Annotated in this window: 52 protein-coding genes and 3 pseudogenes (1 of these 55 only partly in view); 15 read left to right on the plus strand and 40 right to left on the minus strand. The window is 74.0% G+C overall.

Features of this window, described 5'->3' with window-relative positions; genetic code table 11:
• Positions 1-190: 190 nt before the first annotated feature.
• The 3 genes from menE (at position 191) to AB0B41_RS17350 (ending at position 4,218) form a co-directional block, all read left to right on the plus strand.
• Positions 191-1,342, plus strand: coding sequence for an o-succinylbenzoate--CoA ligase (gene menE / locus AB0B41_RS17340; RefSeq protein WP_358204132.1), 1,152 nt, complete (start codon positions 191-193; stop codon positions 1,340-1,342).
• Between the two features lie 132 nt (positions 1,343-1,474).
• The gene (locus tag AB0B41_RS17345; protein ID WP_358204134.1) at positions 1,475-3,163 is read left to right on the plus strand and encodes a hypothetical protein; all 1,689 of its coding nucleotides are present in this window, start codon (positions 1,475-1,477) and stop codon (positions 3,161-3,163) included.
• Between the two features lie 173 nt (positions 3,164-3,336).
• Positions 3,337-4,218 (plus strand): 1,4-dihydroxy-2-naphthoate polyprenyltransferase, encoded by an 882-nt coding sequence (locus AB0B41_RS17350; protein ID WP_358204136.1) that lies wholly within the window; start codon positions 3,337-3,339, stop codon positions 4,216-4,218.
• On the opposite strand, the gene AB0B41_RS17355 is transcribed toward AB0B41_RS17350, so the two are convergent.
• Positions 4,174-4,596, minus strand: coding sequence for a DUF4229 domain-containing protein (locus AB0B41_RS17355; protein ID WP_358204139.1), 423 nt, complete (start codon positions 4,594-4,596; stop codon positions 4,174-4,176). The genes AB0B41_RS17350 and AB0B41_RS17355 overlap by 45 nt on opposite strands.
• Before the next feature lie 329 nt (positions 4,597-4,925).
• On the opposite strand from AB0B41_RS17355, the gene AB0B41_RS17360 reads away from it, so the two are divergent.
• Entirely contained in the window at positions 4,926-5,147 is a 222-nt protein-coding gene (locus tag AB0B41_RS17360) for a BldC family transcriptional regulator (RefSeq protein ID WP_037053018.1), read from the plus strand.
• A 171-nt stretch (positions 5,148-5,318) separates the two neighbouring features.
• A complete protein-coding gene (locus AB0B41_RS17365; RefSeq protein ID WP_358204142.1) occupies positions 5,319-5,546 on the plus strand; it encodes a hypothetical protein in 228 nt (75 codons plus the stop codon).
• Positions 5,547-5,564: 18 nt separating this feature from the next.
• Here the strand turns inward: AB0B41_RS17365 and AB0B41_RS17370 are convergent, their stop codons facing one another.
• From AB0B41_RS17370 to hemB, 10 genes are all read right to left on the minus strand, one after another.
• Entirely contained in the window at positions 5,565-6,878 is a 1,314-nt protein-coding gene (locus AB0B41_RS17370) for an AAA family ATPase (protein WP_358204234.1), read from the minus strand.
• Positions 6,879-7,550: 672 nt separating this feature from the next.
• Complete coding sequence (gene ccsB, locus AB0B41_RS17375; protein ID WP_358204144.1) at positions 7,551-8,570, minus strand: c-type cytochrome biogenesis protein CcsB; 1,020 nt, start codon at positions 8,568-8,570, stop codon at positions 7,551-7,553.
• Positions 8,570-10,240 carry a cytochrome c biogenesis protein ResB gene (locus tag AB0B41_RS17380; protein WP_358204146.1) on the minus strand — a complete coding sequence of 557 codons (1,671 nt, stop codon included), beginning with the start codon at positions 10,238-10,240 and terminating at the stop codon, positions 8,570-8,572. Before AB0B41_RS17380 ends, ccsB begins: the two co-directional genes overlap by 1 nt.
• 40 nt (positions 10,241-10,280) lie before the next feature.
• Positions 10,281-11,057: a cytochrome c biogenesis CcdA family protein gene (locus AB0B41_RS17385; protein WP_358204148.1), complete on the minus strand. Its 777-nt coding sequence runs from the start codon at positions 11,055-11,057 to the stop codon at positions 10,281-10,283.
• Between the two features lie 70 nt (positions 11,058-11,127).
• Positions 11,128-11,730 carry a TlpA disulfide reductase family protein gene (locus tag AB0B41_RS17390; RefSeq protein WP_358204150.1) on the minus strand — a complete coding sequence of 201 codons (603 nt, stop codon included), beginning with the start codon at positions 11,728-11,730 and terminating at the stop codon, positions 11,128-11,130.
• Positions 11,727-12,407 carry a histidine phosphatase family protein gene (locus tag AB0B41_RS17395; protein WP_358204152.1) on the minus strand — a complete coding sequence of 227 codons (681 nt, stop codon included), beginning with the start codon at positions 12,405-12,407 and terminating at the stop codon, positions 11,727-11,729. The genes AB0B41_RS17390 and AB0B41_RS17395 overlap by 4 nt, the downstream gene beginning before the upstream one ends.
• Positions 12,404-13,705 (minus strand): glutamate-1-semialdehyde 2,1-aminomutase, encoded by a 1,302-nt coding sequence (gene hemL, locus AB0B41_RS17400; RefSeq protein ID WP_358204237.1) that lies wholly within the window; start codon positions 13,703-13,705, stop codon positions 12,404-12,406. Before hemL ends, AB0B41_RS17395 begins: the two co-directional genes overlap by 4 nt.
• 101 nt (positions 13,706-13,806) lie before the next feature.
• Positions 13,807-14,448: a hypothetical protein gene (locus tag AB0B41_RS17405; protein ID WP_358204155.1), complete on the minus strand. Its 642-nt coding sequence runs from the start codon at positions 14,446-14,448 to the stop codon at positions 13,807-13,809.
• A 17-nt stretch (positions 14,449-14,465) separates the two neighbouring features.
• On the minus strand, positions 14,466-14,756 hold the full coding sequence (locus AB0B41_RS17410; protein ID WP_037053007.1) for a DUF4282 domain-containing protein: 291 nt from the start codon (positions 14,754-14,756) through the stop codon (positions 14,466-14,468).
• Between the two features lie 4 nt (positions 14,757-14,760).
• A complete protein-coding gene (gene hemB, locus AB0B41_RS17415) occupies positions 14,761-15,735 on the minus strand; it encodes a porphobilinogen synthase (protein WP_358204158.1) in 975 nt (324 codons plus the stop codon).
• Between the two features lie 174 nt (positions 15,736-15,909).
• On the opposite strand from hemB, the gene AB0B41_RS17420 reads away from it, so the two are divergent.
• A complete protein-coding gene (locus AB0B41_RS17420) occupies positions 15,910-16,791 on the plus strand; it encodes a hypothetical protein (RefSeq protein WP_358204160.1) in 882 nt (293 codons plus the stop codon).
• 461 nt (positions 16,792-17,252) lie between these two features.
• Here the strand turns inward: AB0B41_RS17420 and AB0B41_RS17425 are convergent, their stop codons facing one another.
• The 8 genes from AB0B41_RS17425 to AB0B41_RS17460 form a co-directional block, all read right to left on the minus strand.
• The gene (locus AB0B41_RS17425; protein WP_358204162.1) at positions 17,253-18,794 is read right to left on the minus strand and encodes a uroporphyrinogen-III synthase; all 1,542 of its coding nucleotides are present in this window, start codon (positions 18,792-18,794) and stop codon (positions 17,253-17,255) included.
• A complete protein-coding gene (hemC, locus tag AB0B41_RS17430; RefSeq protein WP_358204165.1) occupies positions 18,791-19,786 on the minus strand; it encodes a hydroxymethylbilane synthase in 996 nt (331 codons plus the stop codon). The genes AB0B41_RS17425 and hemC overlap by 4 nt, the downstream gene beginning before the upstream one ends.
• On the minus strand, positions 19,783-21,201 hold the full coding sequence (locus AB0B41_RS17435) for a glutamyl-tRNA reductase (protein WP_358204167.1): 1,419 nt from the start codon (positions 21,199-21,201) through the stop codon (positions 19,783-19,785). Before AB0B41_RS17435 ends, hemC begins: the two co-directional genes overlap by 4 nt.
• On the minus strand, positions 21,198-21,974 hold the full coding sequence (locus AB0B41_RS17440; RefSeq protein WP_358204239.1) for a redox-sensing transcriptional repressor Rex: 777 nt from the start codon (positions 21,972-21,974) through the stop codon (positions 21,198-21,200). The genes AB0B41_RS17435 and AB0B41_RS17440 overlap by 4 nt, the downstream gene beginning before the upstream one ends.
• A 316-nt stretch (positions 21,975-22,290) precedes the next feature.
• Positions 22,291-22,962, minus strand: a complete 672-nt coding sequence (locus tag AB0B41_RS17445) for a fasciclin domain-containing protein (RefSeq protein ID WP_358204170.1) — start codon at positions 22,960-22,962, stop codon at positions 22,291-22,293.
• Between the two features lie 93 nt (positions 22,963-23,055).
• Entirely contained in the window at positions 23,056-24,633 is a 1,578-nt protein-coding gene (locus AB0B41_RS17450; protein ID WP_358204172.1) for a molybdopterin-dependent oxidoreductase, read from the minus strand.
• A 106-nt stretch (positions 24,634-24,739) separates the two neighbouring features.
• Entirely contained in the window at positions 24,740-24,979 is a 240-nt protein-coding gene (locus AB0B41_RS17455; RefSeq protein WP_358204174.1) for a glutaredoxin family protein, read from the minus strand.
• Entirely contained in the window at positions 24,976-26,550 is a 1,575-nt protein-coding gene (locus tag AB0B41_RS17460; RefSeq protein ID WP_358204176.1) for an AMP-binding protein, read from the minus strand. The genes AB0B41_RS17455 and AB0B41_RS17460 overlap by 4 nt, the downstream gene beginning before the upstream one ends.
• A gap of 594 nt (positions 26,551-27,144) precedes the next feature.
• Between AB0B41_RS17460 and AB0B41_RS17465 the strand changes: the two genes are divergently transcribed.
• The 3 genes from AB0B41_RS17465 to AB0B41_RS17475 all read left to right on the plus strand — a co-directional run bounded on the left by AB0B41_RS17465 (position 27,145) and on the right by AB0B41_RS17475 (position 30,623).
• Positions 27,145-27,822, plus strand: a complete 678-nt coding sequence (locus AB0B41_RS17465) for a sigma-70 family RNA polymerase sigma factor (protein WP_358204179.1) — start codon at positions 27,145-27,147, stop codon at positions 27,820-27,822.
• 193 nt (positions 27,823-28,015) lie between these two features.
• Positions 28,016-29,404 (plus strand): DUF5667 domain-containing protein, encoded by a 1,389-nt coding sequence (locus AB0B41_RS17470; RefSeq protein WP_358204181.1) that lies wholly within the window; start codon positions 28,016-28,018, stop codon positions 29,402-29,404.
• A 319-nt stretch (positions 29,405-29,723) separates the two neighbouring features.
• Positions 29,724-30,623, plus strand: a complete 900-nt coding sequence (locus AB0B41_RS17475) for an HAD-IB family hydrolase (RefSeq protein ID WP_358204242.1) — start codon at positions 29,724-29,726, stop codon at positions 30,621-30,623.
• A 9-nt stretch (positions 30,624-30,632) separates the two neighbouring features.
• Here AB0B41_RS17475 and AB0B41_RS17480 read toward each other — a convergent pair whose 3' ends face one another.
• From AB0B41_RS17480 to AB0B41_RS17550, 15 genes and pseudogenes are all read right to left on the minus strand, one after another.
• Entirely contained in the window at positions 30,633-31,502 is an 870-nt protein-coding gene (locus tag AB0B41_RS17480; RefSeq protein ID WP_358204244.1) for a lysophospholipid acyltransferase family protein, read from the minus strand.
• 327 nt (positions 31,503-31,829) lie between these two features.
• Positions 31,830-32,915: an NAD-dependent epimerase/dehydratase family protein gene (locus AB0B41_RS17485; RefSeq protein ID WP_358204183.1), complete on the minus strand. Its 1,086-nt coding sequence runs from the start codon at positions 32,913-32,915 to the stop codon at positions 31,830-31,832.
• A 97-nt stretch (positions 32,916-33,012) separates the two neighbouring features.
• Positions 33,013-33,114 (minus strand): AURKAIP1/COX24 domain-containing protein, encoded by a 102-nt coding sequence (locus AB0B41_RS17490; protein WP_010241351.1) that lies wholly within the window; start codon positions 33,112-33,114, stop codon positions 33,013-33,015.
• A gap of 202 nt (positions 33,115-33,316) precedes the next feature.
• Positions 33,317-33,550, minus strand: coding sequence for a helix-turn-helix domain-containing protein (locus AB0B41_RS17495; protein ID WP_037052988.1), 234 nt, complete (start codon positions 33,548-33,550; stop codon positions 33,317-33,319).
• Positions 33,551-33,722: 172 nt separating this feature from the next.
• On the minus strand, positions 33,723-34,535 hold the full coding sequence (gene proC / locus AB0B41_RS17500) for a pyrroline-5-carboxylate reductase (protein ID WP_358204187.1): 813 nt from the start codon (positions 34,533-34,535) through the stop codon (positions 33,723-33,725).
• A gap of 50 nt (positions 34,536-34,585) precedes the next feature.
• Complete coding sequence (locus tag AB0B41_RS17505) at positions 34,586-35,425, minus strand: thioesterase family protein (RefSeq protein ID WP_358204190.1); 840 nt, start codon at positions 35,423-35,425, stop codon at positions 34,586-34,588.
• A gap of 50 nt (positions 35,426-35,475) precedes the next feature.
• On the minus strand, positions 35,476-36,327 hold the full coding sequence (locus AB0B41_RS17510) for a sugar phosphate isomerase/epimerase (RefSeq protein WP_358204192.1): 852 nt from the start codon (positions 36,325-36,327) through the stop codon (positions 35,476-35,478).
• Positions 36,324-37,880: a hypothetical protein gene (locus AB0B41_RS17515; RefSeq protein ID WP_358204194.1), complete on the minus strand. Its 1,557-nt coding sequence runs from the start codon at positions 37,878-37,880 to the stop codon at positions 36,324-36,326. Before AB0B41_RS17515 ends, AB0B41_RS17510 begins: the two co-directional genes overlap by 4 nt.
• Positions 37,877-38,887, minus strand: a complete 1,011-nt coding sequence (locus tag AB0B41_RS17520) for a Ppx/GppA phosphatase family protein (protein ID WP_358204196.1) — start codon at positions 38,885-38,887, stop codon at positions 37,877-37,879. Before AB0B41_RS17520 ends, AB0B41_RS17515 begins: the two co-directional genes overlap by 4 nt.
• 105 nt (positions 38,888-38,992) lie before the next feature.
• On the minus strand, positions 38,993-40,600 hold the full coding sequence (locus tag AB0B41_RS17525) for a hypothetical protein (protein WP_358204197.1): 1,608 nt from the start codon (positions 40,598-40,600) through the stop codon (positions 38,993-38,995).
• Positions 40,601-40,786: 186 nt separating this feature from the next.
• The gene (gene gvpO, locus AB0B41_RS17530; RefSeq protein WP_358204199.1) at positions 40,787-41,374 is read right to left on the minus strand and encodes a gas vesicle protein GvpO; all 588 of its coding nucleotides are present in this window, start codon (positions 41,372-41,374) and stop codon (positions 40,787-40,789) included.
• An 89-nt stretch (positions 41,375-41,463) separates the two neighbouring features.
• Positions 41,464-41,679 (minus strand): annotated as a pseudogene (gene gvpJ, locus AB0B41_RS17535) (gas vesicle protein GvpJ); the annotation flags it as partial.
• A gap of 328 nt (positions 41,680-42,007) precedes the next feature.
• On the minus strand, positions 42,008-42,208 hold the full coding sequence (locus AB0B41_RS17540; RefSeq protein ID WP_358204201.1) for a hypothetical protein: 201 nt from the start codon (positions 42,206-42,208) through the stop codon (positions 42,008-42,010).
• Between the two features lie 115 nt (positions 42,209-42,323).
• Positions 42,324-43,295: pseudogene (locus AB0B41_RS17545) on the minus strand (DUF222 domain-containing protein); the annotation flags it as partial.
• Positions 43,296-43,512: 217 nt separating this feature from the next.
• Positions 43,513-45,051: an FMN-binding glutamate synthase family protein gene (locus AB0B41_RS17550; RefSeq protein ID WP_358204204.1), complete on the minus strand. Its 1,539-nt coding sequence runs from the start codon at positions 45,049-45,051 to the stop codon at positions 43,513-43,515.
• A 1,035-nt stretch (positions 45,052-46,086) separates the two neighbouring features.
• Between AB0B41_RS17550 and AB0B41_RS17555 the strand changes: the two genes are divergently transcribed.
• Both AB0B41_RS17555 and AB0B41_RS17560 read left to right on the plus strand, forming a co-directional pair.
• On the plus strand, positions 46,087-46,320 hold the full coding sequence (locus tag AB0B41_RS17555) for a hypothetical protein (RefSeq protein ID WP_358204206.1): 234 nt from the start codon (positions 46,087-46,089) through the stop codon (positions 46,318-46,320).
• A 136-nt stretch (positions 46,321-46,456) separates the two neighbouring features.
• Complete coding sequence (locus AB0B41_RS17560) at positions 46,457-46,939, plus strand: ATP-binding protein (RefSeq protein WP_358204208.1); 483 nt, start codon at positions 46,457-46,459, stop codon at positions 46,937-46,939.
• Between the two features lie 344 nt (positions 46,940-47,283).
• Here AB0B41_RS17560 and AB0B41_RS17565 read toward each other — a convergent pair whose 3' ends face one another.
• From AB0B41_RS17565 to AB0B41_RS17575, 3 genes are all read right to left on the minus strand, one after another.
• Positions 47,284-47,463 carry a hypothetical protein gene (locus tag AB0B41_RS17565; RefSeq protein WP_358204210.1) on the minus strand — a complete coding sequence of 60 codons (180 nt, stop codon included), beginning with the start codon at positions 47,461-47,463 and terminating at the stop codon, positions 47,284-47,286.
• 942 nt (positions 47,464-48,405) lie between these two features.
• The gene (locus AB0B41_RS17570; protein ID WP_358204213.1) at positions 48,406-48,600 is read right to left on the minus strand and encodes a hypothetical protein; all 195 of its coding nucleotides are present in this window, start codon (positions 48,598-48,600) and stop codon (positions 48,406-48,408) included.
• Positions 48,601-48,753: 153 nt separating this feature from the next.
• Positions 48,754-48,903 (minus strand): hypothetical protein, encoded by a 150-nt coding sequence (locus tag AB0B41_RS17575; RefSeq protein ID WP_358204214.1) that lies wholly within the window; start codon positions 48,901-48,903, stop codon positions 48,754-48,756.
• A 733-nt stretch (positions 48,904-49,636) separates the two neighbouring features.
• Here AB0B41_RS17575 and AB0B41_RS17580 point away from each other — a divergent pair.
• Positions 49,637-49,803: pseudogene (locus tag AB0B41_RS17580) on the plus strand (deaminase); the annotation flags it as partial.
• Between the two features lie 235 nt (positions 49,804-50,038).
• A complete protein-coding gene (locus AB0B41_RS17585; RefSeq protein WP_358204217.1) occupies positions 50,039-50,323 on the plus strand; it encodes a hypothetical protein in 285 nt (94 codons plus the stop codon).
• Between the two features lie 102 nt (positions 50,324-50,425).
• On the opposite strand, the gene AB0B41_RS17590 is transcribed toward AB0B41_RS17585, so the two are convergent.
• Positions 50,426-51,619 (minus strand): AI-2E family transporter, encoded by a 1,194-nt coding sequence (locus AB0B41_RS17590; protein ID WP_358204219.1) that lies wholly within the window; start codon positions 51,617-51,619, stop codon positions 50,426-50,428.
• A gap of 448 nt (positions 51,620-52,067) precedes the next feature.
• On the opposite strand from AB0B41_RS17590, the gene AB0B41_RS17595 reads away from it, so the two are divergent.
• Together AB0B41_RS17595 and AB0B41_RS17600 are read left to right on the plus strand one after the other, a co-directional pair.
• The gene (locus AB0B41_RS17595; protein WP_358204246.1) at positions 52,068-52,973 is read left to right on the plus strand and encodes a formylglycine-generating enzyme family protein; all 906 of its coding nucleotides are present in this window, start codon (positions 52,068-52,070) and stop codon (positions 52,971-52,973) included.
• Positions 52,974-53,217: 244 nt separating this feature from the next.
• Positions 53,218-53,760: a hypothetical protein gene (locus AB0B41_RS17600; RefSeq protein ID WP_358204221.1), complete on the plus strand. Its 543-nt coding sequence runs from the start codon at positions 53,218-53,220 to the stop codon at positions 53,758-53,760.
• 421 nt (positions 53,761-54,181) lie between these two features.
• Here AB0B41_RS17600 and AB0B41_RS17605 read toward each other — a convergent pair whose 3' ends face one another.
• Entirely contained in the window at positions 54,182-54,679 is a 498-nt protein-coding gene (locus AB0B41_RS17605; protein WP_358204223.1) for a DUF6325 family protein, read from the minus strand.
• 154 nt (positions 54,680-54,833) lie between these two features.
• Positions 54,834-56,931 carry the 3' portion of a LuxR C-terminal-related transcriptional regulator gene (locus tag AB0B41_RS17610; protein ID WP_358204225.1) on the minus strand. The gene runs 152 nt beyond the window's last position, so only the last 2,098 of its 2,250 coding nucleotides appear in the window; the start codon falls outside the window, past its right edge — the gene reads right to left on this strand; it ends in the stop codon at positions 54,834-54,836.

Raw genomic sequence — 56,931 nt, forward strand, 5'->3', positions numbered from 1 at the left:
GATCAAACGCTGCCTCAAGCGCTACATCACCAGACAGCTCTACCGACAGCTCGAAAACCCGCCGCTCACGGCTTGACGCTCCATAGGAGCGTCCCGTGAGTGGCGATAGTCGCCATAGCGACTATCGCCACTCACGAGGGTCGGGGGCCCAGGTACCCCCCGGGGGTGTGTCGGTGGGATCCTGGGGATCATGCGGCCCCTGCACGCACTCCCGCTCGACGGCTCCCCGGAGTCGCTCGACGCCCTCGTCCGCGCCCTGGACGCCGCGCTCGACGGCACCGGCCCGGCCGTGGTGCCAGGCGCGGCCACCGCGCCGGCGCCCGAGGTGCCCGAGGAGGTCGCGGTCGTCATCTCCACCTCGGGGTCCACGGGCGCGCCCAAGCACGTGATGCTCAGCTCGGCGGCGCTGACGGCGTCGGCCCGGGCCACCGAGGCCCGGCTCGGCGGCCCCGCCCGCTGGGTCCTGGCGCTGCCCGCCGAGCACGTCGCCGGGGTGCAGGTGGTGCTGCGTGCCCTGCTCGCCGGCGCCCCGCCCGTGGTCCAGGACCTGCGCGAGGGCTTCCGGCCCGCCGGGTTCGCCCGCGCCACCGGCCGACTGCCGCACGGCACCCGCCGCTACACCAGCCTCGTGCCCACCCAGCTCGGCCGGGTCCTCGACGAGGGCGGCGCCGGGATGTACGCCCTCGCGGGCTACGACGCCGTCCTCATCGGCGGGGCCGCGCTCGCCCCGGCCCTGCGCGCGCGGGCCGAGGAGATCGGCATCCGGGTCGTCACCACCTACGGGATGAGCGAGATGTGCGGCGGCTGCATCTACGACGGCGTGCCGCTCGACGGCGTGCGGGTCGGGCTCGCCGACGACGGCCGGCTCTCGCTCGGCGGGCCGATGATCGCCGAGGGGTACCTCGGCAACCCGGGGCTCACCGCGGCGTCCTTCGTCGACGGCATGTTCGTGACCGGCGACCTCGGCACGTGGGTCGGCGACCGGCTCACCGTCCTCGGCCGCGCCGACGACGTCATCGTGACCGGCGGGGAGAAGATCGCACCCGCCGCGGTGGAGCGGGTGCTCGCGGCCCAGCCCGGCGTCGGCGCGGTGTGCGTGGTGGGCGTGCCGGACCCCGAATGGGGGCAAGCGGTAGCGGCCGCGGTCGTCCCGACAGGGGCCGGACCGGACGTCGAGGCGCTGCGCGCGGCCGTCAGGGAGGCGGAGGGGCGGGCCGCCGTCCCCCGTCGGGTGCGGCTGCTGCCCGAGCTCCCGCTTCGGGGCGTGGGCAAACCCGACCGGGCCGCGATCACCGCCCTGCTCTCGTCACCCGAAGCGGTGGGAGACCGCCCGAAGTGGTGACGGATGGTGACACCGATGGTGGCGCTCACTCTCCGTTGATTGACGACTACGCATTCATCCGATTGCCTGCCTTCCCATGCGGCACATCTTCACCTGCCGTCACAAGCACCACACGGGGGACGGGGAGCACGGATGCGAATGAGGTGGCGCGCGGGCCTGGTGGTGGCCGCGGCGACGGCACTCGCCGCCGGCGGGGTCGCACCGGCGGGCGCGAGCGGGGGCGGCTCGTCCACGACCTGGTCGGCGGACCTGGCGTCCGGCGAGGCCGCGGGGGTCACCGACGGCGGCGACGGCGTGCGGCTCGACCCGGCGACGGCCTTCTCCGCCCCCGTCGAGCAGGGCGGGATGGCCGAGGACGCCGCTCCGGCCGGCGCGGTCCCGACCGGGCTGCTCACGCTCGGCCCGCAGGAGCTCGACCGGCCGACCTCGCGGGTCGACTCGGTCGTCGACGGCGACCTGCCGCCCGGCACCACGGCGTCGGTCGACGTCCGTGGGCGTACCCCGTCGGGCGGCTGGACCGAGTGGATCCCGGCGACGGCCTCGGGCGCGGACTCCGGGAGCGTCACGCTCCCGGGCTCGACGTCGGAGGTGCAGGGCCGGCTCGTGCTCACCGGCACTCCGGAGGGCGCCGCGCCCACCGTGCGCGGGGTGACGCTGACGGCGGCCCCCGCCCCGGCGACCGAGGGCGGGCAGGACCTGACGGAGGGCGCCCCGTTCAGCGCCAACGTCTTCGCCACCCGTGAGGGGCTCGTCGGCGGGACCACCTCGAACGGCCACGTGATCACCGAGCGGGACCACTTCGTCGCGCTGCCCTCGCGGCGCGCCCTCTCGCCGCGGGACACCAGCGACTACTCGGTCCGGGTGTGCGCGCCCAACGGGCGGTGCGCGTTCGCGCCGGTGTGGGACGTCGGGCCGTGGAACACGCGGGACGACTACTGGAACCCCTCCGGCGAGCGCCAGGAGTGGAAGGACCTGCCCCGGGGCGTGCCGCAGGCGCAGGCGGCCTTCCGCGACGGCTACAACGGCGGCAACGACCAGTTCGGCCGCAAGCTCGTGAACCCGGCCGGCATCGACCTCGCCGACGGGGTCTTCTGGGACGCCCTCGGGCTCAGGGACAACTCGCAGGTCCAGGTCGACTACCTGTGGACGGGGTCGGTGCGGCTGTCGAAGGTCGAGTCGGCCTCCGAGGACGGGACCGCGCAGGTCCGGTCCGCGCCCTCGGACGACGCGGAGGTGGTCGGCGTGGCCGCGGACACCGCCGACGTGCCGGTGCAGTGCGCCACGGGCACCGGGTCGGACGCCTGGCTGCGGATCGGCGACGGGCAGTTCCTCAGCGCCTCCGTGCTGCCGGGGGTGAGGGACGTGCCGGTGTGCGAGGACGCGGACCCGGCGGACGCCGGGGATCCCGCCCCTGCCGCCGGTGCTGCCGGCGCGGGATCGGGTGCCGCAACCGCAGGTGCCGGCGCCGCGAACGCAGGCGCAGGTGCCGTCGGTGCAGGCGCGGGTGCGGCCGACGCAGGGGCGGGCGCCGCCGATGCGGGGGCGGGCGCCGCGGGCGCAGGCGCAGGCGCAGGCGACAGTGCCGCGGGTGCGGCGGGTGCGGCGAGCACGGGCCGGACGCCGGCTCCGGCGGCGCAGGACGCGGCGAGCGCCGAGGTAGGTGGGTCCGCGGCGGTGCGGGCCGGCGCTTCGACCGTCGACGGGGACCCCCGCGCCGTCCCCACCGGCCCCTCCACCGCCACCACAGCGCCGCCCGTGCCCACCACCGGCTCGGCCACGGCCGCCGAGGCGCCCCGCCCGGCCTCGACCCCCGGCGGCTAGGCCGTGTCTCCCAACCCGCCACCACCGCTCCCGGCGCCCACGCCGTCCCCGCCGGCGTTGCCGGGCCACCCGAATACGCCCGGTATGAGGGCGGCCCGGCTGCCTTGCCGGGAACAACGTGGATCACCGGGCCCGGCGGCGCCAGGTTGAGAGACACGGCCTAAATTCGTCGCGTGGCCACGCTGGCGCAGTGGGTCGAGGGTGCTCGGCCGCGGACCCTCCCGACCGCCGTCTCCCCCGTCCTGGTGGGCACCGGGGCCGCCATCGGCTCCGGCACCGTCGAGATCGGCCGCGCGGTCCTCGCGCTGGTCGTCTCGGTCGCCCTGGTGATCGGGGTGAACTTCGCCAACGACTACTCGGACGGCATCCGCGGCACGGACGACGAGCGCGTCGGGCCGCTGCGGCTCGTCGGCTCGAAGCTGGCCAGCCCGGTCGCGGTGCGCAACGCCGCGCTCGTGTGCTTCTCGATCGCCGCCCTGGCCGGGCTGACGCTGGTCTCGCTGAGCCGCACCTGGTGGATGATCGCCGTCGGGGCGGTGTGCATCGCCGGCGCCTGGTTCTACACCGGCGGCCGGAAGCCCTACGGCTACGCGGGCCTGGGCGAGGTCGCCGTCTTCGTCTTCTTCGGGCTCGTGGGCGTGCTCGGCACGGTCGTCACGCAGAGCGGGACGCCCGGAGCCCTCGCGATCGTGGGGGCCGTCGGCGTCGGGCTGCTGACCTGCGCCGTGCTCGTCGCGAACAACCTGCGGGACATCGCGGGCGACGAGGTGGTGGGCAAGCGCACCCTGGCCGTGGTCCTCGGCGACCGCGAGACCCGCCGGTTCTACGCGGCGCTCGTGCTGCTGCCGTTCCTGCTCACGCTCGGCATGGCGGTCCGCAGCTGGCCGGTGCTGCTCGCCCTGCTCGCGCTGCCGCTCGCGATCGGCCCGGTCCGCCGCGTCATGGCCGGCGCCGAGGGCCGCAAGCTCATCCGCGTGCTGCGCGACACCGGCCTGCTGCTGCTGGCCTGGTCAGCGGGGACCGGGATCGGTTTCGCCCTCGGCCTGCTGGTCTGACGGCTTCTCGTCCGCGTCGGCGCGCGCCGCGGGAGTGTCCGGGCCGTCGCCCCCCTCGGGCGTGGACTCGTCGCCCCGCAGGCGCGCCCGCAGTGCGTCCCGCTGGGCACCGCGCCGCCGCCCGGACTCGGCCAGCGCGAGGTCCAGCCGGGCCCGCAGCCCGCGGAACACGACCAGCGACAGCGGCAGGGCCACCACGAGCGCCAGCAGGATGGCCAGCAGCAGCGGCACGCCCGCGAGCGAGAGCAGGGCCGCGATGACCGCGACCAGCCCGAGTCGCGCGACCGTGTAGAGGGCGACCGTGGCCGCCAGGCCGGGAGCCTTGCGGGAGCCCGGCCCGGCCGGGAACTGCGTGTCGGTGTCGGGGCCTGTCGCCATGACGTCGAGGGTACGACCGTGCCCGGCTTGACCGTTCGCCGCTCCGGCCCGACCGACGGGCCGCAGCGGAGGCCTCTCCACACGCTCGCGTCACGTCCCCGGTGGCACGGTGGGAGGCGGCGCAGGGATCCCGCCGGGCGCGGAACCGCAGCTCAGGCCCTCCACACCCGGCGCTCAGGCCCTTCTCAGGTGGCCTCCGCGAAGCTGACCGGGTTGGACCCCTCTGCCCGTTTTGCCCTTTAAGAGCCCTTTACCTCCGCCCAACCGTTCGAGTACCCGGGGTCCCCGGTGTCACGATGGCCCGGTAATCGACGATGCGGAGGCTTCGGATGTCTGCTCCGACCCAGAACTCGAACGAGCGACTCCTCACCCCGGGTGAGGTGGCCGCCCTGTTCCGTGTCGATCCCAAGACCGTGACCCGTTGGGCCTCGGCCGGCCGGATCGGCTCGATCCGGACCCCTGGTGGCCACCGCCGCTTCCGGGAGTCCGAGGTGCGCGGCATGCTCGCGGACCTCACCAGCGAGGCCACGATCGGCGCCCAGCGCCACTGAGGTCCCCCGCCGCCGGCGTCCGCCGGTGGCCCCGGTCCGCGGATCCGGGCCGGCCTCCCGCCCACCCGGATCCGCGCCCTCCGGGCGCACGACCGATCGCTCCCCCGAGGAGCGCCTTCACCCCGGTATCGCCCCTCGCGCCGGTACGCTCGGTACCGGAGGTGGTTGGTGATGCTGTACCTCATCGCGTTCGCCGTGGCGGCCGTCATCGCGCTGCTGCTGTGGCGGGCGATGAGCGCCGACCGGGCGGACGTCCCGCGCGGGACCGGCACGACGCAACCGGTGGCGCCGCCGCGCCGGACCCGGCCGACCGGGCCGGACGACGACCCCGACTTCCTGCGCAGCCTCGACGAGTCGATGCGCCGCGACGACGACCCGCCGCCGCCCGCGAAGGACTGAGGTCCCGGCTTCCCGGGCTCAGCTCGGGAAGCCGTCGGCCACCGAGGCCGCGAGCTCCAGCAGCGCCAGCCGCGTCGGCTGCGACAGGCGCTCCAGGTCGACCTCCGCGCCCTCCTCGAGGTGCGGGTCGAACGGGATCTGCACCACGGCGCGGCAGCGGCCGGCGAAGTGCTGCGCCACCCGCTCCAGGTCCACCGCACCCGCCTGCCGGTGCACGTTGTTGATCACGGCGACGGCGTTGCGCACCAGGTCCCCGTGGTCGTGCGCCTCGAGCCAGTCCATGGTCGCCGAGGCGCTGCGGGCGCCGTCGATCGACCCCGACGACACGATGATCAGCTGGTCGGCCACGCCCAGCACGCCGTACATCGCCGAGTGCATCAGGCCGGTGCCGCAGTCGGTGAGCACGATGTTGTAGAAGTGCTCGAGCAGCGTGACCGTGCGGCGGTAGTCGTCCTCGCTGTACGCCTCCGACACCGCCGGGTCCTGCTCGCTCGCCAGCACCTCCAGCCGCGACGGCCCCTGGGACGTGTAGGCCCGGACGTCGGTGTACCGGCGGATCCGCTGGGCGTCCCGCAGCAGGTGCCGCACGGTCGCACTGGTCTCCAGCGGGATCTTCTGGCTGAGCGTGCCGCGGTCCGGGTTGGCGTCGACCGCCACGACCCGGTCGCCCCGCAGCGAGGCGAACGTCGCGCCGAGGGTGGCGGTGATCGTCGTCTTGCCGACGCCGCCCTTGAGGCTCAGCGTCGCTATCTTGTGGCAGCCGAGCAGGGGCTGGTTGATCCGCGCGGTGAGCTCGCGCTCGCGGATGTCCTGCGGGCTCTCGCCCGGGTTGATGAGCCGCCCGGTGAGCAGGTAGAGGAAGCGTCGCCAGCCGGTGCGCGGCGGCCGCCGCCTGCTGGGCTTGAGCAGCCGGGCGGTGGACAGGTCGGCGAGGTCGGCGTCGGAGTCCGCCCGGGCCTGCTGGGCCTCCTGGGCGGCGACGGCGCCGGGGTCGGTCCAGCGCCCGACGTCCCGGATCGGCCGGTTCGGGCCGGTGGGCGGGCCGAGCGGCACGCCCCGCGGGGGTGTGGGGCCCTCCTGGGGCACGACCCGGCGCTCACGTGCCGGCCGCGGCTCGGAGGTGCGCCACTGCGGCGGGCCGGGCGGAGGGCCCGCCTCCTCGGCCTCCCGGGGCTCGGCGGGCGGGGTGGCGTGCGGCGCCGCGCTCCGCGGGCCGCCGTTCGGGACCGGGCCGTGCGCGGCGCCGTTCGGAGCCGCGCCATGGGGAGCGGCGCCGTGGGGAGCCGCGCCGTTCGGAGCTGTGTCATCTGGAGCCGTGCCGTTGGGCGCCATGCCGTTGGGAGGGGCGCCGTTCGGAGCCGTGCCGTTCGGAGCCGTGCCGTTCGGAGCCGTGCCGTTCGGAGCCGTGCCGTTCGGAGCCGTGCCGTTCGGAGCCGTGCCGTTCGGGACGGGTCCGTTCGGTGTGACCCCGTTCGGCGGAGCCTCGTTCGGCGTGCGCGGGGCGGGCGGCTCGGCGTGCCGGGGTTCGGGACTTTGCTCGGGGCCGTGTCCGAGCTGTTCGGGACGCTGCTCCGGCCGCTGTTCCCGACGCTGCTCCGACTCGGCGTGCCGGCCCTCCTGCCCGCCCGGCGCGGGGTAGGGCTCGGCGTCGTCGAGCTCGCTCTCGAGCTCGAGCAGGTCGGAGCCCCAGCCGGCGTCGTCGGGCACCACGCCCCACGTCTCGTCCCGCCGGGCGCCCAGCCCGGGGTGCTGCGCGTGCGCCCCGCCCTGCTGCTCCTCGCGACGCTCGTCCCGCCGCTCCTCGGGGGCCTGCCGCTGGGAGCGCTGGGCGTTCTGCGCCCACCGCTCCCGGACGTAGCGGCCCACGGAACCGTCGGGGTACTCGTCGGGCCCGGTCTGACTCACGGTTGCCGACGGTAGTCGCGCGAACCGCGTCGGTCGAGGTGATGAGGTGCGGCTCGCCCGGTAGGGCGGGCGAAGCCCCGGTTCAGCCCAACTCCCGGCTCACCCGAGACCCGCGTACGAGTGCAGCCCCGCCACCACCATGTTGATGAAGAACAGGTTGAAGATGATCGCGGCCAGGCCGAGGATGTTGATCCACGCCGCGCCGACGTGCCGCCAGCCGGCGGTGGCCCGGGCGTGCAGGTAGGCCGCGTAGATCACCCAGGCCACGAACGCGACCGTCTCCTTGGGGTCCCAGCCCCAGAACCGGCCCCAGGCCGCCTCGGCCCAGATCGCGCCGGCGATCACCGCGAAGGTGTACATCGGGAACGCGACGACGGTCACCCGGTACGCGAGCCGGTCCAGGACGTCGGCCTCGGGCAGCTTCGCCGTGAAACCGGCCGGCTTCCCGGCCCGCTTCATCAGGTACAGGATGCTCGCCACGCCCGGCACGAAGAACAGCCCGGAGGCCAGCGTGACCGTGGTGACGTGCACCGCCAGCCAGTACGACCGCAGCGCCGGGACGACGGGCGCGGCCTGCGCGTAGAGCACCGTGCCGGCCAGGAACATCAGGATCAGCACCGGGGCCAGCAGGAACACCCCGAGCTTGCGCAGCCCGCGGGTGCGCTTCGAGGTCCGCTGCAGCACGACCAGCCACGCCACCATCGCCGCGAGGCAGACCGCGGAGGTGAACTCGTACATGTTGCCGAGCGGCCAGCGCGTGGTCGCGAGCCCGCGCAGCACGATCGACCCGAAGTGCAGCAGGACGGCGAGGATCGTGAGCGAGACGGCCATCCGGCCGAAGCGGTCCGCACGGGACCGGGAGGGCTTCGGCGCCTTCACCGGGGGCGGCGGGACGTCCGCGTTCTCGTCGCTGACCACCCCGAGGTCGGCGCTGCCCGCGCCGCGGGCGCCCACGGCGGCGGGCTCGGGCGCCGCCTCGGTCTCGGCGACCGCCGTACGCACCCGCGCCCGGCTCGAGACGTACTCGACGGCGTAGAACACCATCGCGAGCACGTAGACCGTGAGCGCTCCCTTGAACAGCAGGTCGCTGTACTCGGAGAGCATCGGATCGACCGGCATCAGTCTCCACCGTTCCTCGTCGTCGCCGGCGCCGCCGCGTCCGCAGCCGTCGGCTCCAGCAGGTCCGCCCGCAGGCGGTCGAACTCCTCGCCGTACCCCGCCCGGTCGGTCCGGGCCAGCCCGCCCAGCTCGACCCGGCTGCGCGCCCGGCCGTCGGGGCCGTCGTCGGCCGGCACCACGCGCACCCAGAACCGCCGCCGCTTGATCGACAGCGACAGGCCCAGCCCGAGCAGGACCAGGATCGCGAACACCAGCACCGTGACCTGGCCCGGGTCGTGGCTGACCTGCAGCGCCACCCACTGGGTGACGTCGTCGAACCGGATCCGGGTGCCGTCGTCGAGCGTGATCTCCTGGCCCGGGACCATGTTCTCCCGCGCGACCCGGACCAGCTCGCCGGAGTCGACCTTCGACTGGTCGATCGAGAAGATCGACTGGCCACGACCGTCGTCCAGACCGAGGTCGCCGCGCATGACGTCGATCGCCGCCTCGGGCGCGAGCAGGTCGGGGTAGGTCGAGGTGACGACCTGGCCGCCCGAGCTCGTGGGCGCGAACAGGCCGGTGACCGCGATCGAGCTCTTCTGCCGGGTGGCGTCGTCGGCGATGCCGGGCCGCTCGAACTTGGTCGCGCCCTGGGACAGGTAGGTCGTGGTGTCCACCGGCTGCCACTGGATCTCGCCGGTGCGCTGCTGCCCGTCCGGCCAGGTCACCGTGAAGCGCGGGGCGTAGCCGTGGTTGAGCAGGTAGACGCGTTCGCCGTCGAGGCGCAGCGGGTGGTTCACGGCCAGCGTGTCCGGGCGCCAGGTGGCGGTGTCGCCGGACCGGACGTCGTCGGCGGTCTGGTAGCCGAGCTCGGCGGTGTACTGCTCGGGCTGGCCGTTGGGCAGGTACTCCGCGGTGAACGAGTCGACCTTGATGCAGAACGGCGCGAGGTCGGTGCCGTCGACCCGCAGGCCCGGATTGAACGAGTCGTAGCCCAGGATCGAGGTGTTGCAGAACTGGCCGCCGTTCGCCAGCACGATGACCTGGCCCTCGTAGCCGAACAGCTTGCCGACGGCGATCCCGACGAGCAGCCCGACCAGGCTCATGTGGAAGACGAGGTTGCCGGTCTCGCGCAGGAAGCCGCGCTCCGCCGAGATGCTCCGGGCGCCGCTCTCGTCCCGCTCGGCCCGCCGCCAGCCCTTCAGCACGGTCCGGGCCCGCCCGAGGAGCTCGTCGGGCGTGCCGTCGACGACGCCCTCGGCGTGGTGCGGCATGCGGGCGAGGTTCCGCGGGGTGGCGACGGGCTTCTGCCGCATCGCGCGCAGGTACTCCAGCGACCGGGGGGTGAGGCAGCCGACCAGCGAGATCATCAGCAGCAGGTAGATCGCGGCGAACCAAGGCGTCGCGAAGATCTCGAAGGCGCCGACCTCGTCCAGCAGCGGGGCGAGCCGCGGGTGGTCGGCGAAGTACTGGTCGACGAGCTGCTGGTTGAGCGACCGCTGGGGCAGCAGCGCGCCCGGCAGCGAGGCCAGGGCCAGCAGGAACAGCAGCACCAGGGCGGTGCGCATGCTGGTGAGGCCGCGCCAGGCGTTGCGCAGCAGGGCGAGGACGGCGCGCCCACCGCCGGGTCGGCGGGGCGGCTGCGGCGGGGCCTCGGGCGGGGCGGGGGGCGCGGTGGGCGGGCTGCTCATCGGCGGTCACCCGATTCGGGGGCGGTCATGGCTGCGCGGCTCACAGGGCGGGGGTGAATCCGGCGACGGCGACCTGGAGCTGCGCGAGCAGGCTTCCCCACAGCCCGCTGACCAGCAACGCACCCACGGCGACCATGAGCACCCCACCGGCGATCTGGATCGTGCGGGTGTGCCGGCGCAGCCAGCCCAGCGCGGAGACCGCGCGGGAGGCGCCGAGCGCGATCACGACGAACGGCAGGCCGAGTCCGGCGCAGTAGGCCAGGGTGAGCACGACCCCGCGCAGCGAACCGCCGCCGGTGCCCGCGGCGACCGCGACCACGCCGGCCAGCGTGGGGCCGATGCAGGGCACCCAGCCGAGACCGAACACCGCGCCCAGCAGCGGCGCGCCCCAGAGACCGAGCTTCGGGACCCAGTGCACGCGGCGCTCGTTCTGCAGCACGGGGATGAGGCCGACGAACGTCAGCCCCATCACGATCATGACGATCCCGCCGACCCGCTGGAGGACGGCCTCGTTGCGCACCAGGACGTCGGCCAGCCAGACGACGCCGACCAGGATCGCCCCGAACACCACGGTGAACCCGGCGACGAAGAGGGCGGCGGCCCCGGCGACCCGGAACCGGCCGCGGCGGTGCTCCCGGGCCTCCTCGCGCGAGACGGGCGGGGCGTCGGCACCGACGAGCCCGGCCAGGTAGGCGAGGTAGCCGGGGACCAGCGGGACCACGCAGGGAGACGCGAAGCTGACGGCCCCCGCGAGAACGGCGACCACCGCTGCGACGAGCAGCGGGCCGCTGACCGCGAGGGTGGTCGACGCATCCATCACCGGACAGGGTATGTGCTGGACCCACGCACGGGCGCGCCGGGTTCTACAAGTCGTAGTGGAACCCGGGTCAGGAGCCGGGCGTCGAGGGGGCGGGTTCCTCGGCGGCGATCCGCTGCACCGTGCCCAGCAGGTCCGACGGGCGGATCTGGGTGAGGTAGACCGCGGCCACCCGGTGCTGCCGGTCCAGCACGATCGTCGACGGCACCACGTTGCGCGGGTAGCCCGACAGCGCAGCGAGCACGCGGCCGGGCTGGTCGAAGATCGAGTCGTAGGTCAGGTTCCGGTCGCGGACGAAGTCGCGGGCCGCGTCGCGGTCGTCGCGCACGTCGATGCCGAGCATCGCGACCCCGGCCGCCTTCGTCTGCTGGGCCACGAACTCCAGGTCGGGCGCCTCGGCCCGGCACGGCCCGCACCACGAGCCCCAGATGTTCAGCACCACGACCTGGCCCGCGTGGTCCTGCAGCCCGACGGTCCGCCCGTCGTGGAGCAGCGACTCCCCCGACAGCTCCGGGACGACCCCCCGCGACGCCGGCGGGTCGTACATGATCGTCGTCTGCCCGTTCGGCGCGACGAACGTGAACTCCTGCTGGCCGCTCGACACGGCGTCCTTGCTGGTGGAGCAGCCCGCCAGCACGAGCAGCCCCAGCAGCAGCGGCAGGATCCGTCTCATGCGCCCGTCGCCGTCGGGTCGCTCGACCCGGCCGGCTCGCAGTAGCGCAGCCCGGTCACGGTGGTGCCGGTGAACTCGACGCTGGTCAGCGAGGCCAGCGCGCACTGGCGCGAGCGCGGGTCGTGCCAGAGCCGCTGGCCCAGCAGGTAGCGGCGCAGCGTCCAGATCGGCAGCTGGTGGGACACGCACACGGCCTCGTGCCCCTCCGCCAGCGCGCGGGCGCGGTGCACGGCGCCGAACATGCGGTGCGCGATCTTGATGTACGGCTCTCCCCAGGACGGGGTGAACGGGTCCCGCATCAGCCGCCAGTTCGCCGGCCGGCGGAGCGCACCGTCGCCGACGCCGAACCGCTCCCCCTCGAACAGGTTCCCGGACTCGATCAGCCCGTCCTCGGTCACGATGTCCAGGCCGTGCGACTTCGCGATCGGCGTGGCCGTCTCCTGCGCCCGCTGCAGAGGCGACGCGACGACGGCCGCGATGTCGTCGTCCGCCAGGGCGTCGGCCACCAGCTCGGCCTGCGCGCGGCCGTCGTCGGACAGCCGGAAGCCGGGGATGCGCCCGTAGAGGATGCCCTCGGGGTTGTGCACCTTCCCGTGCCGCAGCAGGTGGACGACGGTGCGGGGCCCACCGGGCTCGGGCGAGGTGCGGTCCCCGCCGGGGAAGGGCCGGGTGCTCACGTCGGCTGCACCGCGGCGGCCGCCGCCCGCGCCGCGTCGGGCAGCGCCCTCTCGATCACGGCGAAGGTGTCGTCGTCGAGCGCGGCCGACACGAACCAGGCCTCGAAGTTGCTGGGCGGCGCGTAGACGCCGCGCTCCAGCAGGGCGTGGAAGAAGGGCGGGAAGCGCCAGGTCTGCGCGGCCTTCGCGGTGTCGTAGTCCACGACCTCCTCCTCGGTGAAGAAGATCGAGAACATGTTCCCGGCCGTCTGGACCCGGTGCGGCACACCGGCCTCGCGGAGCGCCCCGCCGATCATGCCGACCAGGCGCTCGGCGTTGGCGTCGAGCGCGTCGTAGACGGCCTTGTCGGCCTGGCGCAGGGTGGCGAGCCCGGCGGCGACGGCGACGGGGTTCCCCGACAGCGTGCCCGCCTGGTAGACCGGCCCGGCCGGGGCGAGGTAGGCCATGTGCGCGGCCGGCCCGCCGAACGCCGCGGCCGGCAGCCCGCCGGACATGACCTTGCCGAAGGTGTAGAGGTCGCCGGCCACGCCCTCCAGCCCGAACCACCCGGCGGGCGAGACGCGGAACCCGGTCATCACCTCGTCGATCACCAGCAGGGCGCCGTGCTCGCGGGTGATGTCGCGCAGCCCCTGGTTGAAGCCCGGGCGCGGCGCGACGGCGCCCATGTTCCCCGCCGCGGCCTCGGTGATCACGCAGGCGATCTCGCTGCCCCGCTCGGCGAAGACCTGCCGGACCGCCTCCAGGTCGTTGTACGGCAGGACGACGGTGTCGCCGGCCTGCGCCCCGGTGACCCCCGGGCTGGTGGGCAGGCCCAGGGTCGCGACGCCCGAGCCGGCCTGGGCGAGCAGGGCGTCGACGTGGCCGTGGTAGCAACCCGCGAACTTCACGACGACCGTGCGCCCGGTGATACCGCGGGCCAGCCGGATCGCGCTCATCACGGCCTCGGTGCCCGAGTTCACCAGCCGCACCTGCTCGACCGGCGCGACCCGGTCGATGATCGCCTCGGCCAGCTCGATCTCGGCCGGCGTCGGCGCCCCGAACGAGAGGCCGGACCCGGCGGCCGACCGCACGGCGTCGACGACGGCGGGGTGCGCGTGCCCGAGGATCATCGGGCCCCACGAGGCGACCAGGTCGACGTAGCGGAGGCCGTCCGCGTCCGTCAGCCAGGGTCCCTGGGCCGAGACCATGAAGCGCGGCGTGCCGCCGACCGAGGTGAACGCGCGGACCGGCGAGTTGACGCCGCCCGGGATCACCTCGGCGGCGCGGGCGAACAGGCCCGCGGAGACCTCGGGCGTCATCGGGGTGAAGGGGGCACTCACGACCCCCAGTCTCACATCCGCGCCGCGCACCGGCCCGCGGGGTCGGCTGCTCGGTCGGCGCCGCCGTTCGGTTCCGCCGTTCAGCGGCGGGCGGCGAACCACTCCGCGGACGGGCGCAGGAACATCAGCACCACGCCGGCCACGGCGAGCACCACCGGCCCCAGCACGACCAGCGACGACGCGCCGCCACCGAGGTTGAGCAGCAGGAACCCGCAGAACAGGACGGTGAGCGCGGTGGTGGCGATGCGCCCCCAGGACCTGCCGGCGAAGGCGGCGACCGCCAGGCCGATGTAGACGAGGGCGAGCACCGCGACCAGCGCGAGCAGCAGCCGGACCGCCTGCAGGAACTGGTCGAAGGACACGTTGTACTGGGTGAGCATGGCGTCGAGCCCCAGCTCCGGCGGGAACATGTCCTGGCTGATCGGCACGAACAGCCCGAGCACGCCGAACACCAGGAACGGCACCGCGCTCAGCACCAGCAGGACCAGCGCGCCGATCATCGTGGCCGGCCGCCGGACCGCGCGCGGCTCGTCGGGCGTCGGAGCGGGGTCCTGCGAGTACGGGCTGTACGCGTACTGACCGGACTGGGAGGCGCCGCCGTAGGGCTCGCCGGCGGGTGACGCCCCCTGCGGGTACGGGTTCTGCGGGTACTGCGGGTACTGACCCGTCGAGGGTCCGCTCGGGTAGTAGCGGGGTCCCTCACCCTGGCTGCCGGTGCTCACGGTGACCACGGTACCGGTCAGCCCCGGCGGTGGACGTCCTCCGACAGACGGACCACCGCCGCGACGAACTCCAGCGTCACCCGCAGCAGGAGCAGCGCGAACACCGCGACCACGCCGCCGGCGACGAGCGCCGCGACGCCCAGCCCGAAGCCCCGCACGAAGAACCCGATGACGCCCGCGACGTAGCACAGCGCGGTCAGCACGATGCCCACGACGTAGACGAACTTGACGACCGACGGCGTCGCGAACCGCTCGAAGTTCAGGTCGGTGAGGGCGCCGAGGACGCCGGGCTCCTGGTGGGTCCGCATGGGGTCAGTCCAGCAGACCCGCGACCTCCGTCGCCCAGTAGGTCAGCACCACGTCCGCGCCGGCGCGGCGCAGCGAGGTCAGCGTCTCGACGATCGTCCGCTCCCGCTCCAGCCAGCCCTGCGCGGCGGCGGCCTCGATCATCGCGTACTCGCCGGAGACCTGGTACGCGGCGACCGGGACGTCGGCGCTGTCGGCCACGGTCCGCAGCACGTCGAGGTACGGCAGGGCCGGCTTGACCATCACCATGTCCGCGCCCTCCTCGAGGTCGAGCGCGAGCTCGCGCAGCGCCTCGCGGAGGTTGGCGCCGTCCTGCTGGTAGGTCTTGCGGTCGCCCTTCAGCTGGCTCTCGACGGCCTCGCGGAACGGCCCGTAGAACGCGCTGGCGTACTTCGCGGTGTAGGCGAGGATGCCGGTGTCGGCGAAGCCGGCCTCGTCGAGCGCCTCGCGGATCACGCCGACCTGGCCGTCCATCATCCCGCTGGGCCCCACGACGTGGGCCCCGGACTCGGCCTGCACCACGCCCATCCGCGCGTAGACCTCGAGGGTGGCGTCGTTGTCCACGCAGCCGCGCTCGTCGACGACGCCGCAGTGGCCGTGGTCGGTGAACTCGTCCAGGCAGAGGTCGGACATGATCACCGTGGAGTCGCCCAGCTCGGCCCGCAGGTCCCGCAGCGCGACGTTCAGGATCCCCTCCGGGTCGGTCGCCCCGGACCCGACGGCGTCGTGGTGCGTGGGGACGCCGAACAGCATGATCCCGCCGACGCCCGCCTGCACGGCCTCGGTGGCCGCCTTGCGCAGGGTGTCACGGCTGTGCTGGACGACCCCCGGCATCGACGAGATCGGCACCGGCTCCGCGGCGCCCTCCTTGACGAACATCGGCAGGACCAGGTGCCGGGGCCGCAGCTCGGTCTCGGCCACCAGCCTGCGCAGCGCCGGGGTCGAACGCAGCCGGCGGGGACGCTGGGCGGGATAGGCCATGGGGCCAGCGTACGACCGGGAGGGTGCGAGCCGTCGCGCGGTCTCGCGGTGAAAGATCGACTGTTGCCGCAGGTCCAGCCACCGTGACGCCGGGCGGAGCAGTGCGCCGGCCGGGGTCCCCGCGAGGGTGGGGCCGGTGACGGAGAGTGTCACCCGATGCGGCATCCTGCGCGCGTGACCAAACCGGGACGCAGCGTCATCGCCCTCCTTCTCGATCGATCCAGCTCGCTCGGCCCGCTCCGCGACGAGGTGCGCGCCGCGACCGCCGACCTCCTCGCGCACCAGGCCGGGCTGCCCGGTGAGGTCGAGGTCTACCTGACCACCACCGGCCGTCGCGCCGGCAAGCTCCGCGGGGGCATCCCGGCCACCGACGCGGCCGTGCCGAAGCTCCGCGGCCGCGGCACCGAGGCGGTCCGCGACTCGCTCGGCGCCCTGGTCAGCGGCCTCGGCCGGTCCCTGGCTGGCATGCCGGAGCAGGAGCGCCCCACCCGGGTGTTCGTCCTGCTCGTCACCGGCGGCACCGACGCGGGCAGCGCCACCTGGGGTCCCGACGAGCTGCGCGACCTCATCGCCGCGCAGGAGCGGGACTACGCCTGGGAGGTCGTCACGGTCACCGTCGCCGAGCACGCCGGGCTCGCGCCGTGGGGCGCCGGGCACCGGTCGCTGGGCGTGGCCCCGCGGGGCGACTGCGTCCGCGCCGCGATCGCCGCCGCGTCGGAGTACATCGGCCGCGCCCGGGCCGCCGGCCCGTGGGAGCCCGTTGCCGGGATCTCGCAGGAGGAGCGGTGGGCGGCCTACCCGCCGGACTTCCACGCGGCCCCCGAGGCGCCGGCTGCGGTCGCCACCGAGGCCGTCGCGGAAGCACCCGCCGAGGCCACTCGCGCTCCCATCGAGACGACGGTCGGCGCCACCCCCGCCGCGCCGGTCGACGACGCCCCCACCGAGGCCATCCCGGTCCTCACCGCGCAGCGCCTGGCCGAGGCCGACCGCGCCGCCGCCGCGGAGCGTCGCCGCTGGTGGGACCGCTTCCGCAAGCCCGCGACCGTCGGCTCCTGACGCCCGGCTCGCGGGTGGTCCCCGCCGCCCGCGAGCAGCGTCCTGCGCCACGGGCCGTCACATGATCCTTCCGCGGGGCACGGGAGCGCTGTCGGAACCACGCTCCCGTACGCCTCGTCCGCGGTGATCGAACCGAGCGTCACGCGGGCGTCCCCGCCGGAGCGCTCGGGTCCCGCTCGGAACGATCATCGGGCGGACGGGCCGTCGCACGCCGCCCACACCAGCGGGAATCAGCCGGCCGGCCCGCGCGATCCCCTCGGCACGCACCGAACCACCGGCGCCGTCGTTGACCCCGACAACCGTCCGGCCGCGGTCCCTGCGCCCCCGCACACACCGTCGGCCCCTCGCACCCATCGCGGAACGTGTGTGCGAGGGGCCGACCCTGTGTGCGAGCGGCGCGAGAACGCCGAGAGGGCCGCACCCGACCCGGGTGCGGCCCTCCTGACGTGGATCTGCGTGGATCAGCGGCGGCGCGCCTTCACCTTCTTCGGCGGCGGCAGCGCGCCCTCGGCGCGGAGCTTGGCGGCGTGCGCGGCGAGGGCGTCGACCAGGGTCGGCACCCGCGACTCCTCCGGCTGGACGTCGACGCGCAGGCCGAACTCCCGGGCCGTCTCGGCGGTGGCCGGCCCGATGCAGGCGACCAGCGTGCGCGCGTGCGGCTTGCCCGCGATGCCCACCAGATTCCGGACGGTCGACGACGAGGTGAAGCACACCGCGTCGAACCCGCCGGTCTTGATGGCCTCGCGGATCGGCGCGGGCGGCGGGGCGGCGCGCACGGTCCGGTAGGCGGTGACGTCGTCGATCTCCCAGCCGCGCTCGGTCAGGCCGGCGGCGAGGGTCTCGGTGGCGATGTCGGCCCGCGGCAGCAGGACGCGGTCGACCGGGTCGAGGATGTCGTCGTGCGGCGGGAACAGCTCGAGCAGGCCCTCGGAGGTGGAGCTCTGCGCCTCGTTCACGTCCGGCACCAGCTCGGGCACGATGCCGAACTCGCGCACCTTCTCGGCGGTCGCGGTGCCGACGCAGGCGATCTTCACGCCGGAGAAGGCGCGGGCGTCGAGGCCGAACTCGGCGAACTTCTCCCAGATCGCGCGCACCGCGTTGGTCGAGGTGAACACGACCCAGGCGTAGCGGCCGTCGACCAGGCCCTTGACCGCGCGCTCCATCTGCGTGGGCGAGCGCGGCGGCTCGACGGCGATGGTCGGGACCTCCTCGGGGATGGCCCCGTGCATCCGCAGGCGATCGCTCATCACGCCCGCCTGGTCCTTGGTGCGCGGCACCAGGACCCGCCAGCCGTACAGCGCGCGGGACTCCCACCAGGACAGGTCCGCCCGCGAGGCCACCTCGGCGCCGATGGTGAGGACCAGCGAGCCCTCGAGCTCGGCGGCGTCGGAGGCCATCGACCCGATCGTCGTGGTGACCGTCTTCTGCGTGGACTCCGTGCCGTGCGCGGTGACCGCGACGGGGGTGTCCGACGCCCGGCCCTGCGCGGTGAGCGCGGACGCGACCTCGGCGAGGTGCGCGGCGGCGGCCTGCAGCACGAGCGTGCCGGGCGCGCCGGCCAGGGCAGCCCAGTCGACGCCGGCCCGGACGTCGGCCTCGACGTGCGCGGACCCGAGCGGGACGCCCGCGTAGGCGGGGACGGCGGTGCCGGCCGCGACGCCGGGCACGACGTCGAACGCCACGCCCTCCGCCGCCACGGCGCGCGCCTCGGCCACCACGGCGTCGAGGGTCAGCGGGTCGCCGGCGACGAGGCGCACGACCGGGCGCCCGGCGCGGGCCTCGGCGAGGAGGTCGCCCGCCACGTCGGCGGGCTGCCCGACGGCCGGCCGGACCTCGGCGCCCTCGGCGACCAGCGCGAGGACGGCCTCGGGCACGTCCGGGTCGTTGACGACCAGCGGCGCAGAGGCGAGCACCTCCTTCGCGCGCACGGTCAGCAGGCCGGGATCACCCGGGCCGCTGCCCACGAAGGCGATCCGACCGGCGGTCGGCGGTGTGCGAGTCATTCTCCAGCTCCCGATCCAGCGTTTCCCGAGGCACCGTGCGCTGCCGGCCGCGGCAGGTCGTCGGCGCCCATGTCGAGCAGCTCGTGCGCGAGGGAGGCCCCGAGCTTCTCGGCGTTGTCCATGTCCCCGGTGGCGGACGCACGCAGCAGTGCGCCGTCGCCCACCTCTCCGATCCCCACGACCGCGCGCAGCGACAGCCGCATCACCACGCGACCGGCGTCGTCGAGGTCCTCGACGACGTCCGCGTGCGCGGCCACCGGTGCACTGCAGCCGGCCTCGAGGGTGGCGAGCACCGCACGCTCGGCGGTGACCGCCGCGCGGACGCCCGCGTCGTCGAGCGTCCCGGCGAGGAAGCGGGCCAGCTCCTCGTCCTCCGCCCGGCACTCGATCGCCAGCGCACCCTGCGCTGGGGCAGGCAGCATCTGCAGGGGGTCGAGCAGCTCGCTCGCCTCCTCCACCCGACCGAGCCTGCGCAACCCCGCGGCCGCGACGACGACGCCGTCGAGCTCGCCCGAGGTCACCTTGCCGATCCTGGTGTCCACGTTGCCCCGGATCGGGACGACCTCCAGCCCCAGCCCGAGCGCGTGCAGCTGCACGGCCCGCCGCGGCGAGCCGGTGCCGATCCGCGACCCGGCGGACAGCTCGCCGAGCACCCGGCCCTGCCGGGCCACCAGCGCGTCGCGCGGGTCCTCGCGCGCCGGCACCGCGGCCAGGGTCAGCCGCGGGTCCGGAGCGGTCGGCAGGTCCTTGTAGGAGTGCACCGCGACGTCGACCTCGCCGGCCACGAGCGCCTCCCGCAGCTGCGACACGAACACCCCGACGCCGAGCTGCGCGATCGGCGCCGACGAGCGGTCGCCCGTGGTGTGCACGTCGACGAGCTCGGCCGGGCGCCCGGCGGCGCGGATCAGGTCCGCGACCGTGCCGGACTGGGCGACGGCGAGCCGGCTCGGCCGGGTGCCGACGCGAAGGGTGTGCCCCGACACGGCCGTCACCGCTCGCCCTCGGCGGCGACGGAGCCCTCCGGCCCGACGCGGCGCAGCGGCGCCTCGAGGGCGGCCGCGACGTCGTGCCCACTGATCGGCTGGTCGACCGTGCCCGCGACGGCGGCGGGCTTCTGCGGGTCGAGCTCGAACAGCGTGCGCAGCGCGGCGGCGTAGCTGTCCCCGTCCGGGCCCTCGGCCAGCTTCTTGACCTGCACGGTCGGCGTGTGCAGCAGCTTGTCGACGACGCGCCGGACGGTCCGGGTGAACTCGTCGCGGACCTCGTCGGACAGCTCGGGCAGCCGCGACGACAGCCGCAGCAGCTCGGCGTCGACCACCTCGGAGGCGCGGCGGCGCAGCGCGGTGACGGTCGGCGTGACCTCCGCGGACCGCTGCGCGGCCAGGTAGTTCTGGGCCTCCTCGGCCACCAGGTCGCGGGCCGCGGCCACGGCGTCGGCGGCCCCGCCCGGGTCCTCGCGGACGAGCCGGCGCTGCAGCGCGATGAGGTCGACGACGGTCACGCCCTCGATCTCGGCGACGGCCGGGTCGACGTCCCGGGGCAGGCCGAGGTCGCACACCACGAGCGGGCGGGTGCGGCCGGCCGTGCCCGCCTCGACCGCGGCGCGCTCCACGACGGTGCCGATCGCGCCGGTGCAGGCGATCATCAGGTCGGCGTCGGCGACGGCGGCGGGCAGCTCGTCGAGCAGCCCGGCGCGGGCCGGGACGCCCTGCTCGGCGCTCTTCTGCGCGAGCCGCTCGGCCCGCTCGGCGGAGCGGTTGAGCACGGTGATCCCGGTGGCGCCGGCGCGGCGGAGGTGGGCTGCGGCCAGCGCGCCCATCGCCCCGGCCCCGACGATCACGGCGCGGGCGCCGGTCAGCTCCCCGTCGGCGTACCCGAGGACGGTCGACGCGTCCCGCAGTGCCTCGGACACCACGGAGGCGCCGGCGGCGTCGATGCCCGTGCTGGCGTGCACCCGCTTGCCGACGCGCAGCGCCTGCTGGGCGAGCTCGTGCAGGACGCGGCCGACGGTGCCGGCCTCGTCCGCCGTCGCGTACGCCTGGCGCAGCTGGCCGAGGATCTGCGACTCGCCGACGACCATCGAGTCCAGCCCGGCGGCGACCGAGAACAGGTGCTGCACGGCCGAGCCGGCGTAGTGCACGAAGAAGTGCTCGGTGAGGTCCTGCAGCGGCAGCCCGGAGTGCCGGCCGAGCACCTCGGAGACGTCCGCGAGCCCGCCGTGGAAGGCGTCGACCACCGCGTAGACCTCGACCCGGTTGCAGGTCGAGAGCAGGGTCACCTCGCTCACGTGCGGGCACCGCACCATCTCGTCGAGGAGCTTGGGCACGTCGTCCGCGGACACCGCGACCTTCTCCAGGACGTCGACGGGCGCACTCCGGTGCGAGAGGCCCACGACGAGAACACTCATGAGAGCGGCACCGCCGATCCGTTGCGACCGTTCACGACCCGGGCGACGGCCGGGACGTCTGGGCTGATGCCCCCGGCGGCGTTCCCACGTCCCGCGACGTGGAAGGCCAGCACCTGCAGCTCGACGGCGAGGTCCACCTTGCGGACCTCGACCTCCTCGGGGACCTGCAGGACGGTGGGGGCGAAGTTCAGGATGGAGCGCACACCCGCGCCGACCAGCTGGTCGCACACGCCCTGCGCGGCCTGGGCCGGGGTCGCGATCATGCCGATCGTGACGCCCGCGGCGGGGCACTCCGTGGGGATGTCGCGCACGTGCCTCACGACGATCCCGTTGATCTTGATCCCGACGAGGTCGGGGTCGACGTCGAACAGCGCGGTCACGGGGAAGCCGCGGCCGCCGAAGCCGCCGTAGCCCGCCAGCGCGTGACCGAGGTTGCCGACGCCGACCAGCGCCACGGCCTGCGGGTGGTCGAGCCCGAGCACCCGCTCGAGCTCGTGCTGCAGCGAGGCCACGTCGTACCCCACGCCGCGGATGCCGTAGCTGCCGATGTGGCTGAGGTCCTTGCGGAGCTTCGCCGAGTTGACGCCGGCGACGGACGCGAGCTCCTCGCTGGAGACGGTCTCGGCGCCGCCCTCGGCGAGCTGGCCGAGCACCCTCAGGTACACCGCGAGCCGGGTGACCGTCGCCTCCGGGATGGCCTTGAGCGCGCGGCCGGAGGAGTTCTCGGGGGTGTCGGGGGTCTCGGCGGTCGAGGAGTCGGCCTGCGGCGGCAACGTCACGCGGCGACTCCTCGGGCGTCGTACTCGTCCTGATGGGGCCGCGGCCGGGACGGCGGCGGCCTGCGCGACCGGCGCTGCCCGCCCGGACTGGAGCCGGTCGGGTCGTTCGGTGGCGACGCCCATCCACGGTAGTCGCTCGTGAAGGCGTGCACAAAGTTGCGATCTTGGTCCCGGACGTGCTCCGGGCGCGCCCGTCGCGCGCGGACCGGTGGTCGTCCGGGACCGGCCGCTCACCGCGCCGGACCGCCCCGCACGTGTCGTACGACACGCCCGGGGCGGTGACGCTCCGGGGTGCGCCCCGGGTGCCGGGTCAGGCCTGGGGCAGGAGCACCGAGTCGATCATGAAGACCGTCCCGTTGCCGGTCGGGATGTTCCCGCAGAGGACGGTGGCGGGGGCGCCGGAGGCGCCGGCGACGGTCATCTCCTCGCCCGTGCCGCCGATGCGCACCGTGCCGCCGGCGAGCTCGGTCGAGGTGCCGGCGGCCCTCAGCTCCTCGGCGCTCTGCCGCGTCCCGGAGACGTGGTACTGCAGCAGGGGGGCGAGCCGGGCCGGGTCGGCCTCGAGGGCGGCGAGCCGCTCCGGCGGGAGTGCGGTGAAGGCCTCGTTCGTCGGTGCGAACAGCGTGACGCCGGGCGCGGCGTTGAGGGCCTCGGTGAGGTTCGCCCGGCCGATCAGCGCGGTCAGCGTGGTGAGCTGGGGATTCGTCTCGATGGCGGCCGCGACCGGCGCCAGCGACATGCTGGACAGGGAGCCCGGGTCGTCTCCGGTGGGCAGCGAGGCGCAGCCCGGGCCGAAGACCTCCGCGGCGTTCGTGCTGCCCGGACCCGGCGTCGGGGTCAGCGGACCGGCGGCGGCGACGGTGGGCACCGGCGGCACGTCCGTCGCCGTGGACGGTTCCTGGCTGGCGGCGGTGCACGCCCCCAGCACGACGACGGCGGCCGCGGCCGCTCCGAGGGTGACCAGACGCTGGATGCTGCGCACGACATCTCTCCTTCCCGGGGCCTGCCCATGCCTAACGTGTCCGCCGCCGGCACGCCCGTCCGGCGGGATCACGATCAGGTCTCGGCTGCCCGGTCAGGCCGCGGAGAAGATCATCGCGGGCCAGCCCGTCGCGCCGTCGGGCAGCACGTCGGCGCGCTGTTCGGTCTGCAGGTTCCCCAGGCCGTCCGTGGCCCGGGCGCGGACGGTGTGGCTGCCCGGACCCACCTCGACCGTGCCGCGCCACATCCGCCAGGTGTTCCCGCCGACCTCCGCGGCGAGCTGCGCCTCGGCCCACGGGCCGCCGTCGACGCTGATCTCCACCCGGGAGATGCCCCGCGGCTGCGACCACGCGATACCGGCGACGGTCACCCGCCCGGCCGGCACCTGCGAGAAGCCGCGGGGCAGGTCGATGCGGCACTCCGTCTTGATCGGCCCGCGCTCGCCCCAGCCGCGCTGCACCCAGTAGGAGTCGCGGTCGGCGAAGGAGGTCAGCTCGAGGTCGGTGACCCATTTGGTGGCCGAGACGTAGCCGTACAGCCCGGGCACGACCATCCGCACCGGGAAGCCGTGCTCGGCGGGCAGCGCCTCATCGTCCATCCCCAGCGCCAGCAGCGCCCCGCGCCCCGGCTCGAGGACCACGGCGGTCGGGGTGCCGGCCGTCCAGCCGTCCGTGCTGGTGGAGAGGATCTGGTCGGCGCCGGGCAGCGGGCCCGCGTCACGGAGCACGTCCGCCAGCTCGACGCCGACGAACCGGGCGGTCGAGATGAGGTCGCCGCCGACCTCGTTGGACACGCAGGTCATCGTGATCGTCCGCTCGACGAGCGGGCGGGCGAACAGGTCGTCGACCGTCAGCGTGAGCTCCCGCGCCACCCGGCCGTGCACGCGGAGGCTCCAGTCCTCGGCGCGCAGCTGCGGCACCCGCAGGGCCGTGTCGATCCGGTAGAACTCCGGGTTCGGCGTGACGAACCGCGTGGTGCCCAGCTCGGCGGCGAAGTCCGTCCCGGGCGGCAGCGGGGCCTCGCGGACGACGGTCGCGGCGGCGAGCCGCTGGGTGAGGCGGGTGCGCGAGTCGACGGTCCCGCGCCCGACGGCCACGCCGACCCCGCCGGCCGCCAGCGCGCCGACCCCGACCGCGGCCGAGGCCCCGATCAGCACCGTCCGCCGCGGGAGGCCGCGCACGCCCGGCGCCTCGGGGGCCGCCGCCGCGGCGAGGGCGAGCCGGTGCAGCGTGCGGACCACCCACAGGCCCGCCGCAGCCGCGGCGAGCGGCGCGACCAGGTCCGCCGGCGCGAACGCCGGGCCGAGGACCACCGCGGCGGTCCCCGCCAGGCCCAGCGCCCCGATCACGACCTGCGCCGGTACCGACGAGCGGCGCGACGCGAGCCCGGCGGCCACCGTGACCAGCAGCAGCACCACGGCCATTCCGGCGAGGAGCACCGGTTTGTCGGCGGTGCCGAAGGCCGACTTCGCGAACTCGACGACCGGCGGCGGCGCCAGGCGGACCGCCGCGTCGCCGACCGCCAGGTAGGGCGACGACGTGGGCGACAGCAGCCCGGCGACGAGCTGGCCCACCCCGAGCGCCGCGCCGACGGCGAGCACCGCGACCGCGGCGGCGACGGGACGCGACAGGACCGGGGCGGCGGGACGGGCGAGGGTGTGGCTCACGTCCATGGTTCGCTCCCGGAGCCCCGGAGGTTCACCCGCGTCATGGATCCATGGTGCGCGTGCGACCGGCTCATGGACGCGTCATGGATCCATACTGCGGACGGGGTCGGGCTCACGCGGTGAGGGCCCGGCGGAACCGCTCCTCCTCCACCCGGTAGTAGCCGTGCTGCTTCCCGTCGATCAGGATCACCGGGACCATGTCGCCGTACTCGGCGCGCAGCTCCGGGTCGGCGTCGACGTCCTCGGTGCGCCAGTCCACGCCCAGCTCGCCGCAGATCCGCGCGACGTCCGCCTCGGCGACCTCGCACAGGTGGCAGTTCGCCCTGCTCAGCACCGTGACCGTCCGGCTCATGCGGTCTCCGTCCCCGCCAGCACCCGCCGGGCGATCTTCCCGGTCGGCGTGCGCGGCAGCTCGTCGACGAACGCGATCACGGTGGGCCGCTTGAAGCGGGCCAGCCGGGTCGCGCAGTACTCCCGGACCGCGTCGGCGTCCGGGCTCGTGCCCGGCGCGGGCACGATCACGGCCTTGACGGCGGCGCCCGTCCGGTCGTCCGGCACCCCGACGACGGCGACCTCGGCCACCTCGTCCATCCCGGCGAGGACCTCCTCGACCTCGCGGGGGTAGACGTTGAACCCGTTGACGATGACGAGGTCCGTCGACCGGTCCACGAGGTGCAGGTCCCCGTCCGCGTCGAGGTAGCCGACGTCCGCGGTGCGGAACCAGCCCTCGGCGTCGGGCCCGCCCGCGCCGTCCGGCCAGTAGCCGGAGAAGAGGTTGGGGCCCCGCACCGCGACCAGCCCGGTGTCCTCCTCCGGGTCGGAGAAGACGTCGGCGGTGTCGCCCTCCTCGCCCTCCTCGGCCGTGCGCCCGGCGAGCGGCTCGCCCTCGGCGTCGACCAGGCGCAGCTCGACGCCCGGGATCGGCCTGCCGACCGAGCCCGGCTTGCTGTGCCCCGGGAGGTTGCAGGTGACGACCGGGCCGGCCTCGGACAGCCCGTAGCCCTCGAGCACCTCCGTGCCGGTGGCCTCGCGGAAGGCGGTGAGCCAGGCCGGGGGCAGCGGCGCGCCGCCGGAGGTGCAGATCCGCACGCCCTCGAGCGCCCCGCGCAGGTCCTCGGCCGGCACGTCGAGCAGGGCCCGGTAGAGCGACGGCACCCCCGCCAGGGCGCTGACCCGGTGGTCGCGCAGGATCCGCGGGGTGGCGCCGGCGTCGAACCGCTCGGTGAGCACGGCCGTCGCGCCGGCCCAGCACACCTGCAGGAAGCCGGCGGCCAGCCCGAAGCTGTGGAAGAGCGGCAGCGCCAGCAGGACCCGGTCGGCCGGGGTGACCGGGGCGGGGCGGAGCGCGGCGGTCTGCGCCCGGTTGGCCAGCAGCGCGCGGTGCGACAGCTGCACGCCGCGCGGGCGGCCGGTGGTGCCGGACGTGTAGATGAGCAGCGCGATCGCCTCGCCGCCCGGCGCCTCGGGCACCGGGGTGCCGGGCGCCTCCCGTTCGACGGGCGGCGGCGCGAGGACCGGCAGGCCGGCCTCCCGGGCGACGTCGGCCGCGACCCCGGCGTCGGCGACGACGGCGGCAGGCCGGGCGTCGTCGAGGACCACGGCGACCTCGCGGGCCACCGACCGCTGGCCGACGGGGACGGCGATCGCCCCGGCGCGCAGCACGCCGAACAGGGCGACGCAGAAGCCGGTGCCGTTGGGCAGCACCAGCACGACCCGGTCCCCGGGGCCGATCCCGGCGGCGGCGAGCCGCGTGGCCTCCGCGTCGGCGGCGGCGTCGAGCTCCGCCCAGGTCAGCGTGCGCCCGGCGGTGACGTCGACGACCGCGGGCTGGCCGGGCTCGCGGCGCGCCGCCCGCCGGACCAGCTCACCCAGGTGCTCGACGTCGGGCCCGGGGCCGGGGCTCCGGGTGGTGGAAGGCTGCACGCGCCGAGTCTGGCAGACGGCGGGACCGCCCTCGCGCATGACGTGAAGTCCGTCCGAGCGCAACCCCCGTGCGCCCGGCGGCAGGTCGACACGCCGTCACGCGGCGCGTCGACCGAACACGCTACGCCACGACCACGTTGACCGCGCGTGACCGTCCGCTCACCGGATAAGGCATTCGGCGAGCGGTGGCACCCGTCTGGGCGCCGGGCGGCTGCCCTAGAGTCCGCCCCCACAACCTGCCAACGCCGGACCGCCGGGTTCGGCACGAGTTCTCACCCAAGGGAGTGGCATGCAGCCTGTTGCCAGCGCACCGCGGGTCCTCCCGCGCTGCCCTGTCCGACACCGGGTGCACCGGGCTTCATGACCTCCTCGATGCGTCCCGACGGGCTGCTCCCCACGGAGCGGTTCGGGCCCTCGCACCCGACCGGTGCGGACCCGGCTCCCTCCTCCTGGTCCGACCTGCCCCGGCAGGCCCGGTCCGTCGGCTCCACGACCCACCGACCGGCACCCGCCGCTCCCCCGTCCGCGCCCGACCCGACCGCCCCGGCCGACGGCCGGACCCCGGACGGCCGGCCGACCCGACAGCAGGCGCCCGTGACAGCTCCCCCCGTCGCCCGTCCCCACGCCGTCCCGCCGCCGGCGGGTCCCCCGCCGTCGGGCCCGCAGCCGCGCTCGGCCGAGCCCGGACCGGGGGCGGTCGAGCCGCGTCCGGACGCCGAGCCGGACGGCGGCGGCTCCTGGACCCTGGTCAAGGCCTGCCAGGCCGGCGACCAGGACGCCTTCAAGGAGCTGTACGCGCGCTACCACGAGGTCGTCTTCCGGTACGTGCTGTTCCGGCTCGGCGACCGCACGCTGGCCGAGGACCTCACCCAGGAGACGTTCCTGCGCGCGCTGCGCCGGATCGGCTCGGTGAGCTACCAGGGCCGGGACATCGGCGCCTGGTTCGTCACGATCGCGCGCAACCTGATCTTCGACCACGTCAAGTCCAGCCGGTACCGGCTCGAGTCGACGACCGCGGACATGGTCGAGCACTCCCCGAGCACGCACGGGCCCGAGCAGCAGGTCATCGAGAACGCCACGAACTCGGAGCTGCTCAAGGCGATCGAGAAGCTCAACCCCGACCAGCAGGACTGCATCCGCATGCGGTTCCTCCAGGGACTGTCGGTCGCCGAGACCGCGCAGCGGATGAACCGGGCCGAGGGGGCGGTGAAGGCGCTGCAGCACCGCGCCGTACGCCGTCTGGCGCAGCTCCTCCCCGAGGGGTTGCGGTGAGCGGCGCCTATATCGCGAACTACATGCTTGTCGTTACGGATGCGACGAGTGAGCCACACCAAGCGGTGAACGGTCCTTGTGCCGTAACCGACGACCGCCCGTCTCGTTGTGTGGGTGAACGTCGGCAGAGCGCGAGGCCCCGATCGGGCCGGACGCTGACGAACAGTGCAGGGATGCAGTGAGGACGGCGAACATGCCCGCGGGACGATGGGGCTCGGACGACGAGTGGTGGGGCGAGGAACATCTCGACCCCCGTTTCGCGCCGGACGACGATCTGGAGCACGAGCTGGCCCTCGCGGCCGCGCTCGATCGCAGCCGTACCGACCTGAGCCCGGACGACGAGACCGCCGAGCGCATGCGCTCGAACTTCTTCGCCGCCCTGGAGAAGGAGTGGGGCGCGCCGGAGGAGTCCGCCACCGAGCGGACCACCCGGATCGAGCCGGTCCCGGCGGACGCGCTGGAGCAGACCACCGACCTCACCGCCGCGCTGCGGCCGGAGGGGCCCGAGGGCGCGACCCGCTCCGGATCCTCCGGTGAGCGCACCGTGGCGGCCTCGGCCACGGGCGGAGCCGGCTCCCGGCGGTCGAAGCGGGGTCCGCGGCACGTGCTGCCCACCGACCACCCGGACAACCCCGGCCGCGCCGGCGGGTCCCGCGGCCCGGGCGGGCGGCGGCCGAGCCTGCGCAAGCGGGTCGCCCTCGTCGGCGGCGCCGCGGCGCTCGCGCTGGTCGCCCTCACCGGCGGCACGGCGATGATGAGCCGGGACGCGCTGCCGGGCGACAGCCTGTACGCGGTCAAGCTCGCGACCGAGTCCACCGGCACCGCGTTCACCTTCGGCGACGCGGCCAAGGCGCAGCGCCACCTCGACCTGGCCGCGACCCGGCTGGACGAGGTGCGGGCGCTGCAGCAGGCCGGTCGCGCGCCGTCCGCCGACACCTACGAGTCCGCGCTCACCGCGTTCGACGACGCGGCCAGCGAGGGCTCCCGGATGATGCTGTCCGGCGCGCAGCCGCCGACCGACACCGGTCTCGGCGACCTCGATGCCTGGGCGCAGAAGCAGGCCCGGGCGATCGAGGCCCTGCGGACCTCGGGCGGCGAGATCCCGGGCGCCGACCGGTCGGCGCGGCTGATGGAGCGCATGTCGGAGCGGGCCGCGGCCCTGCAGGCCCGGATGGGCTGCAGCGAGGTCAGCGACGGCGTCGACGACCTCGGCCCGATCCCGGCCACCGGCCCCTGCGTCCCGGTCGCGTCGAACGCCGGCCAGGGTGGCGGCGCGGTCGACGAGCGGATCCCGAACGGCAGCCCGCAGTCCGCGCGCACCAGCCCGGCCGCGCCGTCGGACAGCACCGGCCCGCAGCCGTCGAGCGACCCGAGCGCGACCGAGAACGGGCTGCTGCCGGAGGGCGTCCTGCCCGGGACCGGCGAGGCGGGTGCGACGAGCACCACGACGAGCGGCTCGGAGAAGTCGAGCAGCACGGAGAAGAGCTCGTCCGAGGCACCGAGCGGCGGCGGGGGCGGCGTCCTGCCCCCGATCACGCTGCCGCCGCTGCTGCCCGGCCTGGGGCCGATCACCATCGGCTGAGCGGCGGACAGCCCGGAAGACGACGGAACGGGGTCGCGCGGTGACACACCGTGCGGCCCCGTTCCGCGTCCGGAGGCCGTTTCGCGTCGGTACGGTCGGGGTCGCCCAGTAGGCTGGACGCGCGGTGCCCGACCGGTCACGGAACGGCCGGGCCGGCGGACGGATCGGCACGGCGGGCACGGACCGGCGCGAGCACGGACCGGGAGGCCCCCAGGTGGTAGGACCCGAGGTGGTTGTGGAGCACGGTGAGCCGCAGGGCGCGGGCGGGGAGGGCCGGGACGGTGCCGCCGACCCGCTTCGGAACGGTGCCCGCGGTGAGGTGGCGGGCGTCACCGAGACGACCGACGTGATCGAGGAGGCCACGGCCCTCGACCGCGCGCAGCGGGCGGGCGAGGCCGCCGCGGCCGCCGCCGTCGCCGCCGGTGAGCCACCGCCGTCCGCGGCGGCCGACGTGGACCTCACCGCGGCCGCGTTCTTCGACGTCGACAACACGATGATGGTCGGCGCCTCGATCTTCCACTTCGCCCGCGGGCTGGCGGCCCGCAAGTTCTTCACCACCTCCGACCTCGCCGGATTCGCCTGGCAGCAGCTCAAGTTCCGGATCGGCGGGCGCGAGGACAAGAACGGCATCGCCGGGCACCGGGACACCGCGCTGTCCTTCGTCGCGGGCCGCCCCGTCGACGAGGTCGTGTCGCTCGGCGAGGAGATCTACGACGAGCTGATGGCGGACCGGATCTGGGCCGGCACCCGCGCACTCGCCCAGATGCACCTCGACGCCGGGCAGCGGGTCTGGCTGGTCACGGCGACGCCCGTCGAGCTGGCCCTGATCATCGCTCGGCGGCTCGGCCTGACCGGGGCGCTCGGCACGGTCGCCGAGAGCGTCGACGGGCACTACACCGGGCGGCTGGTCGGCGAGATCCTGCACGGCCCGGCGAAGGCCCACGCGGTGCGCGCGCTGGCCGCCACCGAGGGCCTGAACCTGCGGCGCTGCACCGCCTACTCGGACTCGGTGAACGACGTGCCGATGCTGTCCGCGGTCGGCACCGCCGTGGCCGTCAACCCGGACTCGGAGCTGCGGGACGTCGCCAAGGACCGCGGCTGGCAGATCCGGGACTTCCGCAGCGGGCGCAAGGTGGCCCGGATCGGGGTGCCCTCGGTGCTCGGCGCCGGTGCGGTGGCCGGGGCGGTCGCCGCCGGCGTGGCGTACCGGCGGCGCTGAGGGCCCCGCTCAGCCCAGGAACACGTTCCGCCGCTGGCTGAGCAGCCGGTAGAGGGTGTGCTGGATGGTCTCGCGCACCTGGTCGGTCAGGTTGAACACGAGCATCGGGTCCTCGGCGTCCGCCGGGGTGTAGGCGTCGAGCGAGATCGGCTCGCCGAACTCGATGTACCACTTCGACGGCAGCGGGACGAGACCCAGCGGGCCGAGCAGCGGGAAGGTCGGCGTGATCGGGAAGTACGGCGCGCCGAGCAGCCGGGCGAGCGGCGCGATGTCGCCGATCTTCGGGTAGGTCTCCTCCGCGCCGACGATCGAGCACGGGATGATCGGCACGCCGGTGCGCAGCGCGGCGGAGACGAACCCGCCGCGGCCGAAGCGCTGCAGCTTGTACCGGTCCTTGAAGGGCTTGCCGATGCCCTTGAAGCCCTCGGGGAACACCCCGACGAGCTCGCCGGAGGACATCAGCCGCTCCGCGTCGGCGTTGCAGGCCAGGGTGGCGCCGTTCTTGCGGGCCAGCTCACCCACCACCGGCAGCTTGAACATGAGGTCCGCGCCGAGCAGCCGCAACCGGCGGGCGGCCGGGTGCTCGTCGTGCAGCGCCTGGATGGTCATCAGCGCGTCGAGCGGGAGGGTCCCCGAGTGGTTGGCGACGACGAGCGCGCCGCCGGTGTCCGGGACGTGGTGCAGGCCGATGGTCTCCACCCGGAACCAGCGCTCGTAGAGCGGCCGCAGCGCGGGCGCGAGCACCTTGTCGGCGAGGTCGGCGTCGAAACCGAACTCGTCGACCGAGTAGTCGCCCGAGAGGCGGCGGCGCAGGAACCGCAGCACCTCCTCGAGCCCGACCTCCCAGGCCGGGGGCTCCGGGTCCGGCACGGCCGCCACGGGCGGCACCGCGGCGCCGCCGCTCCCGTCCTCGTCGAGCGCCGGGCGGGGGCGCGGCGTGGTCGTGGCCGGACCGCGCGTGCGACCCGGCTCACGCCCGGTCTCGCGGCCCGGCTCGCGTGCCTCCGCGCCCGCGCGGGTGCGCGCGCCCTGGCGGCTCCCGCCCCGGTCGCGGCCCTCCCCGAGCCGCCACCGGGTGCGTCCCCCGGTCTCGTCCGCCCGCAACGGGATGACGCGCGCTTCCGGCACCCGAACCCCCTCCGATCCTGCGCCGTTGTCCGATTTCCCCGACCGCCGCACCATGCCTACCCCCGGCCCCGTGGCCCGCTAGTGCAGCATCCGCGCGGCCTGCAGGACCGTCCGCTCCGCCGCCTCGATCCGCTCGGCCCCGAGGACCGGCCGCAGCGCGCGGCCGCGCACGTAGTCGTCGAAGGCCTGGACGGTGGTCCAGCGAGGGTGGAAGCCGAAGCGTTCCTTCAACCTCGTCGTGTCCACCACCCGGCCGAAGTTGAGGAAGCGCATCTGCTCCGGCGAGTAGTCGACGACGCGGGTGCCGCGCAGGAACCGACCGACCGGCCCGACCAGCGGTGACGGGACCCCGGCCTGCACCCGGCCGGCCCGGCGGATGGCCTGGGAGAGCATGAGCACCCCGTCGGCCGCGACGTTGTAGACGCCGGGATGCTCCTCCACGGCGGCCCGCTCGAGCACGGCGAGCGCGTCCTCCTCGTGCAGGAACTGCAGCCGCGGGTCGAAGCCGAGGATCGTCGGGACGACCGGCAGCGAGAAGTAGCGGGTCAGCACCGTCTCGATGCGCGGGCCGACGTAGTTGCAGAAGCGCAGGACGCTGGTCGTGACGTCCGGGCGGCGGCGGGCGAAGCCGCGCAGGTAGCCCTCGATCTCGGCGGCGTCCTTGGCGTAGCCGCCGGAGGGGAGGTCCTTCGGCGTCATCGACTCGTCGAACAGCGCGGGGTCGCGCGAGCCCGAGCCGTAGACGGCGGTGGTGGACTTCAGGACGACGCGCCGCACCCGCTCCGACTTCTGGCAGGCGGCGAGGAGCTGCATCGTCCCGATGACGTTCATCTCCTTCATCGCCGTGCGGCCGCCGGACGAGCCGGGGCCGGCGGAGAGGGCGGCGTGCACCACGGTGTCGACGCCGGCGCCGGAGATGACCTTGGCGATGAGCGGGTTGCGGATGTCCGCGCGGACGAATTCCGCGCGGCCCATGCGGCGCAACATGTCCCGGGACGGGGGGACGGTGTCGACGCCGAGCACCCGCTCGATGGCGGGGTTCGCGGCGAGCCGTGCGGCCAGGTTGCCGCCGAGGAAGCGGCTGACACCTGTCACCAGCACGACGGAGGGAGCGGCGCCGCCGCTGCTGCGGTCGGCGTCGCGGGGAGATCCCGTGCGCGTCACGGACCCGACCTCGTTCGTCGTGCGACCAGGGATCCCGGGTGCGACCCGGGCCGGTGGACCCCGGCCCGCCCCTGCGAGGGACGGGCGGGGTCACACCTCACTTGCCGAGCTTGCGACGCTGCACGCGGGTCTTGCGGAGCAGCTTGCGGTGCTTCTTCTTGGACATGCGCTTGCGACGCTTCTTGATGACCGAGCCCATGCGCCGGTACCTCCTGTGCTCACTGCTTCGCTCGCGGCCGGGAGCCGGCCCGAGAGGGTGTGTCCCCGCCGCGCGGCGGTCGCGCGCACGCGGGTGCACACGGCGAGACGATGACCGGTCGCCGATCCTACCCGGCGCCCGGCGGACCGACCCGCCAGGGCGGGTCGTGGACTGCTGGGAGTGAGCGGGTTGCCCGCGCCGCTCAGCCCGCGTCGAAGTACGCGTGCCGCAGGTAGTCCTCGACGGCGCGCTTCGGGACGCGGAACGAACGACCCACCCGGGCCGCGGGGAGCTCCCCACCGTGCACCAGCCGGTACACGGTCATCTTGGAGACCCGCATCATGGCGGCGACCTCCGCCACGGTGAGGAACTGCACCGCGGCGATGTTGTCGATGCGTTCGGGCTGCCCTGAATGCCCTGGCTGCTGCGTGGCCATCCGGACACCGCCTTCCCTGGAGAAGTCCCACGGTCCCGCCCGGGGTCCTCGTCCCCCGCGCGGCGTGTTCCCCGTGAGGATAGCGGTGCCGGTGTGACGCCTTCGACACACCATGCCACTCGGGCAGGGAATTCAGCCGCGCGTCAGGGTGAGACGTGATCCTTCGTTCGGGTCAACGGTTCTGCACCGAGCGTCCCAGCTCCACCGAGCGGTCCCGCGCGGCCTCGATCGCGTCGATCAGCGCCGCCCGGACGCCGTGCCGTTCCAGCTCGCGGATGGCCGCGATGGTCGTGCCGGCCGGGGACGTGACGGCCTCGCGGAGCAGCACCGGGTGGTCGTCGGACTCCCGGAGCATGGTGGCCGCGCCGAAGGCGGACTGGACGATCAGGTCGGCGGCGACGGTGCGCGGCAGGCCCAGCAGTATCCCGGCGTCGATCATGGCCTCGACCAGGTAGAAGAAGTACGCCGGGCCGGAGCCGGACAGCGCGGTCACGGCGTCCTGCTGGGCCTCGGGGACCCGCACCACGCGGCCCACCGAGCCGAGCATCTCCTCGGCGAGCGCCAGGTGCTCGGTGGTGGCGTGGCTGCCGCCGGAGACCGCGCTCATCGCCTCGCCGACGACCATCGGGGTGTTCGGCATGACCCGCACGACCGGCGTCCCCTCGGGCAGACCGCCCTCGAACAGCGCGGTCGGCAGGCCGGCGCACAGCGAGACGACGAGCGTCCCCGGGGTCAACGCCGCCTTCAGCTCGGTGAGGACCGGGGCGATGTCCTGCGGCTTGACCGCGACCACCACGACGTCGGCCTTGGCCGCGGCGCCCGCCACGTCGGCCGAGTCCACCCCGAGGCGTCCGGACAGCTCGGCGGCCCGCTCCGGGTGTCGCTCGGTGAACACCAGGTCCGCCGCGGGCCGGCCCGCCGCGAGCAGCCCCGAGAGGAGCGCCTCGCCGATCTTGCCGCCGCCCAGAACCGCGATACGTGTCATGGATCGACGGTAACCGCCGGACTCCGGGCAGGTCGGGGAGGGTGCGCGCCTTACTTGCGCGAGAGCGGGGAGAGCGCGAGCTGGCGGGCCTGGCAGACCACCCGGCCCGTCGCGTCGCGCACGGTGCAGTCCTCGTCGAACCAGGTCCCGGCGATCATCTGCGAGCGCGACTCCAGCGCCAGCCAGCCCGGCGCGGGCCGCGCCCGCAGCATCGCGGTGAGCTGCACGGTCGGTGCCCAGCCGCGCCCGGCGCCCCGGTTGAACACGGTCGGCGGCAGCGCGTCCCCGGCGAGCAGCGCGAACAACGGGTCCGGGTCCTCCCCGCGGGGCCGCATCCAGCCCCGCACCACCGGTTCCGCGGTCTCCCGGCGCAGGAACGCCATCGTGGCCGGGTCGTAGCGCGCCTCGGTGGCCGCGGCCAGCCCCTCGCCGGGGGTCCGGACGTCCGGCACGAAGTCGATCGCGTCCGCCGGCGGCTCCAGCGGCATCGGGGACTCGGCCAGCCAGCTCGGGTCGGCGTCGGGCAGCGCGCCCGCCGTGACGGTGGCCGAGAGCAGGAGCCTGCCGTCCTGGGTCATCCGGGCCGCCGCGACCGACGCCTGCCGGCCGAGCTTGAGCACGTCCGTCTCGAGCTCGACCGTGCCCAGTTCGGGGGCGCGCAGGAACTCCGTCCCGACGACCACCGGATCGAGCTCGGTGTCCCCGCCGTGCTCGGCGTTCAGCCTGGCGAGCCCCGCCTTGGTCAGCAGGACCATCAGCAGGCCGCCGTGGGCCTTGCCGCCGATGGAGAACAGCGTGCCGAGCTCCGCGGTGAAGCGGCCCCCGCCCTCGTCGGTCAGCACGGTGGACGCCGCGAACGGCCGATCGACGGTCACATCGGTGGGAGCCATGAAACGGTCGTATCACGCCGGGCCCGCTCCGGCGGTGTGACGCGCGCCGCTCAGCCCTGGGGGGCGGGCTGCGGCAGGGGCGCCTGCTCCGGGACGGTCAACACCGGCGGGACCGGCGCGACCAGGTGCAGGCGGGCGTAGACGAGCGCCTCGGCCAGCATCGCAGACCGCTCGTCCCGGGTCCGGCAGCGCCGCGTGCTCACCTCGAGGACCACGACGCCCTCGCTCGCGAACCGGCGCGTGGCCAACCGCTCGCACACCTCGGCGCAGGGCTGGGTGCCGCGCCCGGGGATCAGGTGCTCGTCCCGCGGGCCGCCGGAGCCGTCCGTGAGGTGCAGGTGGACCAGCCCGTCGCCCATGCGGTCGAGCATGGCCAGCGCGTCCGAGCCGGCAGCGGCGGTGTGCGAGAGGTCGAGGGTGTAGAAGCTGTGGCCGACCACGGTCGGGTCGAAGCCGGGCGCGTACGGCACGGTGCGGATCCGGCCCCGCGACACCGGGAACATGTTCTCGACGGCGAGCCGCACGCCCGCCCGCTCCCCCGCCCGGGCCACCTCGTCGGCGAACACCGCGGCGTAGCGACGCTGCCAGCGGAACGGCGGGTGCAGCACCACGGTGCGCGACCCGAACCGCTCCGCGGCCGCGACGGACCGGCGGATCCGGGTGACCGGGTCCGACCCCCACACCCGCTGCGTGACGGCGAGGCAGGGCGCGTGCACGGCCAGCACCGGCACCCCGTACCGCTCCGCGAGCCGCTCGACGGCCCGGGCGTCCTGCGACACCGGATCCGTCCAGACCATCAGCTCGACGCCGTCGTACCCCAGCTCCGCGGCCAGCTCGAACGCCGCCGCGGCGGGCTCCGGGTAGACCGAGGCGGTGGACAGGGCGACCGGCGGGGAGGTCACCGTTCCAGGAGTACCAGGATCGCGGGGGAGACGGTCAGCAGCAGGCCCACGCCCACCGCGAAGGCGGTGGTGCGCAGGTCGTCGTTGCGCAGCAGGGCGCGGACCCCGAGCACCAGGCCGACCGTGATGATCACCGCGGCGGCCAGCGCGACCACCGGCAGGTTGAACCAGAGGTACCGGAAGCCGACCCACACCGCGGCGCCGACGAGTGCGCCCGCGATCCACTGGCCGATGACGACGGCCCAGCCCTGCGGCGTGCCCTCGCCCTCCTCCTCGTCCTCCTCGTCGGGCTCGACCGGCGCACGCCTGCCCAGGCCCGCGGGGGCGTGGTAGGTGTCGTCGTCGTCCTCGTCGTGGAGCGGGGGAGCGCCCAGCTGGGTGGGCGGGCCGGCGTCGTCCTCGTCCTCGTCGTGGAGGGGCGGGGCGCCGAACTGGGTGGGCGGACCCGCGTCGTCGTCCTCGTGGACGGGCCGGCCGCCGAGCTGGGTGGGCGGGCCGGCGTACACGGAGCCGAACGGGGCGGTCAGCGGCTCGTCCTGCGGCGCGCGGACGCGGCCGAGCTGCTCGGTGCCGGGCTCGCCCGGTCGCCCGGGTCGGCCGACGGGGGCCCAGGGGGACTGCTCCGGTGCACCGGTGCGCCCCGCCTCCGTGGGCAGGCCGACGGTGCCGGCCGACGCCGTGTTCCCGGCCCAGCCGCCCTGCGCGGGCGCGTCGGGGCGGTGGGGGGCGCGACCGAACTCGGGCTCGTTCGGTGCGGGGGCGGTCGGGCCGGGGCGGTCCTGGAGGCTCGCGCCGTTCTGGCCTGCGCCGTTCTGGCTCGCGTTCTGCCAGGGGCGCGGTTGTCCGACACCGGTGGGCGCCCCGTTCTGGACGCCGTTCTGGGCCGCACCGTTCTGGGCCGCACCGTTCTGGGCCGCACCGTTCTGGGCCGCACCGTTCTGGGCCGCACCGTTCTGGGCCGCACCGTTGTGGGCCGTGCCGTTCTGAGCAGCGCCGTTCGGGCCCGGGCCGCTCCGGCCGAAGCCGTTCGGCGCGTCCTGCCCGGCGGTGCCGAAGCCGTTCTGGACGGGACGCTGCGGCCCCGCCTGACCGGGACCGAAGCCGTTGGGGCGCCCGAAGCCGTTCTGCGGAGCGTCCTCGTCGGGGCGGCCGAAGCCGCGCGGGGCGAACCCACCCGGTGCCGCGCCGTTCGGCCGGGCGCCCGGGCCGAACCCGGTGCCCCGGTCATCGACGGCCTCCTCCTCGGCGTCGCGCTCGAGGCGCGGGCCGCCCTGGCGGCCGCGCTCCCACGCGTTGCCCGCCGGCCGGGCGGTGCGCCAGGGCTCGGCGGGGGCCGGGGCCTCGGGGGCCGGTTCGGCGCGCCACGCCTGGGTGCCGCCGTGGCGGCCGGGGACGCCCGGGCCCTCCGCGGCGGGAGGACCGCCGGCCTGCTCGGCGCCCGAGTCGTCCGCCTCGCGGCGCCGTCGACGCCGCCCGGACGCCGCTCCCCCGCCGTTCTCGGCGAGCAGCTCGGCGACCGTGCGCTGTCTCGGCTGGTCGGACTCTGAACTCATCCGCTACACCGTGCCTCGTACGACGTCAAGCGTCCAAGTGATCCGGGCGCGTCGTGCGCCGAGCGGTCGTCCCTGGTCGACCCGTCGAGGGTGTCGAGCCGCCGGAGGATCACTCCCTCGCGCAACGCCCACGGACAGAGGTCGAGTTCCGTGATCTTCAGGGCCCGCATCGCGGCCTCCGCGACGACCGCCCCGGCGACGAGCTGGTGCGCCCGGCTCGGGCTCACGCCCTCCAGCTCCGCGAGGTCCCCGGACGACATCCGGCTGATGAACGACCCGAGCTGCCGCAGCCCCGCGTGGGTCAGCACCCGCCGGGCCCGGATGCCCGCGCCGGAGGGCGCCGCACCCGTCAGGCGGGCCAGGGACCGGAAGGTCTTCGAGGTGCCGACGGCCAGGTCCGGCTCCCCCAGTTTCCGGAGCTCGCGCGCGACCGGCGCGAGATCGGCGTCCACCTTCTCCCGCAGCGCCTCGACCTCGCGCCGCGACGGCGGGTCCCCGGTGAACCACTCGCGGGTCAGCCGGCCCGCCCCGAGCGGCAGCGACGCGGCGGCCGCCGGGTGCTCGTCCCGGCCCGCCGCGAGCTCCAGCGAACCCCCGCCGATGTCGAGGCACAGCAGCCGCCCGGCCGACCAGCCGTACCAGCGGCGGACGGCGAGGAACGTGTAGCGCGCCTCGTCCTCGCCGGGCAGCACCTCGAGCGCGACCCCGGTGTCGGAGCGCACCTTGGCCAGGACGGCGGCGGAGTTCGTCGCGTCGCGCAGGGCGGAGGTGGCGAAGGCCAGCAGGTCGTCGCACTCCAGCTCGGCGGCGGAGTCGCGCGCGGTGTGCACGGCGGCGATCAGGGAGTCGACGCCGATCCTGCTCAGCGCGCCGTCCGGCTGCAGGTGCTCCGCCAGCCGCAGCTCGGCCTTCTGCGAGGTCGCGGGGGTCGGGTGGCCTCCCCTGCGGGCGTCCACCACCAGCAGGTGCACGGTGTTGGAGCCGACGTCGAGCACACCCAGTCGCACGCGATCAGGTTACCGGCCCGTGCCTCCCCCGTACCCGCACCGTGACCGGGCCCGCTGATCGGGTGGGCCGGGGACGGCGGTGGCGCCGCCCCCGTCGCCCGGGAATCACCCGTCGGTCGCCGCGCGCGCCTTGCCCCGGCGGGACGTGCCGCGACGCGTGGACTTGCCTCGCTTCTGCGATCGCGCGGAGTCCTTCGACCCACGCCGGCCCGAACCGTCCTGGTCGTCGTCCGGGTCGTGCGTGGAGCCGGCGGCCTCGTCGTCGGCGGAGCTGTCGGCCGGACGCTCGGGCGCGTCCTCCGCTTGGTCGGCGGCGGAGTCGTCGGCTGAGTCGTCGGCGGCGGAGTCGGCTGAGTCGTCGGCGGCGGAGTCGGCGGAGTCGTCGGCGGCGGAGTCGGCGGAGTCGTCGGCGGCGGAGTCGGCGGAGTCGGCGGAGTCGGCGGAGTCGGCGGAGTCGGCGGGACCGTCCGAGGAGCCCTCGTCCGCGGCAGCCGCGTTCACCGCCTCGACCATCGCGTCCGCGACCACGCGAACGTCCTCGTCGGACAGCCCGTCGGGATCCTCGTCCCCGGCCTCGCCCTCGTCCTCGGCGCCCTGGTCGGCCTCGGCGTCGGCACCGTCCTCAGCTTCGTCCTCGAAGTCCTCGTCGGCTTCGTCCTCGAAGTCCTCGTCGGCTTCGTCCTCGAGACCCTCGTCGCCCTCGTCCTCCAGGCCCTCGTCAGCTTCGTCGTCCAGGTCCTCGACGGCTTCGTCCTCGGCACCCTCGTCGGCCTCGTCCTCGAGTCCCTCGACGGCTTCGTTCTCGGCACCGTCGTCGATCTCGTCGTTCAGGCCCTCGTCAGCCTCGTCCTCCAGACCCTCATCGGCCTCGTCCTCCAGACCGTCGTCGGTCTCGTCCTCCAGACCGTCGTCGGCCTCGGCCTCGGCACTCTCGTCGGCCTCGTCCTCGATGTCCTCGTCGGCTTCGTCCTCGAGGTCCTCGTCAGCTTCGTCCTCGAGGTCCTCGTCAGCCTCGTCCTCCAGTCCCTCGTCAGCCTCGTCCTCCAGACCCTCGTCGGCCTCGTCCTCCAGACCCTCGTCCGCCTCGTCGTCCAGGCCCTCGTCGGCCTCGTCCTCGGCACCCTCGTCGGCCTCGGCGTCCAGCGCGTCCTCGCTCCCGGCCTCGACGCCCTCCTCACCCTCGGCCTCGTCCTCCTCGTCGTCGACGCCTCCGGCGGCCTCGGCGTCGAGCACCCAATCCGCGTCGGGGGGCACCGCGTCCTCGGCGCCCCCGTCGGCCTCGTCCGCCGGCCCCTCGTCGCCCTCGGCCTCCTCGACCTCCGCGTCCACGACCTCCTCTGCCTCCGCGTCCGCGCCCTCCTCGACCTCCTCGGCCTCCGCGTCCGCGCCCTCGTCGGCCTCGGCGTCCTCGTCGCCTCCGCCCTCGGGCGACTCGGTCTCGGTGTCGAGCGGGAAGATGACCTCCGGCTGCGCCTCACCCTCGGCGCCCGAGTCCTCGGGCCCGTGCTCGTCCTGCCCGCCCTCGTCCGCCCCGGCCGACGCCGGCGCCGAGGCCGCCCCGATGACGGCGCGGACCAGCTCCTGCTGGGCCTTGAGCAGCTTCTGCAAGGTCTCGAAGACCTCGTCGTTGAACGCGATCATCGCGTCCTGCAGCTGGTCGGACGAGCCGGACGGGGCCGGTCCTGATCCGGCGGCCGGTTGTGCTGACGACATCGTCGCCTCCTCCTCGCGTGGGTGCTGTCGGGCCGGCGGATCCCCCACCTCCCGCCCGCGCCAACCCCGGACCCGGCGATCGCGGCGAATTGACTCCGGACGCCTCGCGAGGACGTGCCGATCAGGCGGACATGACGGGGCCGATCGGCGGGGCGAGGGTCGTGGCGGACGCCTCGGCGCCGCCCGTCACCGCCACGGACGGTCGACCTGACCGCGCGTGTAGCGCCGGACCCGCCGGTACGACAGCAGGTCGCCGTCGGGCCGCACGAGCACCTCGTAGATCGCGAGGATGTCTGCCGAGTCCGGGATGCGGTGCGTCTCGACGACCTCGACCCCGACACACCAGTCGCCGTTCCGCGGCTCGATCGAGACCACGGTCTCCGGGTGCCGGCCGGTCAGCACCCGGACGTGCTCCGCCGCGCGGCGCGCCACCCGGACGATCGAGCCACCCGGCCGGCCGCCGGGGCCGTCGGGGCGCCTCTCCCGGGCCGCACCGTCCTGCCCGCCGGAGTCCTCCTCGGACTCCTCCTCGCCGGACTCCTCCTCGGCGGACTCCTCCTCGGCGGACTCCTCCTCGGCGGACTCCTCCTCGCCGGTCCCCGTACCCGCGGCCTCCTCCCCGGCGCCGTCGTCGACGGGTTCCTCCTCCGCGGTGTCCGCGGCGTCGTCCTCCCGGACCTCCTCCGACGCCGGCGCGGCCTTCTCGGTCCGCGCGGGCCTCGTCCGGGCGCTCCGCCGACGGCGGGGCGTCGTCGGGTTGTCCTCGTCGGCCATCGCGCTCACCCCTCGTACTCGGCGTCGTCCTCGGTGTGGTCGTCCCCCGCGGGTAGGCGCCGTTCGCGTGGACTCGTGCCGTACAGATACAGGCGGTCGGTCGCCTCCGCGTACTGCAGGAAGGTGTCGACGCTCGCGACCACGATCCGGATGTCGATCGTGAGGATCTCGAGCCCGAGCAGGGAGACCCGCACGAACACGTCGATCACCAGGCCCCGGTCGAGGATGAGCTCGACGACGTCGGCGAGGTTCGAGTCGTTCCGGTGCCGGGTGACCGGCGGACCGGCGGTGCGCGTGGTCGTCACGGACACGGGCCACCTCCGCTCAGGTGCGTCCGAGCGCGGGCACCGGGCCTCGCCGCTCGCTCCGGGTTCGCTCCCACCGCTGACCGGACCATGGGCTCTCCCTTCGCCGGCGGAGGAGCCGGACACCCCTCCGGGACCGGCCGCCCGGGTACCCGGTCCGAGCCCGGATGCCTCGGCGAACCGCGGCCACCTGGCGAATTGCGACGATCGGCGTCCGCCCCATTGCGCCGGCAGGGCGCCGAGAGAGGCCCTGAGGTGGGCCAGGTCGACGAACCCCCGGCCGGGCTCGCGCGAAGGATCGGCCGGGAAGACGGGAGCGGCCGTCGTGTCACCCCACCGGTTGCAGGAGCGGGGGTGGTTTTCGTCGGGGTGTCCTGCTGTGGTCGATCCAGCTCGGCGGGATGAACTCCGGGCGTCCGTCGACCATCCGGATCTCCCACAGGGAGTGGTGGACGAGCCGGTGGTGGACGGCGCAGAGCATGGCGAGGTTGCCCAGCGTGGTGGGGCCGCCGTGCTGCCATTCCTTCACATGATGGATCGCACCAGGACGGTGGGCGGTCGCAGCCGGGAAACGCACAGCCGCCGTCGCGGACGGTGACGGCGCGGCGCAGCCCGTCCGGGACGGTGCGGCTGATCCGGCCGACGTCGAGCGGAACCCCGGTGCCGTCGAGCACCACCGGTATGACCGCCGCGTCGCAGGCCAACTGGCGCAGGGTCTGCGGGGTGAGCTGCCCGCCGAACTCCAGCGACGCCGACGCCGCCCGGCGTTCCAGGTCCTCCAACCGCACGGTCACGGTCACGTGCGGTCGCCGGCCCCCGGTTTCGGGCAGCCGGCCCCGGAACAGCACCTGGGTGCAGGCCTCGGCCAACGCCTCGGCCTGCCGCTCCGCACTGCTGCGCTGATCGTCGGTGTCCCGCGGGGCGGCCCCGGCATCCACGACCGCGGCGATGGCGTCGAACAGGGCGGCGTCGTCGTAGCGGCCGACGAGCTTCCCGCCGGGCCGGCTGCGGAAGCGCGAGATCCGGAGCTCGTTGATCTGCGCGGGCGGCGAGTCGTCGGGTTCGGGGCCGTCCTGGTCGAGGAGCTCGAGGAGCTGGGTGCCCCAGGTGTGCAGCTCGGAAGGCGTGTAGAGCCGGGCGCCGGAGGCGAGTTGGACCTCGGCCCCGGCCCAGGTCTCCGGGGACAGGCGCCGGGCGGGGCCGCTGTCGAGCAGCCGGGCGATCACCTCGACGTGCCGCAGCCCGACCTCACCGGAGGCGAACACGGTCGCGGTCGCGGGAAGTCGGGCCGGCAGGGCAGCACCGTCGAGCCCGATCTGCTCGCACACCGACTCGGCGGCGATCACACGGCGGCGGGCTTCGAAGCGCTCCCAGCCGAGCAGGTCACCCAGGGCGCCACTGGGGGACCGATAGCCACGCTCGGCGAAGGTCCCTCGCCGGTGCAGGTCCGCGACCGCGTCGACCATCGCCCGGTCCAGGCTCCGCCGAGCCTCCTCGTAGGCGGTGAGCCCGGCGATCACCTCGTCGGCAGCGGCATCGGGCCCGGCGGCACCGGCCAGCTGCGCGATCGCCTCCTGAAGGCGATCACGCGCGGTACCGACGAGCCCTGCGTCCATGCCCTGATCATACTCGAACACATGTTCGAAGGACCTGCCGTCACCGCAGCTCGACGACCGCTTGCCGCTCGGCCACGTGGCTGAGGCGAACCGTCGAGTTCGGACCGGCCGTTCGACGCATCCCGCTCGCCGCTCCCTGTGAGAGCGCAGAAGCACGGCGCCTCCGGTATCTCTGCCCCCGCTCGCGACGGTCGGCACGGCGTCCCCAGGCGCCTGGTCAGACGGGAGCGGGCCGGCCCTCCCGCAGCAACGCGACGATCTCCTCCTGGTCCCGGCGCGCCGGCAGCCCCCAGCCGGGCCGGTAGTCGTACACCTCGCCCAGGCCCCGGGCCACGGTCTGGCCGTCGAGGATCTCGACGTCGTCCGTGGTGATCAACGCCGGATGCTCGACACCCGCGGCCTCGGCGACCTTGCCCAGGTCGCGGCGCAGGGTCAGGACGTAATTGGCCAGCCGGGCCGACTTCAGCGCCGGGTCGAGGCCGTGAGCGAGCCAGCGGTTCTGGGTGGCGACTCCCGTGGGGCAGGTGTCCGTGTGGCACTTCTGGGCCTGGATGCAGCCGATCGCGAGCATCGCCTCGCGCGCGACGTTGACCATGTCGACCCCGAGAGCGAACGCGACGACGGCGTTGTCCGGCAGCCCGAGCTTCCCCGCCCCGACGAAGACCACCTGCTCGTGCAGGCCGCGCAGCGCGAACTCCCGGTACACGCGGCTGAACCCGAGCCGGAACGGCAGCGCGACCGAGTCGGTGAACACCAGCGGGGAGGCGCCGGTCCCGCCCTCGCCGCCGTCGACGGTCACGAAGTCGACCCCGCGGCCGGTCCGGGTCATCAGGTCGGTGAGCTCCGTCCAGAACTCCATGTCGCCGACGGCGGACTTGATCCCCACCGGCAGGCCGGTCTCGTCGGCCAGCAGCTCGACCCAGTCCAGCAGCTCGTCCGCGTCCCGGAACGCCGTGTGCCGCGACGGGCTCACGCAGTCCTTGCCCACCGGAATCCCGCGGACCGCGGCGATCTCCTCCGTGACCTTCACCCCGGGCAGCAGGCCGCCCAGGCCCGGCTTGGCGCCCTGGCTCAGCTTGATCTCCAGCGCGCGCACCGGCGCCGCGGCGACGCCGTCCTTGAGCCGCTGCAGGTCGAACCGGCCCTGCTCGTCTCGGCAGCCGAAGTAGGCGGTGCCGATCTGCCAGACCAGCTCGCCGCCGCACCGGTGCTGCGCCGCGATCCCGCCCTCGCCCGTGTTCTGCAGGCACCCGGCGGCCGCGGCTCCCCGGTTGATCGCCTCGATCGCCCGGCCGGACAGCGACCCGTAGCTCATCCCGGAGATGTTCACGACCGACTCGGGCCGGAAGGCCGCGCGCCGGCCGCGAGCGGCGCCGAGGACCTTCGCGCACGGCAGCCACACCGCGTCCTCGCCCTGCGGGTGCGGGTGTGCGGGCGCGGTCCGGCCGAACGTGCGGTGCTTGATGATCACGTAGCCGGGGGTGTGCTCGACGTCGTTGTCGGTGCCGAACCCGAAGTAGTTGTTCTCGCGCTTGGCGGAGGCGTAGACCCACCGGCGCTGGTCCCGGCTGAAGGGGCGCTCCTCGTCGTTGCCCGCCACGACGTACTGGCGCAGCTCCGGCCCGACCGCCTCGATCAGGTACCGGCCGTGGCCGAGCACCGGGAAGTTCCGCAGCAGCGCATGCTGCCGCTGGACCAGGTCGTGCGCCGCGATGCCCAACCCGGCCGCCCACGGAAGCCACCGGCCCCATCCCACAGCGCGAAGTGTGCACCGTCCGCGGGCGGTCCGCAGATCCTGCGGCTTCGCGCCGTCAGCTCTCGAACTTGTAGACGACACCACCCAGGTCTCACCTGCAGCGATATCGGCGGGTAGACGGCTGACCAGGAGAATCCTCTAGCGGCATCCGATGGCAGTTGGGTGCGCCGAGCGGTAGAGGGACGGACTTTTCAGGGACTCTGCGGACTACACGCGGACCTTCACCATCCATGTTGGACGCCCCCGGGCGCGGTGCTGCTGACACCGGCCGGGGACTTGATCAGCCCCAGGAGGCTGACCCGCGAACATCCTCCCCAACGCCGGCGCACAATCCGAGCGCAACAGGCAGCCACAGCTCTCAACAAGCCCGACTTCAGACCGAGCCTATAACACGGCCTTCTGTCCAAGGGCAACTCGATGCGAGAGCTGCGGACGCAGCAGCGGGCTCTCAGTCGGCACAATCGCGACAACTCACAGGTCGGCTGCGTAACGCGTGCGCAATGTGCGCGCCGCGCAGCGTATTCGTCACAGCTGCGCGAATCTCTGAGCACACGGCTCATCTGGCTCCGCCGATCGGCTCTGCGAATCACGGTCGCACTGACCTCAAAGGTGATCCGCGATGAGCAGGCCGCCTCCGCGCTGGATCCGTGTTGTCACCGTTGCCTCGGTCTCGGTTGTCGCCGCGGTCGCCGCAGTCGCCTCTTACGTCCACATGCACGAGCTGGCGACCGAGGCCCCGCGCAGCCAGTGCGCAGCCACGGGCTGACATCCACCGCGAGCACGATCCGCCTGTCGGCGGCACGGGGCAACGGGAGACCGGCCAGCGCCCGGCGGAGCCGCTGGGGCTTGATCCGGCCACAGGCCAACGGGCGCCAGAATCTGGTGCGGGCCCTGAACTTGATCTTTAACCCTCCGAGGCCGCTGCCAGCAGGTTGATGCTGCTCGGGCGGCGTGTCGGCGGGACATGGGCACGGCCACCGCTTGATCCTCTTCGGGTTCCTCTCACAGAGCTCGAAGACGAAAGCGGTGGCCGCGGTGGTTAGTGTGGCTTGTGCCGGGCCGGTGGTGCTCGGTGACACCCCGGTCCAGTGGGTTGATCTCGCCGGGTTCCGGCAGGAGTTCTACGCGTCGTTGACGGCGCGGGCAGATGCGCTGTTCGAGCTCACCGACGCGGTCCTGTGTGCCGACGGCCCGGTCCACTCGCTACCGGAGCTGACCTTGGTGGCCGAGCACCGCCGCGGGCACGGAGCGATGTACGACGCAGGGTGAGACCGGGTCGAGGCCTTGGCTTGTCAATGGCTGCCGTTGTGTCCTCCACCTGCGAGGAACGGCACCGACGGGTACGCTTCCGGAGCGTCGCCCGAGACCCCGGTGGCTCGCATCCGCGGATGGTCGGGGGACAGCAATGCGCGAGGCAGAATCCGCCGAAGGGCGCGAGGCGTTCGAGTTCGTCCGCCAGACCTGGCCTGCGCATCCCGGCCAACTGGCACCGTTGCGTGAGCAGGTGCGCAGCTGGTTGGCGCCGCTGTCATTGACGGAGGACGCCGAGGACGACGTGGTGCTTGCCGTCAGCGAGGCAGCGAGCAACAGCGTAGAACACGCCTACCGCCCCAGCACTGCCGACGACAGCGTCGAATTGACCTTCTGGACCGAGCCGCCCTCATTCTGTGTCGAGATCAGTGACCACGGACTATGGTTGGTTCCGTCGAATGAACCCGCGGGACGGGGCCGCGGGATCGAGATGATGCAACGGCTCATCGGGTCCGTTCTGATCCACTACGACGCACGAGGGACGCGGGTACTTCTGCGGCATCCGTTGCCGGACCGCCCCTCCTCGGCAGTGAGCCCCGCGGCGGGGCTGCGCGACGGGAACTCGTCTACTTCGTGAAGTGGACCCACCGTCGGTGCCTTACATGCCCGCTGGTCGTTCCAGCGGTCCGAGCCCACACTGAGCAGTTGCCGGGGACCGGCACCTGTCCGGGAACCTCTTCTCGGGCTACGGCGCCGACCTCGACCCGCGGGCCATCGCCGCGGCGAACGAGGCGCTGATCATCTACTGGCGGCGGCTGGCCGCCGAGTGTGACCCGTGGCCGGAGCCAGGCGCGGTCAACCTGTGGGCGGTGCTGGCCATGTCGAGCGCCTGCCCGGACATCGCCGCCGCGGGCGCCGCGACCGGGCGAGCGAATCTGCCCTCGAACCCGCGCGTCGCCAGAGGCCCGGTTCAGCCGCCGTTCACATGAGCACCCAGACGCCCGGGCCCGCACCGCCGAGGTCCACCGTGCCGCCGTCGCGGACCGGCTCACCCTCGAGGTGCGCGACGACGGCGTCGGAATCGGGCCCGCGGCGCAGCGCAGCGGCCTGGACAACCTGCGCCGCCGCGCCGAACGCCGCGGCGGAACCTTCACCCCGCACCCCCCGCGAACTCCACGGGACCACGCTGACCTGGTCGGTCCCGCTCGGCTGAGGTCGTCGATCACGCGTGTCACGGCGATCAGGTCGACGGCGCTTGAACCGTGGCGGCCGCGGCTCGCGGCGCACGACCCGGCGAAGGTGTGCTCGACCTCGCCCTCGGGCTCGCAGTGGGCCAGGGAGTGCCGAGCCGACATTGCGCTGCCGCGCGCCGAACCCGCCCTGCTCGGGCTGATCGCCTCGGACCCGACGGTGTCCCGCACGATCGACCGTCTCGCCACTGACGCGACCGCTGCGTTGGCGGCCATCGACACGTCCGCGCGACCGCGCGGGCCCGGGCCTGGGCGCTGGCTGCTGACCAGGCCCCCGACCATCGGGCCGACGCCGAATCGCCGCTGGCCATCGACGTGGACCCTGCTCGCTGCCCACAGCGAGAAGGAAGGCGCGACACCGACGTTCCAGAAGGGCTTCGGGCACCACCCTATGGGCGTTCTGCGACCGCGGCTCGGCCGGCACGGGGAGCCCCTCGCCGCGCTGCTGCGACCTGGCAACGCCGGGTCGAACAGCGCCGGGGACCACATCACCGTCATCCGCGCCCGGGCCGGCCGGAATGCCTGGTCCGGGTCGACGGGGCCAGGGCCTCCCCCGTGCTCTTCGACCGGCTCCACCGCCGGCGTCTGTCCTACTCGGTCGGGTTCGGCCTCACCCAGGGCGTCGTCGACCAGCTCGCCACCCTGCCCGCCTCTGACTGGCAGCCCGCTTACAACGCTGACGGCGAGCCCCGGCCCGGGGCAGAGGTCATCAAGGCAACCGGCCTGATGAACCTGGTACTCTGGCCGACCGAGATGCGGGTGATCGTGCGCCGCGAACGGTCACACCCCGGCGCGACACCTACGCCTCCTGAGAGACTTCGGGGAAGCGCTCGTCCGCCGTGCCCATGACACGTCACAAGCCGGCGGCGGCGACGAGCACGCCGAGGTAGAGCCCGTTGTCGAGGAGCGCGGAGATCCGGAGGCTACCGATCCACTGAGGCGCAAGCGCCGCTACCTGGTCGAGACGGTATCCACGGCTCTCGAGGCCGAGCGCGCCCTGACCCGCGCCGCGGAGCTGGCTCGAGGTGGCCAAGATCGAGCCGACCACGCTGGAGCGCTACGAGGACATCGTCCGCCTGCACGTCGCGCCTGTCCTCGGCGAGAGGCATGCGGCCGAGCTCGACGCCGAGGTGCTCGAGCGTCCGTCCGCCCGACTGCAGCGTTATCGCGAGCTGTGCAGCGGCCGGCCGCGGGCCGGCCTTCAGGCCTCGTCGAGTCGCGGGAGCACCACTTCCTGGACGACGAGCTGCGCGCCGGCCGCGATGGGGACGGTGACCAGCGCGCCGACGAGGGCGAGCAGGGCTCCGCCGAGCAGCACCGCGACGAGCGTCGCCACCGGGGACATCTTCACGGCGTCTCGGTGTTGGCCAGATCGCCGATCGCTGGCGCGACCGCCGGATCTTCTCAGCAGCAGGGTCGTCGTCAGCAGCAGCGTCCCGGGCACCGAGAACGCCAATCAAGGAGAACCCCGGCCTCTCCCGGGTCGAGGCTGTTCGAAGGCAGCCACCGACTCCGTGCCGACCTTCAGGGGTGGCACCGGTGGGCAGCACTACGAGTCGGGCATGTTCGAGCAGTTTGCCGGCTTCAGGTGGTGCCTGCGGGTGTAGTCCGGAGCAGGGCCCAGATGGTCTTGCCGTTGGCGTGCTGGCTGACGCCCCAGGCGTCGCTGAGGTTGATGATGACTCGAAGCCCCAACTTGGCCGGGTCGGGGCGCCCCATGGTGAGACGGGCCGGGCTCGGCGTGCGGACGGACCCGTCGCTGACCCCGATCGTCAGTCCTCTCTGGTCGAGTGTGAGGTGGAGCCGGCTGTCGCCGGTTGCGTGCTCGAAGGCGTTGCTGACCAGCTCGCTTGCGACGAGCTAGGCGCGGTCCAGCTCGTGAGCGAGGGCCCACTCCGTGCACGCGTCGGTGATCATTGTCCGGGTGAAGCTCGGCGCGTGGCCGGCCGAGGGAAGCTCGTATTCTCGCCGAACCCGGTGCGGGCGTTGGGCCAACAGAGCCTCGGCCTCGCCGCGATCGTGGGCGTGGTGAACCTCACGCGCGTCAATGCGGAGCAGCCTGGCGAGTTGAGCGTCGGCTCCGATACACCTTCGACGTCTTCTCCAGCCTCGACGGCTTCGGCGCCGCCACCGGCAACGGACCGGCTACTGGGGCAAGCCGGGCCCCGAGCTGCTCGACCACCGCCTCTCCCTGTACGACGACGAGCAGCGGATGGTGTTCGGGGCCACCACCTACCGCGCGTTCGCGCAGACCACCGGCGCGGCGACGGCGACTCGGCCGCGGCGCGGACGCATAGTTCCACGTAGTGACGAAAGGGAAGTTCGGCGGGGCGCGGTACGGTCGGCGGCCCCAAGTGCCACGCGAAGGCCGACATGGTCTCGGTGACCGGGGATTCATCTGTCACGCCATCACGGTGCGACTCGCGTCGCATCCTCCGACACCAGGTCACGGTGCGAGTCGCCCACCGCCAGGACGGAGGTCCGTCATGCGCATGTTGCTCGTAGCCCAGCCCGACGTCGACAAGGGAAGTGAGGCCATCGCCAGCGGCGACATGGCCAAGAGCATCCAGGCGACGGTCGAGATGATCAAGCCCGAGGCGACCTACTTCGCGCCCTTGCGAGGTCAGCGGACCGCGGTCTTCGACCTGGACGACCCGGGACACCTCCCGAAGATCAGCGAGCCGCTGTACAGGATGGGCGCGGTGGTCGAGATCGTGCCCGCGATGAACCTGGAGGATCTCCAGCGCGGACTGGCCGTGATCGGCGGCTGACCCGATCGATCGCGCAGTGCACATGCCTGCCGCCGGACACGACGGCAGGCTTCTGCCGGCTGTGACCAGCCCCGGTCGACCCACCCCGTCAGGTGGTTCCGATCACACGGCAGGAGGCGACTCCGGTGCAGGTTCGAGCGTGTGCCGGCGGAACTTCCTGGATTTCTTGACCTTGGGCTGTGCGTCCGGGTCGGGCGTCTTACCCGCGGAGCGCAGGAACGCGTGGGCCCATCCCGCCTTGGGGTCGATGTCGACGAGCAGCGCCTTGATGAGCAGCGTCAGCGGGATCGCCAGGATCGCCCCCAGTCCGCCGAGCAGCCAGGCCCAGAAGACCAACGCGACGAACGTGACCGTTGTCGACAGTCCGACGGCGTCGCCGATGAACCGGGGCTGGACGAACGACTGGATCACGAGGTTGAGCACGCAGTAGACGACGATGACGGCCACCATCAACCCGGGCCCGCCGGTCAGCAACCCGAGAAGCGCCGGCGGGATGACGCCGAGGATGAACCCCACGTTGGGGATGTAGTTGGTGACGAACGCCAGGACACCCCAGGTGATGGCCAGCGGGATACCCATGATGGCAAGCGCGATCGTGTCGAGCACAGCGACGATGAACCCGAAGACGGTCGTCACCAGCAGGTACTGGCGAGTGCCGTAGGCGAACTTCGTCAGCGCCTCCACGACGGTCGGCCGGTCGGCGCCGATGTCGGCCATCCGGTCCGGCATGCCACTGGACTCGACGCTGAGGAACAGCAGCAGCGCGATCAGGAACACGAAGTTGCTCGCCAACCCGGCCACGCTGCTCAGCAGGCCGCCGATCAGTTCGGTCAGCTTGCCGAGGTCGAGCGAGCTGGCCGCCTGCTTGATCTGGTCGGGTCCGACACCCAGCTTGGCCAGCTGTGCGGTGACCGAGTTGACCAGTGCGCTGCCCTCGCTCGCGTACTTCGGCAGCTCGGTTCCCAGCCGCGCGATCGAGATGATGATCGCCAGGGCGAGGGACAGCACTATCGCGTAGACGGCAAGGACGACCACCAGGGTCGACGCCCACCCCGGCCAGCCCTTGGTCCGCAGCCAGCGCTGTACCGGGGCCACTGCGATGACGATGATCAGTGCCAGGAACGCCGGTCCTATCAGCCACGCGATGGCCCGCACGCCGACGAAGACCACGACGATGGCGGCGGCACCGAGCAGGACCTCCAGTGCCCGCGGGAGGCCACGAGGTCGGGCTGGGCGCGCGCCGTTCGGGGATGCGCTTGACGCCCCGTTCACAGGAGTGGCAGCCGAACTCGTCATCTGCCTGACACTAGGAACAGCCCGGACCAGTGGTCGTCACCCAATGGAAAGGAGGCCATTCGTACTACCGCCGGCCTCTGATCGCATCAAGCCGGGCCCCACACGAGCCGGTCACCCCGGCCGCTGCGGCGCGCCGCCTCCCCGGCGGCACCTTACAGACGACGGTCGGGGCGTTGCCGGGCGCAGGACCACTCCTCGCCGAGCTTCGGACAGCAGGGGCGACGATGACGCCATGCGCTCGGCCCACCGGCACGACGCCTGCGGCGAGCGCGAACAACTGCTGTCCAACCTGCACCGTGATCGGCTGCCCTGGCCGTCCTGTGGGCAAGCCCATCCTCAAGAGGCGATGCGGGTTCCGGGGCGGGGCTCGCATGGTGCGGCGATGACCGTGCCGCATGACGCCCGGGGCGTCGCGCCCGTGTGCTGCGTCGCGGGGTCTCACCGTGGCGTGGACGCGGCTGCGAGGGACGAGTGCGGGGTCGCCCCCATCCCGCCCGATTCGGCAGGTCCCCCGTTGCTGGCTCTGGCGGGAGGCGTGTTCACGATGGGATCGAGCGAGCAGCGTTACCCCGCCGACGGGGAGGACCCGCCGCGACCCGTGAACGTCGCTGCCTTCCGGATCGCCGCGCACGCGGTGTGCAACGACGACTTCGCGGCGTTCGTCGCTGCGACCGGGTACCTCACGACCGCCGAGCGGGATGGGTGGTCGTTCGTGTTCGGCGGGCTGCTACCCGATGATTTCCCGCCGACGCGCGCGGTGGCCGCAGCGCCGTGGTGGCGGCAGGTGCCGCAGGCCTCGTGGCGCAGACCCGCGGGGGGTACCTCGGACATCGACGGCCGGGGTGACCACCCGGTCGTGCACGTGTCGTGGTTGGACGCTCGGTCCTACTGCCGTTGGGCCGGAGGGAGGCTGCCGAGCGAGGCCGAGTGGGAGTACGCGGCGCGGGGCGGTCTCGACCGGGCCCGGTTCCCCTGGGGAGAGGAGCTGACTCCGGCCGGCGAGCACAGGATGAACGTCTTCCAAGGCCGGTTCCCCGAGCACGACACCGGGGAGGACGGCTACGTCGGCACCGCGCCCGTCGACGCCTTCCCGGCCAACGGCTACGGCGTGCACAACGCGACCGGGAACGTGTGGGAGTGGTGCGCCGACCGCTTCGGCCCCACCCGTCCTGGTGGGCGGAGCATGCGAGGTGGTTCCTACCTCTGCCACGAGTCCTACTGCTGGCGCTACCGGTGCGCCGCACGCAGCTCCAACTCCCCCGACGGCAGCGCCGGCAACATCGGTTTCCGCATGGCCTCCGACGTGCCGTCGGCGCTGGTCGACAGCTCGGGAGCGTCAGCATCGGGTGGCTGATCCCGGGTCCGCAGACAGTGACCCCACGACGCACACCGCCATGCCAGAGCGTTCGCCCCGGCGCCGGCGACCCCAGCCGCCGCGACCCCTGTCGCCGCGACCCACTCGGCAGTGCCGGCGCGATCTGTCACCTGTTGAGGATGAGGCGGCCCTGGACGACGTTCGCCAGGCTGCCACAGCCGCGTTCCGCCGGCCGGGCTTCGCCGCCCTGCGGAGCGTCGGTGTGAGACGAGAGGAGGAAATCATGGCGATCGGACCCGTCCAACTCATCGTCCTCGGATTCAAGGATCCGGACTTTCACGGTGAGATCATCGCGGAGTTGGAACGACTGAGGGAAAGTGACACCGTCCGGGTGATCGACGCGCTCGCCGTCTACAAGGACGCCGAGGGGGAAATGGAGGTCATGCACCTCAGCAACCTGTCGACCGACGAGGCGGTCGAGCTCGGCAGCAAGGTCGGCGCGTTGGTCGGCCTGGGCTTCGAGGGCGAGCCCGGTGCGGAGGCAGGGGCCGAGGCGGGGGCCGAGGCGGCGGCGGACGGAATCAGCGTCTTCACCGACGAAGAAGCGTGGGACGTGCTCGGGGAGATCCCCAATGGCTCAGCGGCCGCACTCGTTCTGCTCGAGCACCATTGGGCCGTTCCGCTGCGGGACGCGATCATGCGCGCAGGTGGGTTCCGCATCTCCGACGGGTTCATCAGCCCGCTGGACCTCATCGAGATCGGGCTGATCTCCGCCGAGGACGCAGCCGTGATGCACAGTCTGGAGCAGGCGCCCGTTCCGACCTGACCGGACGATCGACCTGAAGCTGAAGGAGGTGGACATGTTCGGATCTCGCAGGGTCGCCCGGCGAACCGCCAGGCGTACCGCTCGGCGCCGCGACCGCCGCGACTGAGGCAAGAGGAACGGCGATTCCGTCCGGCCGGAACGACGGCTGGCGGGATCGCCCTGGCCGGCCCGCCGTGCCGCGCTCGGACGGCGACGAACCTGGCCTCGGGCCCGCCTGCCCCCTCAGGTTGCGCCCGGGCGGGTGCCGTCCGCCTCAGGACCGCCGGTCCGCCCTGTCGCCGCGGCGGTCCTCCGCCGATCCACGCGCCGGCCGACCTCGTGGGCCACGACCGCCGCCGCGGCCGTGGGCGTGGCAGTGCGGGCAACGGGTGCTGGACCGACGAGTCCGGCCCGGCGTACTCGTCGCGCGGCGAGCGGCATGTCAGCCACCCGCTCTCTCCCTGTGGCTGTCCTCTTCGAGCGTGTGGCTGTCCTCTTCGAGCGTGTGGCTGTCCTCTTCGAGGGCGGCCAGCAACGCCTGGGTCGGGATCTGACCGCTGGCCACGATCTGCCCACCGCACTGGCGCACGGCCGCTTCGAACGGCGCGGCCCAGCAGTTCTCCCACACCAGGACTGCCGCCGAGGAGCTGGGCTCGACCGCCTCGGCGATCGCCGCCACGTCGTTCTCGCTGAGCAACATCGCCAGCTGGGTCTCGTACGGGCGAAGCTGACCGACCTCGCCGTCACCGAGATCAGCGATCTCGCCGGCCTCGACGAGCCCGTCGTCGTCCTTGCGGATCATGACCAGGTCCAGGACGCGGACGATGCCGTTGTCGACCAGGTCGGCCACGGCAGGAGCGATCTCGCCGTTGAACCTGTTGCCGGGAAACTCCACCAGGATCCAGTCGACAGGTCCGAGCAGGTCCACGCCGGGTGTCATGCGCCTACCTCCGTTGCATCCACTGCCGAGCAAGGCAGAAGGCGGGTGCTCGTGCAGCTCGCGGCCGGGGCCACGTCGCCACGCGGAGACTCTCGTCCGGCCGCATCGAGTCCGCATCCCCCTTCACGGGGGGGTTCGTCTGCGAAGGTGTGGGTCAGCGGTCGGGCGTGCCGCGTGCGTCGGCGAGTTCTTGTAGCTGCCGCCGTGTGGACACCCCGAGCTTGCGATAGATCGAGGCCACGTGGCTCTTCACCGTCTCCGGCGAGAGATGGAGCTGAGCCGCGATCTCCACCACCGTGAGCCGACCCAGCAACATCGGCCACACTCGCAGCTCGGCCTGGCTGAGCTGCGCGAGCTCGTCCGAGCGGCTGATCGCCTGCTCCGCGGACTCCGTGAGCTCCTCGAGGAACGGTGACGGCGGGAGTCGGTCGAGCAACTGACGGGCACGCCTGGCAGAGGCGAGGGCGGCCGGCCGGTCGTCGAGCAGAACGTGCGTCCTCGCGATGAGCGACTCGACCAGGACGCTCACCCACGGCACCACGGGCGAGACGCCGGCGAGGACCGCTCGGGCGCGTCGAACGTCCGCGCCGGCGAGGCCCCTGTGTCCCGAACGGGCATGCATGAACGCCGACACCCCCGACATCACCAGGGTCGTGGTCTTGACGTCCCGCAGGTCCTGCTCGGTCCACACACGCCGGGCGACCGCGACCGACTCCTCGGCCTGCGGCCAGGCGCCGCGTTGCGCGTGGGCGGTCGCCAGGATGCTGGCGCACTCCGCCCAGATGGTGCCCAGCGTCAGCGACTCGGAGAGTTCCTGGCCTCGCTCGAGGTGCTCGATCCCCTGGTCGACATCACCGCTGAGCACCAGGAAAGCTCCCTGGAACATGAGGGAGAGCGGGCGGAACACGTGCGTGATCGGAAGGGCGGCGTGCGCGCGTCCCACCCGGGCCGCGGAGACCTCGTATCCGTCCATACCCGGGATGACGAAGAGCAGGGCGAGAGACGCCTCGACGCTCGAGCGCTCGAGATGACCCTCCCAGTCGGGCCCCAGCGCCCTCGCTGTGGCCTCCGCCCAGCGCAGCGCATCCGCGCCCTCGCCCGCCCCGACGGCCGCCCAGGCCGCGGTGATGCACAGGCTGGGCGTCGCGATCACGTCGCTCTCACTGACTCGGGCGAGCCAGCCGCGGACGGTCGTGGTGCGGCCGACGGCCAAGGCTGCCGGCGCGTGCTTCCATGCGAGGGATCCGAGCAGGGCGAGATCGTCGGAGCGTGCAGCGTGCGCGATGGCCTCATCGGCGTAGTCGTGGGCGTCGCACCATCGAGCGGCACGGGCCCGCACGGCGCGGGCCTCCTGCGGCTCGGCCTCCTCCAGGTCGCGCGTCAGCCGGTCCCGGAGCAGCGGGTGCAGGCGGTAGAACCCGTCGCCTCCGTGGAGGCGGTTGACCAGCAGCGTGGACTGCTCCGCCGACCGCAACATCGCCCGCGAATCCCGGACGCCCAGAACGTCGTTGCAGGCCGACGCCGACAGCGTGCTGAGGATGGCCGCGCGGCGCAGAAAGTCGAGCAGGTCCTGATCGACGCGGCCGAGGACCTCGGCGTCCAGGTAGTCGGTGAGCGCGGTGGAGGTCGTCGCTGGACGCAGTCGACCCCGTGCGGCTGCGAGCCCTTGCAGATAGACCGCAACCGGCCAGCCGGCCGTTGCGGTGAGAATGCTCGTGACGAGCCCCTTCGGCGGATCCGATCCCATCAGCTGCGCGAGGAGCGCAGAGGCCTCGTCGACGTCGAAGGCGAGATCGTCGGGCCCGACCTCCCGGACCCGGCCCTGGCTGCGCCACAGCGCGACCGGCAGGTCGGGGCGGGAACGCCCGACCAGGGCCAGCTCGGACCCTGCCGGTAGGGCGTCCAGTACGGCGGCCAGGACGACGGCCGGACGTGTCCCGGCCATGGCGTGCACGTCGTCCACGACCAGTGTCACGGCCCGGTCGATGGACTCGAGCGTGCGCTGGAACTGCGGGAGGACGCGGCGTGAGAAGGCGGGCTCATCGCCGGTGAGGACACCGGGCAGGGGAACCACGCCTGCCCCGCCGGCGGTCAGCGCTGCCATCAGCGTGGAGATGAGTACGACGGGATCACTGTCCGTCTCGCCGGTCGTCGCCCACGCCAGCGGCCTGTCGGCGTCCGCTGCCCACTGCGAGATCATCGTCGTCTTGCCGAACCCGGCCGGGGCCAGAACCAGGACGAGCTCGGACGGT

The sequence above is a fragment of the Pseudonocardia sp. NPDC049154 genome (assembly GCF_040648315.1).
In the GTDB taxonomy this organism is placed as follows: domain Bacteria; phylum Actinomycetota; class Actinomycetes; order Mycobacteriales; family Pseudonocardiaceae; genus Pseudonocardia.

Bases quoted from the DNA above. Each gene is read 5' to 3' on its own strand.
- menE (WP_358204132.1), top strand. From the start codon at position 191: ATGCGGCCCCTGCACGCACTCCCGCTCGACGGCTCCCCGGAGTCGCTC.
- AB0B41_RS17345 (WP_358204134.1), top strand. From the start codon at position 1,475: ATGCGAATGAGGTGGCGCGCGGGCCTGGTGGTGGCCGCGGCGACGGCA.
- AB0B41_RS17355 (WP_358204139.1), bottom strand. From the start codon at position 4,596: ATGGCGACAGGCCCCGACACCGACACGCAGTTCCCGGCCGGGCCGGGC.
- AB0B41_RS17360 (WP_037053018.1), top strand. From the start codon at position 4,926: ATGTCTGCTCCGACCCAGAACTCGAACGAGCGACTCCTCACCCCGGGT.
- AB0B41_RS17365 (WP_358204142.1), top strand. From the start codon at position 5,319: ATGCTGTACCTCATCGCGTTCGCCGTGGCGGCCGTCATCGCGCTGCTG.
- AB0B41_RS17370 (WP_358204234.1), bottom strand. From the start codon at position 6,878: ATGGCGCCCAACGGCACGGCTCCAGATGACACAGCTCCGAACGGCGCG.
- ccsB (WP_358204144.1), bottom strand. From the start codon at position 8,570: ATGCCGGTCGATCCGATGCTCTCCGAGTACAGCGACCTGCTGTTCAAG.
- AB0B41_RS17380 (WP_358204146.1), bottom strand. From the start codon at position 10,240: ATGAGCAGCCCGCCCACCGCGCCCCCCGCCCCGCCCGAGGCCCCGCCG.
- AB0B41_RS17385 (WP_358204148.1), bottom strand. From the start codon at position 11,057: ATGGATGCGTCGACCACCCTCGCGGTCAGCGGCCCGCTGCTCGTCGCA.
- AB0B41_RS17390 (WP_358204150.1), bottom strand. From the start codon at position 11,730: ATGAGACGGATCCTGCCGCTGCTGCTGGGGCTGCTCGTGCTGGCGGGC.
- hemL (WP_358204237.1), bottom strand. From the start codon at position 13,705: ATGACGCCCGAGGTCTCCGCGGGCCTGTTCGCCCGCGCCGCCGAGGTG.
- AB0B41_RS17410 (WP_037053007.1), bottom strand. From the start codon at position 14,756: ATGCGGACCCACCAGGAGCCCGGCGTCCTCGGCGCCCTCACCGACCTG.
- hemB (WP_358204158.1), bottom strand. From the start codon at position 15,735: ATGGCCTATCCCGCCCAGCGTCCCCGCCGGCTGCGTTCGACCCCGGCG.
- AB0B41_RS17425 (WP_358204162.1), bottom strand. From the start codon at position 18,794: ATGACTCGCACACCGCCGACCGCCGGTCGGATCGCCTTCGTGGGCAGC.
- AB0B41_RS17435 (WP_358204167.1), bottom strand. From the start codon at position 21,201: ATGAGTGTTCTCGTCGTGGGCCTCTCGCACCGGAGTGCGCCCGTCGAC.
- AB0B41_RS17450 (WP_358204172.1), bottom strand. From the start codon at position 24,633: ATGGACGTGAGCCACACCCTCGCCCGTCCCGCCGCCCCGGTCCTGTCG.
- AB0B41_RS17455 (WP_358204174.1), bottom strand. From the start codon at position 24,979: ATGAGCCGGACGGTCACGGTGCTGAGCAGGGCGAACTGCCACCTGTGC.
- AB0B41_RS17470 (WP_358204181.1), top strand. From the start codon at position 28,016: ATGCCCGCGGGACGATGGGGCTCGGACGACGAGTGGTGGGGCGAGGAA.
- AB0B41_RS17490 (WP_010241351.1), bottom strand. From the start codon at position 33,114: ATGGGCTCGGTCATCAAGAAGCGTCGCAAGCGCATGTCCAAGAAGAAG.
- AB0B41_RS17495 (WP_037052988.1), bottom strand. From the start codon at position 33,550: ATGGCCACGCAGCAGCCAGGGCATTCAGGGCAGCCCGAACGCATCGAC.
- proC (WP_358204187.1), bottom strand. From the start codon at position 34,535: ATGACACGTATCGCGGTTCTGGGCGGCGGCAAGATCGGCGAGGCGCTC.
- AB0B41_RS17505 (WP_358204190.1), bottom strand. From the start codon at position 35,425: ATGGCTCCCACCGATGTGACCGTCGATCGGCCGTTCGCGGCGTCCACC.
- AB0B41_RS17515 (WP_358204194.1), bottom strand. From the start codon at position 37,880: ATGAGTTCAGAGTCCGACCAGCCGAGACAGCGCACGGTCGCCGAGCTG.
- AB0B41_RS17525 (WP_358204197.1), bottom strand. From the start codon at position 40,600: ATGTCGTCAGCACAACCGGCCGCCGGATCAGGACCGGCCCCGTCCGGC.
- gvpO (WP_358204199.1), bottom strand. From the start codon at position 41,374: ATGGCCGACGAGGACAACCCGACGACGCCCCGCCGTCGGCGGAGCGCC.
- AB0B41_RS17560 (WP_358204208.1), top strand. From the start codon at position 46,457: ATGCGCGAGGCAGAATCCGCCGAAGGGCGCGAGGCGTTCGAGTTCGTC.
- AB0B41_RS17585 (WP_358204217.1), top strand. From the start codon at position 50,039: ATGCGCATGTTGCTCGTAGCCCAGCCCGACGTCGACAAGGGAAGTGAG.
- AB0B41_RS17590 (WP_358204219.1), bottom strand. From the start codon at position 51,619: ATGACGAGTTCGGCTGCCACTCCTGTGAACGGGGCGTCAAGCGCATCC.
- AB0B41_RS17600 (WP_358204221.1), top strand. From the start codon at position 53,218: ATGGCGATCGGACCCGTCCAACTCATCGTCCTCGGATTCAAGGATCCG.
- AB0B41_RS17605 (WP_358204223.1), bottom strand. From the start codon at position 54,679: ATGACACCCGGCGTGGACCTGCTCGGACCTGTCGACTGGATCCTGGTG.